We start from the raw sequence: 56,258 nt of genomic DNA on the forward strand, positions 1-56,258 counted from the left end.
CCGGGCTCTCGGCGGAATAGGCGATCTTGGTCATGTGCAGCGGCATGGGGACGAAGATAGGTATTCGTGCCGGGTCAGGCGAGTCCGGTCAGCACGGCAAGACCGAGGAACGAGAAGAATCCCATGGTGTCGGTGGCCGTCGTGACGAAAACCGCGGACGAAACGGCCGGGTCGATCCGGAAACGGTCGAGCGTGACCGGCACGAGGATGCCCGCAAGACCGGCGACGAGGTTGTTGATCACCATGGCCGCTCCGATGACGGCGCCCAGCAGCGGGTTGGAGAACAACAGCGTGGTCCCCCCTCCGATCAGCATGCCGAGCGCGGCACCATTGGTCATGGCGATGCGCAGTTCGCGCAGGATCATGCGCACGGTGTTGGAATCGGTCAGCTGGTTGGTGGCGATGGCGCGCACCACAACCGCCAGCGTCTGCGTCCCGGCATTGCCGCCCATGCCCGAGACGATCGGCATGAGCACCGCAAGCAGCGCGAAACGGGTGATCGCGCCCTGGAACAGCCCGACCACGGACGATGCAAGGATCGCGGTGGCGAGGTTGACGCACAGCCAGGTCAGGCGCGCACGCACGGTGATCAGGATCGGCTCGTTGATGTCGCCGTCGCCTGCACCGGACAGGCGCAGGATGTCCTCGCTGGCCTCTTCCTGGATAATGTGGACGATATCGTCGACGGTGATCTGGCCGATCAGGCGACCGGCGGAATCGGTCACCGCGGCGGAGATCAGCGCGTATTTCTGGAAGCGCAGCGCCACTTCTTCCTGGTCCATGTCGACCGGGATCAGCGTCTGGTCGCGCGACATGACGTCGTAGAGCGGAATGTTGCGCGGGCAGCGCAGGATCCACGAAAGCGCGCAGGTGCCCACCGGCCGGTGCATCGCGTCGACGATGAAGACTTCCCAGAACTCGGTCGGCAGTTCGCGGTGTTCGCGCAGGAAGTCGATGAGGTCGCCCACCGTCATCGTCTCGGGCACCGCGACGAACTCGCGGCTCATCAGACGGCCGGCGGATTCCTCGGGGTAGGAAAGCGCGGCCTCGATTGCGGCGCGGTCTTCGGGATCGAGTTCGGCAAGGACCGCCTGCTGGTCCTCGCGGTCGAGGTCCTCGATCATCGCGACAGCGTCGTCGGTGTCGAGCTGCTCGGCGATCTCGGCGACGACGTCGGCGGGTAGCGCCTCGATCAGGAGCTCGCGGACCCAGTCGTTGAGTTCGGCGATGACCTCCACGCCCATGAGGTCGCGAATCGAGCGGGCGAGCAGGAGGCGTTCATTCTCGTCGACCAGCTCGAAAAGGTCGGCGATGTCGGCCGGGTGAAGCGGCTCGACCAGCTCGTAGACGCGGTCGGAGTCCTCTTCGTCGAGCGCATCCATGACGTTGCGCACGAATTCGGGCTTAAGGCGGTTTTCCTCGTCGAGGCTCTCGCTCTCGGGCGCAGGCGATTCCGCGTCCGCCTCCGCAGCGACGGCGCCGTCTTGCTTCAGTTCGTCGTCGAGGTCCGCGCCGCTCATAAGCGCCGGTCTAAGCGTCAATTTCGCAATTGCAACAGGCGAAGGGAGGGGGCGGCGGATAGCTGTGCGGATACTTGTTCCGCAGCCGCGTGCGTGACATTGGCGAGACGCAGCCTATATCGGGCCGGAGCCCGGATCCGCATCGACGCGGACAACAGGAGATTACAGATGGCCGACGAATACCTGACGCTCACTCTCGACACCGGCAGCGGCGGTGGCGACGTCAAGATCAAGCTTCGTCCCGACCTGGCCCCCGGCCACGTCGAGCGCATCAAGGAGCTGACCGGCGAGGGCTTCTACGACGGCGTGAAGTTCCACCGCGTGATTCCCGGCTTCATGGCGCAGGGCGGCTGCCCGCAGGGAACCGGCATGGGCGGTTCGGACAAGCCGGACCTGCAGGCCGAATTCAACGCCGAGCCGCACGTGCGCGGCGTCTGCTCGATGGCCCGCACCAGCTACCCGCACTCGGCCAACAGCCAGTTCTTCATCTGCTTCGACGACGCCACGTTCCTCGACAAGCAGTACACCGTCTGGGGTCAGGTGGTCGAAGGCATGGAACACGTAGACGCGCTGCCCAAGGGCGAGCCGCCGCGTGAGCCGGGCAAGATCGTCAAGGCGACGATCTCGGAAGGCTGAGCCTTACCGGTTCGAATGCAAGAAGGGGCGCCCCTGCAGGGGCGCCCCTTTTTCGTTGGCTCGGTGACCGGATCGACCTTCGACTTTCGTCTCGATCCACGGTCCCGGGGCAAAGGGGGGGAAAGCTGCCCGCCGATTACAGCCCCGCTTGCAGCAGCCACTCGTGGAAGATGCGGACGGGGCGGGTTTCCAGCGCCTTGGGGCGGCAGACGAACCAGTAGCGGAAGGGGCTCTCGACATCGATGTCGAACAGGCGGGCGAGGCGATTGTCGTGCGACCGGCGGAAGTGGTCGTCGTGCATGATCGCGATGCCCAGCCCCTGTGCCGCTGCTTCGAGCACGAGCTGGCCGGAGTCGAACCGGTCGATCGATGCCGGTTCGAGCTGCGGCATGCCGATCGCCGTTTTCCAGGCATCGAAGCTGTCGAACAGGTCGTTGTGGATCAGGATGGTCTGCCTGGAGAGCTTTTCTGCATCGGGAACCGAGCCGATCTCCTCGGCCAGTTCCTTCGACACGATGCCGTAAACCTTGTTGTGGTCGAGCTGGATCCGGTAAAAGTTGGAATCGGGCTCCTTGGCCAGGATGATCGCCGCGTCGAGGGTGTCGCCGACGCGATCCTCGAGGTGGGCACCGGTGTCGATGTCGATGTGCAGGCGCGGGTGCAGCTTGCGCAGTTCGGGCAGGCGCGGGAACAGGCGCTGGCCGCCGAACAGGGTCGGCACGCCAAGATGCAGGCGCAGGACCTGGCCGCGGTCGATCTGCGATTCGACGGCTTCGGCCAGTTCTTCCAGTTTCGGGCCGACGACGTTGTAGAAGGCCTGGCCTTCGTCGGTCAGCTTCATCGCCTGGTGCTGGCGGGTGAACAGGCGCTTGCCTGTGAAATCCTCCAGCGCGGCGACGCGGCGGGAGAGGGCGGAAGGCGAGAGGGCAAGTTCACTGGCCGCCGCCTTGGCCGAACCAAGGCGGACGACGCGCACGAAGGCTTCAAGTGCGCGCAGAGGGGGGAGGCGGCGTACGGGCAATGTTTCGTCTTTTCATCCGGTCACGGGTCAACTGCTGGGCAGTTGACGGCATCATTCTGGTTCGCTCTCGAGCTCCTCTACCGGAGGATGCAACCGCAATCGCGTGACGTGTCGCTCATTTCCTTCGGTTACCTCGATTCGCCAGCCGCTGTCGTGTTCCAGGATCGCTCCGACCTGTGGAACCTGCTCAGCCAGTACGAAGGCGAGGCCGCCCAATGTATCTACTGCTTCTTCAACTTCGGCAAGTCGCGGATCGATTCGTTCCGCAACTTCATCGAGTTCCACGCGTGCGTCGGCTTCCCACATGCCGTCTTCTAACGGCAGGAGAAGTTCTTCGGGCGCATCGTCGTGTTCGTCTTCGATATTGCCGACGATTTCCTCGACGAGGTCCTCGATGGTGATGATGCCGTCGGTCCCGGAATATTCGTCGATCACGACCGCCAGGTGGGTGCGGCGCGCGCGCATGTCGGCCAGCACATCCAGCGCCCCGCGCGCCTGGGGCACGTAAAGCGGCTGGCGCATCAGGCTGGTCCAGTCGGTCGGAGCCGGCAGTCCGCGCGCAAGGATCGGGAAGATATCCTTGATGTGGATCATCCCGCGGATCTCGTCGAGCGATTCTCCGTAGACCGGCATGCGGCTGTGCCCGTGCTCCGCAAAGGCCTCGACCACTTCTTCCCAGCTTGCCGAGGCGGGGATGGCGATGATGTCGCCGCGCGGCACGGCTACGTCGTCGGCGTCATGCTCGCTGAAATGCAGGAGGTTGCGCAGCATCTGCCGCTCGAGCTGCGACAGGTCGCCATTGGTCTGCGCCCCGTCATCGGCGTCGCCCTCGTGCTCGTTGATGACGTCCTCGATCTGCGCCCTGAGCGACTGATCTGCGTCCGCGTGGAAAAGTCTCCGAAAGACACGCCAAAGCGTGCCGCTACTGTCCGGATCTCCCGAGCCGGGCTCGGTGTGGCGGCCATTGTCGGCCATCGTGACTGGTTACCCCTTCAAACCTGATTCAGTCGTCATATGGGTCGGCGATCCCCAATTGGGCAAGTGCTTTCGTCTCCAGCGCTTCCATTGCCTCGGCGTCGGCATCGGAAATCTCGTGGTCGTGGCCCGCCAGATGGAGCAGCCCGTGGACGACGAGGTGGGTCGCATGATCCGCGACGGAAACCCCCTTTTCCGCGGCTTCACGGGCGCATGTCTCAAAGGCGAGGGCGATGTCGCCGAGCATTTCGGGCGGTCCCTCGGCCGTCAGATCGAGAACCTGATCGCGTTCAAGCATCGGAAAGGAAAGGACATTGGTCGGCTTGTCCTTTTCGCGCCATTCGCGGTTCAGGACGTGGACTTCGGCATCGGAGGTGAACAGGATGCTCGTTATCAGGCGCGGATTCGCCAGCTCGGGCGCCACCGTGCCCAGGGCCGCGCAGGCGCGGTCGGTCAGCTCCGCCCAGTCGGTGCTTTCCGGCCAGGGCTCTTCGATATCGATTTCGAGATTCATCGGTGCCGTCTCTAGCGGTTTGCAGTGGGACAAGGAAGCGCGATCCCCGCCATCGCGGGGATGACGGGGCGACTTGGAACGAGGAGGGATGGACCGGATCGCGGGAATTCACGACCCCACCGTTCAGCCGTTACCCCCGCGAAGGCGGGGGTCCCGCTGCTGGGGAAACACAGGCAGGCCGAGCCTCACTTTTTCTCGTCGTACTGCGACAGGGGGCCCTCATAAGCCTCGACGATCCGCCCGACGATCGGGTGGCGCACGACATCGGCGGCGGTGAAGCGGGTGACGTTGATGCCGTCGATCCCCTCGAGCTTCTGGACCGCGTCGGCGAGGCCGCTCATGCGTTCGCCGCCGGGGATGTCGATCTGCCGGGGGTCGCCGCAGACGACCATGCGGCTGTTCTGGCCGAAGCGGGTGAGGAACATCTTCATCTGCTCGCGCGTGGTGTTCTGCGCTTCGTCGAGGATGACGAAGGCGTCGGCCAGCGTGCGGCCGCGCATGAAGGCGATCGGCGCGATCTCGATCTCTCCCGAGGCGAGGCGTCGTTCCACCTGTTCGGGCGGCATGCAGTCGTAAAGCGCATCGTACAGGGGGCGCAGGTAGGGGTCGACCTTGTCCTTCATGTCGCCGGGCAGGAAGCCCAGCTTCTCACCGGCTTCGACTGCCGGGCGCGAGAGGATCAGGCGTTGCACCGAACCGGTCATGAGCTGGCTGACCGCCTGTGCCACGGCGAGGTAGGTCTTGCCGGTGCCGGCCGGGCCGAGCGCGAAAATGACGTCCGAACGGGCCAGCGCACGCATGTAGTCGATCTGCGTCGCGGAGCGCGGCACGATCGTTTTCCTGCGGGTGCGGATCATGATCGGCGGCGCGCCCTGGTCGCCGGAGATGATCCCTTCGAGCGTGGGTTCGGCCGACATTGTGATCAACGATTCCACTGCGCCTGCATCGAGATCCTGTCCTTGTTCGAGGCGGTGGTACATGCCGGTGAGGGTTTCGCGGGCCCTGGCCACGGCATCTTCCGGACCTTCGATCTGGATGCGGTTGCCGCGCGCCGCGATGTAGACGCCGAGCCGGTTCTCGACCTGTACGAGATTGGCGTCGAACTGGCCGAACAGGGCGCCTAGCAGCGTGGGTTCGTCGAATTGTATTTCGACACGGGCCCGGCGGTGGGTTTCGGGCCTGAACTGCGCCGGGTCATCGGCACGGGCTGCTTTGCGGGCCATGCGCTCCTTTCGGGCAAAACGTGTGCTGTTCTGCAAGCGAAGATGGTCCCGCTCCGGGCAGCTTGCAAGCTTTGGTGCGCACCGGCGCATTCGATTCCTGGTGGATAACCCGCAAACCTCCCCGGATCCTGCGGGACGGGGCCGCCGCAAGCCGGAACGAGGCATGGCGCATTGCCCGCGCGCGGGCCGAAGGCTATCCCTTCGCCATGACCCGCCAGCATCATATCCTCCCGCTCGCCCTCCCGTTCGCTCTCGTGGCCGTCCCGGCCCTTCTGCTCGCCTCGTGCAAGAGCGAGGAACCTGCCCCCGAAGCAAGCGCAAGCGCGACCGGCAAGTCCACCGAGGCCGTGGTGACGCCGGTTACCGTCGAAAGCTGGCTGGACGAAAGCCTCTCGAAGGACCTGGGCGGCAAGACCGATTCCCTGCAGTACGCCCGCGCCGAGGCCGATCTCGACGGCGACGGCGTCAACGAAGTGCTTGCCTACGTCGGCGGCCCGATGATGTGCGGGACGGGCGGCTGCAATCTCGTCGTGCTCAAGCGCGATGGAGAAGGCTACAGGCAGGTCGGAGACCTCTCGGTGGTCCAGCTTCCGGTAGGCGTGCTGTCCAGCAAGACGAACGGCTGGAAGGATCTCGCCGTCTCGGTTTCGGGCGGCGGCAGGCCGGGCGGCATCATGCGCGTCCCCTTCGATGGCAAGGCCTATGCCCGCAACCCGACGGTCAGCCCGGCGGAGCCGGTCGATTCGATCGGCAAGGAACTGATTGCGGACAAGCCGCTCAAACCGCTCAAGCCCGGCGCGTAAGCACCGCACGTACGTTCTCAGGCGGGACGTTCGAGCCAGCGGCGCATCGCCTGCGTCACGGCGGTGGGCTGTTCCATGGCGGACAGGTGGCCGCTGTCGGCGATCCGCTCCAGCACTGCGCCGGGGATGGCGGTGGCCATTTCCTCCGACAGCGCAGGCGGCGTGAGCGCGTCCTGCTCGCCGACGAGCACCAGTGTCGGGACCTTGATCCCGGGCAGGTCGTCGCGCGAATCGGCGCGCGTGATGATCGCGTTCTGCTGGCGCGCGTAGACTTCGAAGCCGGTCCGCAGCGCCATGGCGACGACCCGTTCGCGCAAGTCGGCAGGGGCCTCTGGACGCACGAGCCGCGTCAGCCCCTCGCGCGCAACGGCTTCGTAGCCGCGCTGCTCGGCTGCCGCGATGGTGCCCCGGCGCATGGCCGAGGTATGGCGGTTATCGGCGCGGGCATTGGTGTCCAGCAGGGCAAGGCGGGTGACGCGGCCGGGGGCCTGCCGCCAGATCTCCAGCGCGACGTAGCCGCCCATCGACAGGCCGGCGACGGCAAAGCGCTCCGGCGCGCTCGCCAGGATGCGGCTGGCCATGACTGCGATCGAATCGTCGCGCAGGGTGTCGCCGATGGTGAACGCGGCAAGGTCCCACAAGCCGGATACCTGTGCTTCCCACAAGGCGGCGTCGCAGGCGAGGCCGGGGATCAGGACAAGCGGCTGGCGGCCCTCCGCGCCTTCGCTCACGCCGCGGCGACCATCCGGACGACAGCGCCAAGGCTGTTCGGCCCGGCGCTGGTGATCTCGACCTCGACCAGGTCGCCCACTTGCGCATCGGCCTCGAAGTGGACCGACTGCAGCCAGGGCGACTTGCCCAGCCACTGGCCCGGAAGCTTGCCCTTGCGCTCGACCAGCACGGTGCAGGTCTTGCCGACGGTCGCGGTGTTGAAGGCGTACTGGTCGCGGTTGAGCGCGGCCTGCAGGCGCTGCAGGCGCTCGTCCATCACCGCCAGCGGGACCTGTTCGTCCATCGTCGCCGCGGGCGTGCCCGGGCGCGGCGAGTACTTGAAGCTGAAGCACTGGGCATAGCCGACCGCGTCGACCAGCTTGAGGGTGTCCTCGAACTCGGCATCGGTCTCGCCCGGGAAGCCGACGATGAAGTCGCCCGAAAGTGCGATGTCGGGCCGTGCCGCGCGCACCTGTTCGAGGATCTTCAGGTAGCTTTCCGCCGAGTGGCTGCGGTTCATCGCCTTGAGCACGCGGTCGTTGCCCGCCTGCACCGGCAGGTGGAGGAAGGGCATCAGCTTGTCGATCTCGCCATGCGCCGCGATCAGGCCGGGCGTCATGTCGTTGGGATGGCTGGTGGTATAGCGGATGCGGGCAAGGTCCGCGATCTGCGCCAGTTCCCGGATCAGGCCGTCGAGGCCGATCGTCTGCCCCCTGGCGTTCTCGCCGGTCCAGGCATTGACGTTCTGGCCGAGCAGCGTGATCTCGCGCGCGCCGGCCTCGACGAGGCGCTTGGCCTCCTCGATCAGGTCGGCATGCGGTCGCGACACTTCCGCGCCGCGGGTATAGGGCACGACGCAATAGGTGCAGAACTTGTCGCAGCCTTCCTGCACGGTAAGGAAGGCGGTCGGCCCGGAGCGGCGACGGCGCGGCAGCGCGTCGAACTTCGTCTCGGCGGGCATGTCGGTATCGGTGACGCGGCGGCCTTCGCTGGCTTCGCGGATCATGTCCGGCAGGCGATGGTAGGCCTGCGGGCCCACGACCATCTTCACGCTGGGCGCGCGCGCCATGATCTCTTCGCCCTCGGCCTGCGCGACGCAGCCAGCCACCGCGATCAGCGGCGAAGAGCCATCCTCGCGCTTCAGGCGGCCGATGTCGGAATAGACCTTCTCCGCCGCCTTTTCGCGGATGTGGCAGGTGTTGAGCACGACGAGGTCGGCATCCTCGCCCTCGGGCGCAGGCGCGATGCCCTGTTCGGCCAGCAGTTCGGCCATGCGGTCGCCGTCATAGACGTTCATCTGGCAGCCGAAGCTCTTGACCCGGTAGGTCTTGGGAGTCTGGGTAGGATGCATGGCGGCCCGATACACGCGTTTGCGCGGCTTTTGAAGGGGCGCCGAGCCGGACTACCCGCATGTCTCGTCGCAGGAGGCGTCACCGGAGCAAGCGCCGCGCGCCCGATCGGGTCCGATTCATGGGTAAGTCGTGGCCCGGCAACGGCGCAACGGGCTTGCATGGTGCCTTCGCCGGCGCCAATCAGCGCCCATGCGCATTGCTCTTTTCGAACCCGAGATCGCCGGAAACGTCGGCGCCGTCCTGCGGCTGGGCGCCTGCATGGGTGCTGCCGTGGACCTGATCGAACCGATGGGATTCGCGTGGGACGACCGCCGCGTCCGCCGCACCGCGATGGATTATATCGACCACGTCAGCATCACCCGGCACCCAGGCTTCGATGCCTTCAGGGCCACGATCGGTTCGGGCAGGCTGGTGCTGTTCACCACGAAGACCACGCAATCGGCCTATGACTTCACCTATCGCGCCGATGACATCCTGCTGTTCGGCAAGGAAAGCGCAGGCGTCCCGCCGTGCGTGGTGGAAGCCTGCGACGCGCGCGTGCGCATTCCCCTGCGCCCGGAAGTCCGCTCCCTGAACCTCGCCACCGCGGCCGCGCTGGCCCTTGGCGAAGCCCTGCGCCAGACCGCGACATTGCCCGGCTGAGAAGCTGCGCCACGTTCGGCCCGGGCGGGGAGGCGGGCGCATTGAGGCGCTGGCCTGACACGGCAGGTGATAGCGACTTCGAACGTACTTCGCTTTCGGCGAGTAGCGACTAAGAGGTCCGATCCCCGTCTTCGCGGAGATCGGCGGAGCAGAAGCCGTCAAGGTCCACTGCATTGCAGCCTTCGGAATAGCCGCGTGGGATTGTCGCCATTCGGGCACAGACGACGCACAATCCGTTTTCCTACAGGCGTGCGCCTGCGGTACTTTCGCAGCCATGACCCGGCCGCATCGATCCTGTCTTGCGAACGCCCCTGATTGCGCTGCGGCGATTTTCGCTCGGCGCAAGGCGCGCCGTTTCCATCCTGGACAGTGTAAACCGTGTAAACCTGCATCGCGGCCAATGCGCGCGCCAGCCTGTTCCCCTTTTCGTGCACATCGGCTATCCGCGCGCCCATGAACACTGCAACTCGTGAGAACCAGACCCTGTATGCCGCCTTTGCGGGCCACCTCAACGCTGCGCTCGATGCGCTGGAAGCGGCGGGGACGCTGCCGGGCGGGCTCAAGCGAGGTGCGATCACGGTCGAGCCGCCGCGCGATCCCTCGCATGGCGATCTTGCGACCAATGCGGCGATGGTGCTGGCCAAGCCCGCAGGGCTGAAGCCGCGCGACCTTGCCGAGGCGCTGGTTGCCGAACTGGCGAAGCTGGACGAAGTGACTTCGGCCGAGATTGCCGGGCCGGGCTTCATCAACCTGCGCCTCGCGCCTGCGACCTGGATCGCGGAACTGCGCGCGATTGCCGAACTGGGTGCCGATTACGGCCGTTCGGCCATGGGGGGCGGCTCGACCGTCAATGTCGAGTACGTTTCGGCCAACCCCACCGGGCCGATGCACATGGGCCACTGCCGCGGCGCGGTCGTCGGCGATGCGCTGGCGACCCTGCTCGAGTTCGCCGGGCACAAGGTGGTCAGGGAATACTACGTCAACGACGCCGGCGCGCAGGTGCAGGTGCTCGCCCGTTCGGTGCACATCCGCTACCGCGAAGCGCTGGGCGAGGACGTGGGCGAGATCCCCGAGGGCCTCTACCCGGGCGACTATCTCGTCCCGGTCGGCAAGGTGCTCGCCGAGGAATTCGGCGACAGGTACGCCAAGGCGCCCGAATCGGAATGGCTCACGCTGTTCCGCGAAAAGGCGGTCGCCGCGATGCTGGTGATGATCAAGGACGACCTCGCGCTGCTCGGCATCGAGCACGAGGTGTTCTCGTCCGAAGCCGAGCTGCAGGCATCGGGCAAGCCGGACGAGGCGGAGGCATGGCTGCGGTCCAAGGGGCTCGTCTATGACGGCGTGCTCGAAGCGCCCAAGGGCAAGACGCCCGAGGACTGGGAACCGGTCGAGCTGCCGCTGTTCAAGTCGACCCAGTTCGGCGACGACCAGGATCGACCGATCAAGAAGTCGGACGGCACCTGGACCTATTTCGGTGCCGACCTCGCCTATCACTACCAGAAGGCGCAGGAAGCCGACGCGCTCGTCGACATCTGGGGCGCGGACCATGCCGGTACGGTCAAGCGGATCAAGGCCGCGGTCGCGGCGATGACCGGTGCGGACGGGGAGCCGACCCCGTTCGAGATCAAGCTGGTGCAGATGGTCCAGCTGCTGCGCGACGGCGAGCCGGTGAAGATGTCCAAGCGCGCAGGTACCTTCGTGACGCTGGCCGACGTGGTGCGCGAAGTGGGCAAGGACGTGGTGCGTTTCACCATGCTGACCCGCAAGCCCGAGGCGCAGATGGACTTCGACTTCGCCAAGGTCGTCGAAGCCTCGAAGGATAACCCGGTGTTCTACGTGCAGTACGCCCATGCCCGCGTCCACTCGACGCTGCGCAAGGCCGCTGCCGAAGGGCTGGCGCCTGCGGGCGATCACCTCGAGCTGCTGGGCGATGAGGAACTGGAACTGGTCAAGCTGGCCGCGCAGTTCCCGCGCATCGTCGAGGCCGCAGCGGCTGCGCGCGAACCGCACCGCATTGCCTTCTTCCTCGGCGACCTTGCCGCTGCGTTCCACGGATACTGGAATCTCGGCAACGATCGCGTCGAGAAGCGGTTTATTAACTTACTCGATGTTAACCTTACTGCAGCGAGGCTTTTCCTGGCTGTGCAGATCGGGCAACTTGTCCGGAACGGCCTGGCATTGCTCGGCGTTGAGGCTGTAGAGGAAATGTAAGGATGGCATTCTCGGACACGGGTCAGGGGGACCGGAGCGGAGATCCGCAGGGTCCGAAGGTCGACGGCACCGAAGGCGAATTCGAAAGCACCGGTTTCGCGGGCGTCGTGCCGGAAGGCCAGCCTTCGTTCGAGGAACCGCCGCAGCTCGAGCTTGGCGACGAGGACGTGCGCCTGCCCTGGCTCGAGGGCGATGACGACGAATTCGAGGACGAGCGCGGTTCGGGCATGAGCCAGGGCCTGCTGCTGGGCGTCTTCGGCCTGCTTGCGATCGCGGTGATCGTCGGGATCGTGTTCTGGGCGATGAACGGATCGTCCGACAAGCCGCTCGTGGCCGATGGCGGGGTGATCGCCGCGCCGAAGGAACCCTACAAGACCAAGCCCGAAAACCCGGGTGGCGAAGTCGTGGCCGGTACCGGCGACACCAGTTTCGCCGTTGCCGAGGGCCAGTCCCGCCAGCCGCAGATCGGCGAGCAGGAGGAAGTGCCCGGTCCCGGTTTCGAATCGGTCGACAAGCCTGCCGAAAAACCGGCCGAGAAAGCTTCGGCTCCGGCCAAGGCGCCTGCACCGGTTTCCGGCATCGGCGTGCAAGTGGGAGCCTACACCTCGAAGCAGGCTGCCGAAACCGGCTGGAACACGCTGAAGACCCAGTATCCCGACCTTTCGGGCATGAATCACCGCGTGCTGGAAGGGCAGGCGGACATCGGTACGGTCTATCGCCTGCAGGCGGTGCCGGGCGATCTCGCTGCGGCCAAGGCGCTGTGCAGCGGCATGAAGAACGCCGGGTTGAGCTGCCAGGTCAAGAACTGAACAGGGCGGGCGGGCTCGGCCCGCCTTGGCGCATTTCCACACCTGAAGGACGCCGCTTCCTTGCGAAGAGCGCGGGTTTCTGCGACGAATCCGCCATGGTTCCTGCAATTTTCGGCCTTTCCGGACTCTCTCTCGGGCAGGACGAGCGCGCGTTCTTCAAGGACGCCGATCCCGCCGGTTACATCCTGTTCGGCCGCAACGTCGAAAGTCGTGAACAGATGCGCGCGCTCACCGACGAGCTTCGCGCGATCCACGGCCGCGACAACCTGTTCATCTGCATCGACCAGGAAGGCGGCCGCGTCGCCCGGATGAAGCCGCCGGTCTGGCAGGCCTATCCGCCCGGCGAAGCCTTCGACCGGCTCTACGACATTGCCCCGGCCACCGCGATCGAAGCGGCGCGGGCCAATGCCGAGGCGCTGGGGCTGGACCTTGCCGAAGTCGGTATCTCGGTGGATTGCCATCCCTCGCTCGACGTGCGCCAGACCGGTGCGCACGACGTGATCGGCGACCGCGCGCTCGGCACCGACCCGATGCGCGTTGCGGCGCTGGGGCGGGCGATCCTTGCCGGATTGGCGCGGGCCGGTGTCGCCGGGTGCATCAAGCATATTCCCGGTCACGGCCGGGCGATGGCCGACAGCCACAAGGAACTTCCCCGGGTCGAGGCGAGCGCCGAAGAACTCGAAGTGGACCTGCAACCCTTCCGGGCGCTGTCCGATTCGCCGATCGGGATGACCGCGCATGTCCTCTACACCGCGTGGGATAAGGAAAACCCGGGTACGCTTTCGCCCGTCGTGGTGCGCGAGGTGATCCGCAAGCGCGTCGGCTTTGCCGGGCTGTTGCTGACCGATGACCTCGACATGCAGGCGCTTTCGGGCACGGTTCCGGAACGCGCCGAGCGCGCGATCGGCGCGGGCTGCGACATCGCCCTGAACTGCTGGGCGAAGATGGGCGACATGATCGGCATTGCCCAGCGGCTGCCGACGATGAGCGAGGAAACCGCGCTCCGCCTGCAGCGGGCGCTGACCGCGGTCGGTGACAGCGGGACTGCGGGCGACCATGCGGAACTGATCGCTCGGCGCGACGCGCTCTTGGCGCAGGCGGCGGCCTGAACCATGGACCTGCCGCCTGAACCCGGTCTTTCCTTCGAAGCGGCGGACCAGGAATGGGACGGCGTGGCGGCGGCCGAGGCGCACAAGGAAGCGCTCTATCTGGAGATCGAGGGCTGGGAAGGCCCGCTCGACCTCCTGCTTGACCTGGCCCGGCGGCAGAAGGTCGACCTGCGGCGCATCTCGATCCTGGAACTGGTCGACCAGTACCTGACCTACATCGAGCAGGCCGAGGCGCTGCGGCTGGAACTGGCGGCGGATTACCTGGTGATGGCGGCGTGGCTTGCCTACCTCAAGTCGGCGCTGCTGCTGCCCAAGGACGAACAGGCCGATCCCAGCCCCGAGGAACTGGCGCTGCGCCTGCAATTGCGCCTGCAGCGGCTGGGGGCGATGCGCGAGGCGGCAGCGCGCCTGATGGGCCGCGACAGGCTGGGGCGCGACGTTTTCCAGCGCGGTGCGCCCGAAGGCTTGCGGGTGGCCCGTCGCAATGCCTGGCAATGCACCTGGTTCGACCTCGTGCGGGCCTATGGCGATATCAAGATCCGCAGCGAGCCGGTGGTCCACATGGTGCGCGAGCGCATGGTGATGACGCTCGACAGCGCGATCGCCCGCGTCTCCTCGATGCTGGGCGTCTCGCTCGACTGGATGGAACTGCGCGAATTCCTGCCGCCGGCCCACGATTCCTGGGCCAATCCGCAGCTGCGCAAGTCGGCGCTGGCTTCCAGCTTCGTTGCCGCGCTGGAACTGGCGCGCACGGGCAAGGCGGAGATCGCTCAGGACGAAACATTCGGGCCGCTGCGGCTCAAGGCGGTGAAGCCATGAACGAAGACGCGATGACCGAAGAGAGCTTTGCAGAGGCCGGGGCGGCCGGGGCGACGGGACCCGACGATCTCGTCCGCGCAGTCGAGGCAGCGCTGTTCGCTTCCGAAGAACCGATGACCGTCGAAGCGCTTTCCGCGCACCTGGGGCAGGCCGACATCCGTCCGGCGCTGGCCGAACTGCAGAGCCATTACGAGGGGCGCGGGATCCACCTGGTGGAGCGCGGCAAGCGCTGGCATTTCGAAACCGCCCCGGACCTCGCCCATCTCCTGCGCCGCGAAAAGGAAGAGCTGCGCCGCCTGTCGCGCGCGGCGACCGAGGTATTGGCGATCGTTGCCTATCACGAGCCGGTCAGCCGCGCGGAAATCGAATCGATTCGCGGGGTGCAGACGGCCAAGGGAACGCTCGACGTGCTGATGGAAGCGGGCTGGGTGCGCGTGGCCGGGCGCCGCGAGGTGCCGGGCCGCCCGGTGATCTATGCCACCACGCCCGAATTCCTTGCGCACTTCGGCCTGCGTTCGCTCAAGGAATTGCCGGGCATCGACGAATTGCGCGCTGCCGGGCTGCTCGATCCTGTGGATGACGACATGATCGAGGCGGCGCTATCCGGTCCCGTTCCGGGAGAGCGCGATGCACCGGAAGAGGCTGATCATGGCGATGATGACGACGACGTGACCTGAACGGGTCAAATTCATGACAGGGTGGCAAGTTCCCCCGAAAATCCCTAGATGAGCCTCGTGGCGACCGGAATCGGTCGCACGGTTTGGAGTTGATGTTATGGGTAGCTTTTCGATCTGGCACTGGCTTGTCGTGCTCGTGATCGTACTGGTTCTGTTTGGCCGCGGTCGCGTCTCTGAAATCATGGGAGACTTCGGCAAGGGCATCAAGAGCTTCAAGGAAGGCATGAACGACGAGAAGTCGGAAGAATCCTCCACTCCGCCGGCTCAGATTTCGTCTAAGCCCGCTGATCCCTCGGCCACGCCGAGCGCCAGCGAGAACAAGACCGAGCAGTCGTAAGCCAGCGCAGAAAGCGACTTAAGCGATGTTCGACATCGGCGCATCAGAACTGCTGATGGTAATCATCGTGGCGGTCGTCGTCATCGGCCCCAAGGACATGCCGATGGCGATGCGCACGGCTGGCCGCTGGATCGGCAAGATGCGAAAGATCTCCGGCCATTTCCGCGCCGGCATCGACGCCATGGTGCGCGAGGCCGAGCTGGAGGAAATGGAAAAGCAGTGGCGCGCGCAGAACGAGGCGATCATGAAGGCGACACCGCAACTGCCCAGTGCCGAAGAGATGCAGGCCCCGATCGCCTCGCGTCAGGATAAGGCGGCTTCCGCTTCCGAAGCGACGCCGTCCGAAGCCGGCGCGACCGATGGTCCGCCGCCGCAGAGCGGTGAACAGTCCGCCGCTCAAGATGAAGCCCCGCGAGATGCGAAAGAACAGCAAAGCCGGCAGGCCGAACTGAATCTCCCGCCGCCGCCGCCCTGATCGAACGCTCCATGGCCTTCAAGATTTCCGATATCGACGATACCCAGGCGCCGCTGCTCGATCACCTGATCGAACTGCGCAGCCGGCTGATGCGCGCCTTTGCAGCCTTCGCGGTTGCCTTTGGCGTGTGCTTCTACTTTTCGAACGACATCTTCAGCTTCCTCGTTCGTCCGCTGACCGAGGCGTTCCCGGCAGGGCAGGGCAGGCTGATCTACACCAAGCTCTACGAAGCTTTCTTCGTCGAAGTGAAGATCGCGATTTTCGCGGCCTTCTTCGTGAGCTTCCCGGTCATTGCCAACCAGCTCTGGGCCTTCGTTGCACCGGGCCTCTACGCCAAGGAAAAGAAGGCTTTCCTGCCGTTCCTGATCGCGACCCCGGTGCTGTTCACGATGGGTGCGGCCATGGCCTACTACGTCGTCATGCCCACAGCCTTCCATTTCTTCCTGGGCTTCCAGGGCGACAAGGGCGGTCTCAAGCTGGAGGCGCTGCCGGGCACGGGGGATTACCTCGCGCTCGTCATGCAGTTCATCCTTGCCTTCGGGATCAGCTTCCTGATGCCGGTACTGCTGATGCTGCTCAATCGCGCCGGGATCATCACCCGCGCGCAGACCGCCGGTGCGCGTCGCTATGCCATCGTCGGCATCTTTATCGTCGCCGCTGTCGCCACGCCGCCCGACGTGATCTCGCAGCTCCTGCTGGCCATTCCGCTGCTGCTTCTGTTCGAAGGCACGCTGATCGTGATGTGGATTACCGAGAAGCGCGATGCGCGTCAAAAGGCGCAGGCCGACACCGCGGATTCCGTGGGTGAACCGGAGGCTCCTGCCAGCAACTGAGCTTCATGCGGGCTTTGGATATGTCCGCTCACCCTAAGCCTGTCGCGGGGCGTGCGCACGAAAAGGGCCGCATAAGAGCGGCCCGCCTTTCGGTTCATCGGCCCTCGATGGGCGAAACTTCGCCTTCGGCCTTGGTCGGCAGCACCCGGTCCTTGGCATTGGACCAGGCGAGCTTGCCACCGATCCACGTCTCGAGAACCCTGGTCTGGCGCAGTTGCTCGGGCGTCGCTTCCATCGGATCGGTGTCGACGAAGAGGAAGTCGGCGTCATAGCCCTTGGCGATGCGGCCAAGGCGGTCCTCGGCGAACATCGCGTAGGCCGCGCCGGTCGTGTAGGCGTTGATGGCCGCCTCGCGCGAGAGGATCTCCTGCGGCTTCCAGCCACCGATCGGCTGACCGTCCGCGCCCTGGCGCGTAACGGCGACGGCGATCCCTTCGAAGGGGTGGGCCGGTTCGACAGGGGTGTCCGATCCGAACGCCAGCGGCGCGCCGGTAGCGGCGATGGACTTCCACGCATAGGCGCCGGTCAGCCGGCTCGCGCCCAGTCGTGCTTCGGCCATCGGTCGGTCCGAAGCTTCGTGCTGCGGCTGCATCGAGGCGACGATGCCGTGTTCGCCGAAGCGCGCGATATCCACGGGAGCGACGATCTGGGCATGTTCGATGCGCCAGCGCCGGTCGCCCTTGTAGGTCTGCGACAGCTCGTCGATGGAATTGAGGACCGCCGCATTGGCGGCATCGCCGATGGCGTGGACGGCCACCTGGAAGTTGTCTATCGCCGCCCGGCTCATCAGGTTGCCCAACTGGGTTTCGCTGATCTGGGGCAGGCCCTTCGTTTCGGGCGCGTCGGCATAAGGCGCCTTGAGCCATGCCCCGCGCGAACCGAGCGCGCCGTCGAGGTAGAGCTTTACCCCGTTCATTTTCAGCCGGTCGCCATAAAGCCACGGTGTCGGACGGGGGCCGCCGATCAGCGTCATATTGTCGATCCCTGCGGCATAGGCGACAATGCGGATGCGCAGGTGGCCAAGGTCGGCGGCGCGGCGGTAGGCCTGCCAGTCCTCGATCGTGGTGCCCATGTCGGCAATCGCGGTCACGCCCGAGGCCAGCAGCGCCAGTTGCGCTTCGCCCAGCGCGGTATCACGGTCTTCGGGGCGGGGGCGGGGCACCTTGGCCTCAACCAGCGCGGTGGCGGCATCGACCAGCACGCCGGCCGGGGCCTTGCCACCTGCCGAGCGCAGGATCTGCCCGCCGGCCGGATCGGTGGTGGTGGCGGTGATACCGGCAGAAGCGAGGGCGGCGCTGTTGGCCCAGCCGGCATGGCCGTCGACGCGGGTAAGCCACGCGGGCTTGCCGCCGGTTACGGTGTCCAGCTCGGCTGCTGTCGGCATCCGGTCGATGCCCCAGTTCGCCTGGTTCCAGCCCGAGCCGAGGATCCAGGGCGTTTCCGGGTGGGCGGCAGCCCAGGCCGCGATCCGGGACAGTGCCTCCTCGAGCGATTTCGTCGCCGAGAGATCGAGGGTCATCCGGGCAAATCCGGTCTCCATGACGTGGCCGTGGGCGTCGATCATGCCGGGCACGACCACGCGATGCTTGCCGTCAACCTGATACTGGACTTTCTTGGGGCGCTTGTCGCCGTGGCGATAGACCTCGATCACGCGGCCGTCATCGCCGATCAGGAAGCCCTCGAAGCGCTCGATCCCGCCCTTGCCGTCGGGCGTCAGGCCCTCGACATTGTCGACAAGGACATCCGCGCGGGCGGGCGTGACGATCAGCAGCGCGAGCGCCGCCGCGGTGAAGTGCTTCACTTACGGCCCTTTTTCGGCAGTCGCTTGATGATCGCGCTGGTGTCGAGACGGCCGCCGCCCATGGCTTGGATCTCGGCGAAGAACTGGTCGATGAGCGCGGCGACCGGCAGCGATATGCCGAGGCCACGGCCTTCGTCGAGGCTGAGGCCAAGGTCCTTGCGCATCCAGTCGATGGCAAAGCCGAAGTCGAAGCAGTCCTCGTCCATCGACTGCCAGCGGTTGTCCATCTGCCATGACTGTGCCGCGCCGCCGGAAATCGCCTCGTAGACCTTGCCCATGTCGAGATGCGAGGCCTGAGCGAAGCGCACTGCCTCGGCCAGCGCGGCGACATTGCCGGCAATGCAGATCTGGTTGGCCATCTTGGCGATCTGGCCCGAGCCGGCCTTACCGACGTGGACGATGCGCTGCGAATAGGCTTCCATCACCGGTCGCGCCGCTTCCACCGCTTCGTTGCGCCCGCCGCACATCAGCGTGAGCGTGCCCTTCTCGGCGCCGATCTGCGAACCGGTCATCGGCGCGTCGATGCAATGGACCTGCAGGTCGCGCGCTTCCACCGAGATCTGGCGGGCGATGCGCGCCGATACCGTCGTGTGGTCGATGAAGACGCCGCCCTTCTTGAGCATCTTGAAGACGCCATTGGGTCCGAGCACGACTTCGGCGAGGTCGTCGTCGTTGCCCACGCAGGTGATCACCACGTCCGCGTCCTGCGCCGCATGCGCCGGGTTCGCGGCGATGCGATGGGCGAGTCCGGGATTGTCCTCCACCCATTTCTGCGCGCGTTCGGGCGAACGGTTGTAGATGGTGAGCTCATGGCCCGCCTTGGCAATGTGCCGCGCGATAGCGCCGCCCATCACGCCGAGGCCGAGGAAGGAAACCTTGCGTCGTTCGGTCATAGCGATGTCTTCTAGCGAGGGTCCGTGACGCTATCAATCTAAGCCGGGCCTCAGCCCACGCTTTCAATTTGCCCCGGTTTCCTTTACCCGCGCCACCCTATGGACCAGCAAACGCTCAAGACCGCCCCGGGGACCGATGGTGCCCTGCTGACTGCCGACGACGTTCGTGCGGCGGCGATGCGAATTATGGGCAAGGTCGTACGCACCCCGACGCTGCACTCCAATACGCTGAGTGCGATCACCGGTGCGGAAATCTGGCTGAAGTTCGAAAACCTGCAGTTCACCGCCGCCTACAAGGAGCGCGGCGCGCTCAATGCCCTGCTGCTGCTGTCCGAAGAACAGAAGCAGCGCGGCGTCATTGCCGCTTCGGCAGGCAATCACGCGCAGGGGCTGTCGTACCACGGCACCCGCCTTGGCGTGCCGGTGACGATCGTCATGCCCAAGACCACCCCGCTGGTGAAGGTCATGCAGACCGAGAGCGTGGGCGGCAAGGTCGTGCTCGAAGGCGAAAGTTTCGACGAAGCCTATGCTCATGCGCGAAAGATGGAGGCCGAGCTTGGCTTCACCTTCATCCATCCCTTCGACGATCCGCACGTCGCCGCCGGTCAGGGGACTGTCGCGCTCGAGATGCTCGAGGACGTGCCCGAGATCGATACGCTGGTGCTGCCGATCGGCGGTGGCGGCCTTGCCTCGGGCATGGGTACCGTTGCGCGTGCGATCAAGCCGGGCATCGGTCTGATCGGCGTCGAGGCGCAGCTCTATCCCTCGATGTACAACCTGCTCAAGGGCACCAACCTGCCGGTCGGCGGCGATACGCTGGCCGAAGGCATTGCGGTGTTCGAGCCGGGCAAGTTCACCTCAAAGGTGCTGCGCGGCCTGCTCGACGAGTTCCTGCTGGTGAGCGAATCGCGCATCGAAAGCTCGCTTGCCCTGCTGCTTCAGATCGAGAAGACCCTGGTCGAGGGCGCCGGTGCGACCGGCCTCGGCGCGGTCATGGCCAACCGTGAGTTGTTCGCCGGCAAGAAAGTCGGCATCGTACTTTCGGGCGGCAATATCGACACCCGCCTGCTTGCCAACGTCCTGCTGCGCGACCTTGCCCGTTCGGGCCGACTCGCGCGTCTCAAGATCGGCCTGCAGGACCGCGCCGGTGCGCTCTACAAGGTCGCCAAGGTGTTCCACGAGCATAACGTGAACATCGTCGAGGTGCTGCATCACCGCATATTCACCAATCTGCCGGCCAAGGGACTGCTGACCGAGATCGAGTGCGAGGCGCGCGACCGCGAGCAGCTCGAGACGCTTGTTTCGGCCCTGCGCTCTGCCGGATACGAAGTGCGGCAGGTCGAGACCGACTGAACCCTTCCGGTTTCCGGCCTCGTCAGGAAACCGGCCAGGCGTTGAAACCCGAACGCGATGCCGCGCGTTGCAGGTGCATGGCGCTCGATTATCTCGACTTCACCGGCGATTGCGTCGTCGTGACCGGCGGCAGCTCGGGGATCGGGAAGTCCTGCGCCATGGCGCTGGCCGGACGTGGGCTGGCGGTAGCGATTACGCACTTTCATGATCCGGACGAGGCCGACGAAGTGATCGGCCGGATTCATGCCAATGGCGGGCGGGCCATCGCCTGCGATGCCGATGTCGGTGACGAGGATGACGTCGAGGCGCTTTTCGCAGCTGCCGAATCCGCCTTTGGCCCTGTCCGCCTGCTGGTGAACAGCGCCGGCCGCAACATGAGCGGGACGGCGGTGCAGGACATGAGCCTGGACCATTTCGATAGGGTCATGCGTGCCGACCTCTATGGCCCGTTCCTCACCTGCCGGCGTTTCGTGCGCGGGCTGGAAGGCAAGGATAACCCCGGGGGCGGCGGCAGGATTGTCAATGTCTCATCGATTCACGAAGCGGCGCCGCGGGCCGGGGCCGTCGATTACGACAGCGCCAAGGGCGGGTTGGCACAACTGACCGCCACGCTTGCACTCGAACTGGCGCCGCGCGGCATAGCAGTGAACGGTGTGGCGCCGGGCATGATCCTGACTCCGATGAACCAGTCGGCGCTCGACGATCCGAAGGAGCGGGCGCGCAGGGCCCGGGCGATCCCTTGGGGCCGGGCCGGACGTCCCGAGGAAGTGGCCGAGCTTGTCGGCTACCTGCTGTCCGATCGCGCCGATTATATTACCGGGACCACGGTTAAGATTGATGGGGCCCTTTCGCTCAAGGTAGCGCAAGATGCCTGATCGGGAATGGACCAGTCAGAGAAGTGCTAAGGTTTTGATTCACTTACGCCCCGAACCGGGACAAGTTGCCGCGGTCAGGGGGGCTGCGGGTCGAAACCTCCGGTTCGAGGCCAGTTTTGTAGTTAAAAGACTTTCAACTAACTGCCTGCGCATGCATATTCGGTCTGCAACTGAAAGGCCGATGGTCGCAAGCAAGTAAAGGAAGAGGCGCCTCCGTGACGGCTCCCGTTCGATTTCCGAGGTTCTTCGTGACCAGCCCCGCGCCGTGCCCCTATCTGCCTGGGCGCAGCGAGCGAAAGGTGTTCACGGAGCTCAAGGGGCCGCACGCGGACTCCCTGAACGATGCGCTCAGCCGCATCGGCTTCCGTCGCAGCCAGACCGTCGCCTATCGCCCCTCCTGCCTTGATTGCAATGCCTGCGTCTCGGTGCGTGTCGTCGCCAGCGAGTTCACGCCCTCGGGCACGCAGAAGCGCATGCTGAAGCGGAACGGAGACCTGATCGCCACCGTCTGCCGTCCGTGGTCGACCGGTGAGCAGTTCCAGCTCCTGCAAAAGTATCTCGGCGCGCGCCATCCCGAAGGCGGCATGACCTCGATGGACGAGGTCGACTTCGCCGACATGGTCGAGCACACGCCGGTCACCAGCTACGTCGTCGAGTATCGCGAACCGTCCGCCGACGGCGTGACGCCGGGCCGCCTCGTCGGTGCCTGCCTTACCGACCGCCAGTGCGACGGGCTGTCGATGATCTACAGCTTCTACGATCCGGAGCACGATTCGCGGGCAGGGCTGGGTACCTACATAATCCTGGACCACATCCATAAGGCGCAGGAAATGGGCCTGCCCTACGTCTATCTCGGCTACTGGGTCGAAGGTTCGCCGCGGATGCAGTACAAGGTGCGCTACCGCCCGATGGAACGCCTTGGCCGTTCGGGCTGGGAACGTTTCTCGCCCGAAGAGCAGGACAAGCTCATCGCCGCCGTGGTCAAGAACCCGGACGGGCACGGCAAGGCCGGTGCCGGTGGGCGCAAGGACGGGGTCCCCTCCATCGCCAACTGACGATCCGGCCTGGCGCGCATTGTGTCAGCCGCGGTAGAGAGCCGCCTCTTCAGCGCGCCGCTTTTTCAGGCCGGGTAGCGGCTTGCCGTCGTTGTAGATCCACTTCGCAAATTCCAGGGCCGCTTCGGCAAAGCGCTTCTCTCTGTGCAGGCGGGTGAGCGTGGCCTTGCGGATGGCGCCGGTGTTGTAGTGGAACGAGACGAGGGCATCGAACTGCCCCTGCGTCGTCGCGGCATCGCCCAGCGCTGCATGAACTTCGTCCACGAAGCGCACGATGTCCCTGTCGAAGCGGGCGTCGCACTGTTCCTGTGTCCAGACCAGGCCCTTGCGGATGTCCGATCCGGTCGAGCCCCAGCCGATCGTCCAGGGCTCGCCTGTGGCGCTGCCGGGATCGGGATAGGCTTCGAAGCGGCCATCCGGTCGGCGTCGCGCACAGCCTTCCCACTTGCGAATCAGGGAACGGCCTGCCTCGCCCAGCGTGAAACCGGCAGCGGCAGGGCCGACGTGGTTTGCGCTGTCGATGGCGGCGTCGAGCAGCGCCACGTCGGATGGCCTGAAGCCGCGGCCCAGAAGCTGGCGCACGGCATCGAAAATCGGTTTGCGATTCATAAAGGACTAACCCTTCCGGTTCGTGGGAAAGGCGATCCAAGTAAACTGCAGGCGTGTCTGTAGGAAAATGGTTTCTGGAAACCGGACAGGCAAAGGCCCGCTGCACCGTCGTGAAGCGGGCCTTCGGGTCAGTCAGGTGTGAAAGGTCAGATCTTCTTGAGGATTCCGGTCAGCGGAATGGCGATGCTTGAGCCGCCGGCGAGCGCTTCGCCGTCGAACGTCGCCTGCGAACCGTCCGGCGCGGAAACCGAGATTGCATCGCCTTTTCTGGTGAAGGTCAGTTCCTCGCCGCTGACCGTGGGCATCGAGACTTCGCCGTTCTGGCTGGCGTCGATTGCCGCGGAAATGTCCTGCGGGGTCAGGTAGCCCGGGATGAGGTGATCCTTGAGCAGGGCGGCAAGCGCTGCGTGGTCTTCACCGCCCGTCAGTTCCTTGGCCGAATCGCCCAGGGCCGCAAAAGCGGCATCCTCGGGCGCAAGCAGGGTGTAGCTGCCCTTGCCTTCGAAAATGCCGCTGATGCCGGTTTCCTTGAGGGCTTCCGCTACGGTCTGCAGGCCGTCCGCATCGTCGAGCAGGGCAGGCAGTGATTCGCTTTCGGGCGTGGCCAGTTCGGCGGCGCCGGTGCTGTCGTCCTCCGGCGTGCCGCCCGAACAGGCGGCAATCGCAAGACTGGCGCCGCCAAGCAGCGCGACGGTGAGGTGTTTGATCCGCATCTTCGTTTCCCTCCCGGTCAGACAAGCAGTTCGATGGCGGCCTGCACCAGCCGCGTGGTGGGATCGATCTGGTAGACGTAGCCATCGCTGTAGCGATACATCGCGTCCGGTCCGTCATAGTACTGGTCGCGATAGTCGTAAGGCACGTTGTAGACGTCGTAGCCCATCGGCATCGGCTGGCCGATCCGGATGTCGTTGCCGGTCAGCAGCGCTGCGACCGAATGGATCGCGGAGGTATCCGGATCGACGCGGTAGATCGTGTCGTCATAATACCGATAGCCGTTTGCCGGGCCGAGATCGTAGTAGCTGTCGTAGTAAGTCGGCAGCGTCACCGGCTGGTAGGTGGAAGGCCAGACCTGGCCGATTCCCAAGGCACCGCCCAGCAGCGGGATGTAACTCAGGATGCTGTCGCCTGCGCCAAGCCGCAGCATGTAGCCGTCGGCATAGCGGTAGCGATAGGACCGGTCGTAATCGTTGAAGTACCACGCCGGGTCTAGCCAGCTGACATCGCGCGGCTTGGCCAGGCCGGGCGGGGTGCAGCCGTTGTATTTCTTGGCGAGGCCCGGCGGGCAGCCATCGTAGGGATGGCGCCGGTCGAGCGAAGCCCAGTCGAAGCTGCGGCGATCGATGACCACGCGGACCCGGTCGTTGGTGGGGACGACGAAGTCCCTGCCGCCATGGCCCTTGTAGGTGACGCGCTTGATGTCCTTGCGCTCGGGCGGGCGCGGGCCGGCGGCAAAGGCCTTGTCGTCCGCGTTTCCGGGGCGAGTGTCGTTGGCTTTCTTGTCGACCTTGTGGTCCGCCATGCGCTGCGGGGCATCTCCGGCCTGCGGGTGCTTTTGTGCCTTGGCCGGAGCGTCGTGGACCGGCGACTGCATGGTCTGGCGTGAGGCCTGCCTTTCGGTCTTCTCGGGCTTGCCTTGGGCATCGCCGCCGCCAGGTGCCTTGGCAGGCTTGTTGTCGGGCCTGGATGTCGCAGGGCCCTTGACGTCGCCTTGCGGCCCCCTGGCATTGCCGAGCGCGGCTTGCTTGCCGCCGCCCCGGTCCTTGCCGTGATCGCTGCCATGGTCGTTGCCGCCGGGCGCGGCGGAGGCGGCCCCGGCGATCAGGGCCAGGCTCGCCACGCTGCCGATTAAGATCCTTTGCATCATTTGCACCTCCTTGGGTTGGCAGTTGCAACGCGGATCGGCGACAGTTCGTTCCCTCGGGGCTCTCCGTCGCTTCGGGCGAGCGACGGGGTGGACCGCTCGCGATTAATCGTCGCTGACTGCAGTGTGCATTTGTCATCACAAAGGGCGGCGGCGGCAGCGGACAGCACGGAAAAGGGCGCCTGGATTGCTCCAGGCGCCCCACTCGGCGAACCGATTGTCCCTTCCGGAGAAGGGAGCGAAATCAGGCGCTGTAGTACATGTCGAACTCGACGGCCGACGGCGTGGTTTCCCAACGCAGCACTTCCGGCCACTTCAGTTCGAGGTAGGATTCGATCTGGTCGGCAGTGAACACGCCGCCCTCGATGAGGAAGTCGTGGTCAGCGGCCAGAGCTTCGAGAGCTTCACGCAGCGAACCGCAGACGGTCGGCACTTCGGCGAGTTCGGCCGGCGGCAGATCGTAGAGGTTCTTGTCCATGGCGTCGCCCGGATGGATCTTGTTCTTGATGCCATCGAGGCCAGCCATGAGCAGCGCGGCGTAGCACAGGTAGGGGTTGGCCATCGCGTCGGGGAAACGGAATTCCACGCGCTTCGCCTTGTCACCCGCACCGTAGGGGATGCGGCACGAGGCCGAACGGTTGCGCGCCGAGTAGGCGAGCAGAACCGGGGCTTCGTAGCCCGGCACCAGGCGCTTGTAGCTGTTGGTGGTCGGGTTGGTGAAGGCGTTGAGGGCCTTGGCGTGCTTGATGACGCCGCCGATGAAGTACAGGCAGGTGTCCGACAGGCCGGCATACCCGTTACCGGCGAAGGTGTTCTTGCCTTCGTCCCAGATCGAGATGTGCGTGTGCATGCCCGAGCCGTTGTCCTTCATGATCGGCTTCGGCATGAACGTGGCGGTCTTGCCATAGGCCTGAGCGACCATGTGCACGACGTACTTGTAGATCTGCATGCGGTCGGCGGTGGTGACCAGCGTACCGAAGGTCAGGCCGAGTTCGTGCTGCGCGGCAGCCACTTCGTGGTGGTGCTTGTCGCAGGGCAGGCCCATTTCGATCATGGTCGTGACCATTTCGGCGCGGATGTCGACAGCCGAGTCGACCGGAGCGACCGGGAAGTAGCCGCCCTTGGCACGCGGACGGTGAGCCAGGTTGCCCTGGTCGTACGACTTGTCCGAGTTGCCCGGCAGTTCGATGTCGTCGAGCTTGAAGCCGTTGCCATCGTAGCCGTCGTAGAACTTCACGTCGTCGAACATGAAGAATTCGGCTTCGGGGCCGACGTACACGGTGTCGCCGAAACCGGCAGCCTTGACGAAGGCTTCGGCGCGCTTCGCGGTCGAGCGCGGGTCACGGCCGTAGAGGTCGCCGGTCGAGGGTTCGACGATGTCGCAGAACAGGATCAGCATCGGGGTGGCCGAGAACGGATCGGTGTAGACGGCATCGAGGTCGGGCTTGAGGATCATGTCCGACTCGTTGATGGCCTTCCAGCCTTCGATCGACGAACCGTCGAACATGAGGCCGTCTTCCAGTTCGTCCTCACCAAGAACCGAGGACACCATCGTCAGGTGCTGCCACTTGCCCTTGGGGTCGGTGAAGCGGAGATCAACCCACTCGATTTCCTCGTCCTTGATCTTCTTAAGGACGTCCTTTGCACTTGCCATTTCCGTTGTTCTCCAGTCTTGCCCTGCCGCCGCGCGGAAGGGGATCAGGGGTTATTGGCACTCCAGGAATTCTACCGGCCCCCCGTGCCGGATTGTTCCCCAGTCCGGCTCAAGCCGGAATTTGAGAAAGCCCTCGGATCAGAGGGCGTCGTCGTCCCGTTCGCCGGTGCGGATGCGCACCGCGGTCTCGACCGGGATGACGAAGATCTTGCCGTCGCCGATGCGGCCGGTCTGCGCGGCTTCGGCAATCGCCTCTACCACGCGGTCCGCCAGGGCGTCGGCCACGACGACCTCGAGTTTCACCTTGGGCAGAAAGTCTACGACGTACTCGGCACCGCGATAAAGCTCGGTATGCCCCTTCTGACGCCCGAAGCCCTTTGCTTCGGTGACGGTGATGCCCGAAACGCCCACTTCGTGAAGCGCTTCCTTCACTTCATCGAGCTTGAACGGCTTGATGATGGCTTCGATCTTTTTCACGCCTGTCTAGACCCCTGCACTTGATCCCGGATTTCCGAAGAGGTTTTCCGGTCCGGGAACCAGATGCCTCGCGCGCGACTCCCATCAAGAATCGTGCCAATACGGTTGCCCACTAGGTAGGACATGTGTGCAGCCGCGAAAAGACCGGAATCGTTCGATTTACCCTATCGAATGCGGTGTTTCGGCAATGTCCGGCGGGCAAGATGCACAACATCTGTTCAATATTCAGGCAAGCCCTGCCTCAAAATTGTGCAATGCGCCCAATAGGGCGTCAGCACGAGGCGCGGCGGGGGTGGCTCCGGGAACCGGGTAAGGCAACGGGCAGCCGGAAGGGCTTGACGACCGTTCCGGCCGTGAAGCCGTTGTTGGTGGGGCCAACCGGCGCTCTATCGGCGCCGGGGCGAAAGGCCGGCTCGTCAGAGACGCAGTCCTGCGGTTTCGGGCAGGCCGGCCATGATGTTGAGGTTCTGGACCGCGGCGCCGCTGGCGCCCTTGCCCAGATTGTCGAGCATGGCAACGAGGCGGGCCTGGCTGCCGTCGGCAGAGCCGAAGACGCGCAGGGTCAGCGTGTCCACCGGCTGCATCGAAGCGCGCAACAGCAGCTCGCCCGGTTCGTCGTCGACGACCGAAACGATCGGGCTGCCGGTATAAGTCTCGCTTAACTTTTCGCGCAGGGCATCGGGCGAGCCGGCATTCTTCATGGCGCCAAGGTGCAGCGGCACTTCGACGACCATGCCGCGATGCGCGGCGACGACGGCGGGCGCGAAGAGCGGTGCAACCGAAAGACCGGCATGAACCGTCATTTCGGGCACGTGCTTGTGTCCCATGGCCAGGCCATAGGCGCGGAATGCGATGTCGCGGTCTTCCTCGAAGCGCCCGATCAGCGCCTTGCCACCGCCCGAGTAACCGGAAACGGCATGGCACACGTAAGGCCAGTCGGCCGGTAGCAGCCCGGCGGCCACGAGCGGCGCGACGAGGGCGAGGAAGCCGGTCGGATAGCAGCCCGGATTGCTGACGCGCATGGCCGAGGCAATTGCGTCGCGGCCGACCAGCTCGGGAAAGCCGTAGGTCCAGCCATCGGCGGTGCGGTAGGCGGTCGATGCGTCGATCACGCGGGTACGGTCGTTGCGGATCATCGCGACGGCTTCACGGGCGGCATCGTCGGGTAGGCACAGGACGACGAAGTCCGCGTCGTTGAGCGCTTCGGCGCGCGCAGAGGCGTCCTTGCGGCGTTCGTCGTCGAGAATGACGAGGTCGAATTCGCTGCGGCTGCCGAGCCGATCGGCAATTTCGAGGCCGGTGGTACCGGCGGCGCCGTCGATGAAGACCGTCGTGCTCACTGCTCGATCACCTCAATCCCGGAAAGCGCGACGTAGCCGACCTGGCCATCCTCGCCGAGCTGGCCCCAGGCCCAGTTGCCGGCGATATCCAGCACGTTGAAGGTTTCGCCTGCGGGCAGTTCGCGGATCGCGTCTGCATCCTCGCGCCCGGCGATGCGCAGGATCGCGCCCGGAAGCACCTTGTGCGGCATCGGCACCGAGTAGTGCGGCACGAAGTAGAGACCGGCGAGCTTGATGTGCGCCAGATCCCCGCGAACCGGAAGACAGCCGGGATCCGCGGTCACACTCGGCCCGGTCATGGCAAGAATGCCGTCGATCCGGGGGGGACGGGTATGGGAATCCTCGATGGCCAACGCGGTCATGTCTCCAAAGTCAAAGATGGGCGCGCTTAGCTGGGGCATGGCCAAGAAGCAAGGTTTCGGCGAGTCATTTGCCGTACCGCTGTCTTAGCATATTCCAGCTCGCCCGCAGACCCAAAGCGTCTCCCCCCTTCGGACGACCCGGCTTGGCGGAAGGCCGCCAGGCGAAGGTGTCGAAATGGGCCCAGTCGACGCCCTTGGGGACGAAGCGGTCGAGGAACAGCGCCGCGGTGCAGGCGCCGGCAAAGCCGCCGCTGCCGGCGTTATTGATGTCGGCCACGTCGGACTTGAGCATTTCACGGTAGCCTTCGTGCAACGGCAGGCGCCAGCACGGATCGTCGCTGGCAAGGCCGCCGTCGAGCAGGGCCTGCGCCGTTGCGTCCTCGCGCGCGAAGAGCGCGGGCAGGTCGGGGCCGAGCGCGACCCGGGCCGCACCGGTCAGCGTCGCGAAATCGATGATCAGCTCCGGCTCCTTCTCTCCGGCACGGGCGAGGGCGTCGCCGAGGATCAGGCGGCCTTCGGCATCGGTATTGCCGATCTCCACCGAGATGCCTGCGCGACTGCGCAGGACGTCGCCCGGGCGGAAGGAGTTGGCTGAAACCGCGTTTTCGACGGCGGGGACCAGCAGGTGCAGCCGCACCGGCAGCTTCGCGTCCATGATCAGCCGCGCCAGCGCCAGGGCATGCGCCGCGCCGCCCATGTCCTTCTTCATCAGCAGCATGCCCGAGGACGGCTTGATGTCGAGCCCGCCCGAATCGAAGCAGACGCCCTTGCCGACGATGGCGATCTTCGGGTGCTTGGGATCGCCCCATTCCAGCTCGATCATGCGCGGCGCGTGGCTGCGCCCGGCAGCGCGGCCCACGGCATGGACCATCGGGTACTCGCGTTCGAGCATGTCGGCGCGGGTCACGTGGATTTCCGCGCGATAGGCCTTGGCAAGGCTTTCGGCCTCCGCCTCGAGCTGGCCGGGACCCATGTCCTCGGCCGGGGTGTTGACGAGGTCGCGGACCAGTTCGACGGCCTCGGCTTCGGCGGTGATCGCGTCGATCTTGCCCGCCTCTGCGGTCAACAGAACGCGCGGGCCTTCCTCGGAAGGATCGGAGCGATAGCGCTCGAAGCTGTATTGTCCGGTGATCCAGCCGAACATCGCGCGGCCCGGCTCGGCGCCGTGGCAACGATAGGTGCCGGCAGGCAGCGCATCGGCGAGCTTGGCGAGGCACCAGCTGGACAGTTCCCCGGTCCGGGCGACGCCTGCCACCACGACCCAGCCGTCGCCATCGGGCACGATCGCGTGCTCGCCTGCATCGGCGGTGAACTTGTGCGCGTCGAGCGCGGCGCGCTGGGCCGCGGTGCGTTCCTTGAGGAAGGCATCCAGTCCGTCCTTGTCGACGAGGTGGATTGCCACGGCCTTCTGGCCCCGGTCCGGCTGAATCAAAGGGTTCTTGTCGCTCATATCGAGTTTCTCTAGCGTTGGCTCAGGCCCGAGTGCGAGAGGAAATTTATGCGAATTGGCGGATTGGTGTTGGCAAGCGTTCTCCTGGCAGGCGGCTGTTCGGGCAAGCAGGCCGATGCCCCGGAGGATCAGCCTTCGCTTTCAGCCTCGAATGATGCCGGGGTTGGCGGTACGGGAGCCGGCTCGGCCTCGCAGGCGGCGACGTCCGATGGCGCTTCGCCGGACGCGCAGGCTGCAGCAGCCATGGGGCGCAAGGAAGAAGCCTCGAACGACCTTTACGAGTTCGCTTACGAGTATCCCGATCAGGCCGGCGCGATTCCCGGGCTGCGCGCGCGGCTCGATGCCAAGCTGGATGAAACCCGCAAGGCGCTGATCGCCGAATCGCGCGACGACCGGCGCGAGGCGAAGAAGAACGACTTTCCCTATCACGCGCACAGCAGCCAGACTTCATGGAAGGTGGTAACCGACCTGCCGGGCTGGCTGTCGCTGTCCTCGGAGTTCTACGTTTTTTCCGGTGGCGCCCACGGCATGAGCGGCTTCGATTCGCTGCTGTGGGACAAGCAGGCCGACGCGGCCCGCAAGCCCGAAACCCTGTTCACCAGCGAAGCGGCCCTGCGCTCGGCGATCCGCAGGCCCTTCTGCAGTGCGCTCGACAGGGAGCGGGAAAAGCGACGCGGGGTGCCGGTGCAGCGTGGCAGCGACGACATGTTCAGCGACTGCATCGATCCGCTCGAAAGCACGGTGATTCTCGGCTCGTCGAACGGCAAGACCTTCGATCGCCTCGGAATTCTTGTCGGTCCCTATGCGGCCGGGCCCTATGCCGAAGGCACTTATGAGATCACCTTGCCGGTCACCTCGGCCGTCCTTGGCACGGTGAAGCCCGCCTACAAGGACAGTTTTTCGATCGGCAACTGATCTTTCGCGATTGCGAGCATCTCGCATTTGGCGGGCAAGATCGCTATGTGGGGGCCATGAGCGAATACCAGATTGTCGAACCCGGAAGTGAAACCGTCCTGCGCGACGGCACCATCAAGCTGCACGGACCCGAGGCTTTCGAGGGCATGCGCAAGGCCGGGCGCCTTGCTGCCGCGATCCTCGACGAAGTGGCCGCGATGGTGCAGCCGGGTGTCACCACGGCTGAAATCGACGACAAGGTTCGCGAACTGACGCTCGACGGCGGTGCGGTTCCGGCGACACTGGGCTATCGCGGCTATGCGCATTCGTGCTGCATCTCGATCAACCATGTCGTGTGCCATGGCATTCCTTCGGAAAAGACGCTGAAGGAAGGCGATATCCTCAACATCGACGTGACCCCGCTGCTGGATGGCTGGCACGGCGATTCCAGCCGCATGTACTTCGCGGGCGAGCCCTCGCTGAAGGCGCGCAAGCTGGTCGATGTGACTTACGAGTGCCTGATGATCGGCATCGAGCAGGCCAAGCCCGGCAACCGCGTGGGCGACATCGGCGCGGCGATTCAGGCCTATGCCGAATCGCACCGCTACGGCGTCGTTCGTGAGTTCTGCGGGCACGGTCTCGGTCGCCTGTTCCACGATGCGCCCGAAGTGGTCCACGCCGGTCGTCCCGGCACCGGGCCGCTGCTCAAGCCCGGCATGTTCATGACCATCGAGCCGATGATCAACCTGGGCAAGCCGCCGGTGAAGCTGCTCAACGACGGCTGGACCGCGGTCACGCGTGACAAGTCGCTTTCGGCCCAGTTCGAACACTCGATCGGCATTACCGAGGACGGCTGCGAGATCTTCACGCTCAGCCCGGCGGGCCAGCACAAGCCGCCCTACGCCTGACCCCGACCGTGGCCGGGGCTGAAAGGCCCCGCCGCAACCGCGCGGCGCCCGGCGCGTTGACGCCTCTGCCATGATCCGCGCCAAGTTTCCCGGAATTTGCCTACTGCTCGCGCTTGCGGCGGCGCCCGGCCTGTTCCTGCCGGGCACGGCCCATGCGGGTCCATGCCCTGTCGAACATGTCGGAAAACTCGGCACCGGCGCCTGGCCGGTCGATGGCGAGAACGCTCTGCAGGCCGATCTGGCGCGCCTGCACGGCGGCTGGTTCTACACCTGGCAGGCGAAGTCGGGGCTAAGCGATGCCCGCTTCGTGCCGATGATCCGGTCGGGCCGGGATCTGCCGCAGGTCTTCGCCACGGCTTCGCCAGTGCTGCTGACCTTCAACGAACCGGACGAAGCGAAGCAGGCGAACATGAGCGTCGAGCTTGCGCTGGCCTATTGGCCGACGCTGATGGCGACGGGCAAACGTCTCGGATCACCGGCGACCGGTACGGGCAACGAACTGGGACCTGACAGCTGGCTCGGCCGCTTCATGGCCGGGGCAGGCGCGCACGGTTATCGCGTCGATTTCATCGCCGTCCACCACTATGCGCAGTCCCCGGATATCGACGCATTCCGCCGTCGCCTCGAGCGGATCCACGCGGCTTATGACAGGCCGATCTGGGTTACCGAATGGGCGCTGGCCGACTGGACGCGGCCGGGCCGCTTTTCCGTTGCCGAACAGGCATCGTTCTTCCGCCGCGCCTCTGCGATGCTGGATGACTTGCCCTTTGTCGAACGCCACGCGTGGTTCGGGCTCTACGAGGGGCTCGACGGCTGGAACCTGCATTCCGGGCTGGTCGCAGGCGGCAGGCTCACCGAGGTCGGCAGGGCCTTCGTCGATCTCGCCACCTGCGAGGCCGCACCGGACGATCCGGAATAGCCCTGCCGCTCAGAAGCTGATCACGGCCTCGCCGATGGCATTCCACACGTCGGCCAACTGATCCTCCGTGATGCAGTAGGGCGGCATGACGTAGACCGTATTGCCCAACGGACGCAGCAGGATCCCGCGCTCGCGGAAGAAGGCCATGAGGTCGGGCGCCAGCGTATCGAGATAGCCCCCTTCGCCCGAGGTCTTGAGGTCGAGCGCGGCAATCGTCCCGCATTGGCGGGCGTTGTCGAAGTGGCAGAAGCTCTCGAGCTTTTCCAGCCAGCGCGCCTGCCGCCCGGCCAGTGTGGCGATACGCTCGCGCACCGGTTCCTCGCGCCAGATCTGCAGGTTCGCGTGGGCTGCCGCGCAGGCGAGCGGGTTGGCGGTGTAGCTGGACGAGTGGAAGAACATCTTCGCGCGCTCGGTCGACCAGTGCGCCTCGAATATCGCCTCGGTCGCCATCGTGACCGCCAACGGGATCGCGCCGCCGGTAAGGCCCTTGGACAGGCACAGGATGTCCGGCGCGACGCCCGCCTGTTCGCAGGCGAGCAGGGTGCCGGTGCGGCCCCAGCCGGTCATCACTTCGTCGGCAATGAACAGCACGCCGTGGCGTGCGCAGACCTCGTGCATCTGCGCCAGCGTTTCCGGGGTGTAGATCAGCATGCCGCCTGCGCCGAGCACCAGCGGCTCGACGATGAAGGCGGCGGTATCGTTCTGGCGGCAGATCGCGTCCAGCGCATCGAGCGTGGCCTGCTCTGTTCCCGCGGCGGGGAAGGGCACGGTCCCGACGTCGAACAGTAGCGGTTCATAGGCCTGGTTGAACACGCCGCGTGCACCTACCGACATCGCGCCGATGGTATCGCCGTGGTAGCTGTGTTCCATCACGACGATGCGGTGCCGCGCCTCGCCCCGCGCGTGCCAGTAGCCGAGCGCCATCTTCAGCGCGACTTCGACGGCGGTCGATCCGGAATCGGAGAAGAACACCCGCGACAGGTTCTGCGGCATGATTGCGCGCAGGCCGGCGGCCACCGCTTCGGCGGGTTCATGGGTCCAGCCGGCGAAGATGATCTGGTCGAGCTTGCCCGCCTGTTCGGCGATGGCGGCCATGATCTTCGGGTTGCAGTGCCCGTGCGTCGTCACCCACCACGACGAGATCGCATCGATGTAGGATTTGCTCTCCGCGCTATGGAGCAGCGCGCCCTCGGCGCGTTCGACCATGGGGATCGGTTCGCGCAGGCCGTGCTGCGTGAAGGGGTGCCAGACAGATGACGTCACCGGGTGAAATCCTCCAGTCGAAAATGTTCGGCAAAGGCCGCGCGCAGGGTTTCGGGCGTCAGCGGATCGAGCCGCGGCAGGCGGCCCAGGCGGCGGACCTTGCCCATCTCGCAGATCGTCGCCTCGCTGTCTTCCACGGCATCGCCGACGAAGGCGATACCGAGAATGGCGATGCCGCGCCCCCGCAGCGCCTCGATCGACAGGAGCGAATGATTGATCGTGCCCAGCATGGTCCGCGCGACGATCACGACCGGGCATTGCCAGCGCGCGAACTGGTCGGCGTAAGTCATCTGGCGGGTGAGCGGCACGAGGGCACCGCCGGCTCCTTCGATCACCAGCGGCCCGTCGACCTGCGGCAGGGCGAGCCGTTCCGGATCGATGGCGACCCCGTCGATCTCGGCGGCAAGGTGGGGCGAGCAGGGTGTCGTGAGGCGATAGGCGTCGGGCAGCACGCGCTCCGGCGCGATACCGGCGAGACGGGCCACGCGGTCGCGGTCGCCGCCGTCGGCTTCCAGTCCGGCCTGCACGGGTTTCCAGTAATGGGCGCCGAGCGCGCCGGTCAGGGCGGCGGCGAAAACGGTCTTGCCGATTTCGGTGTCGGTGCCGGTGACGATGATGGGGGTGGTTGGCATGGTCGTTTCACCTAGCGCGATGAAGGTGACAGGTCACGACCTCGTATGTCACCGCGCTCCCCGATTGTTCGAAGCGGGTCATGACCTTGCGCAGGACGCCAGGCGGCAGCGGGCGATGGCGTGGCGAGGACGTACCGGCGCCGATGGCCTTGAGCGAGCGCAGGAATGCACGGGCATCGGCATGGCTTTCGACAAGTGCCTCGATGTCGAGCGCGGCCGGGGCAAGCCGGGTGAAGTCCTCGACCGGGCGGAATTCCGGCGTTCCGGCGACCAGCCCCTCGGACGTGTGAGCTTCGCGCCATTCGGCAAAGGTGCGGGGCCCCAGCGTCGTCACGAGGCAGTGACCGCCCGGCGCGAGCCATTCGGCCATGCGGGCCAGTGCGGCAGGCGCATCGGTGAACCACTGCAGGGCAAGGCTGGAGCAGATGAGATCGAAAGGCCCGCCTTCCGGAGTGCCGAATTCCCCGTCCATCGTCGCGAATCGGCGCGAGGGCGCATCGCCCAGGTTGGCCCGGCAACGCTCGACCATTTCAGGGGCGATGTCGGTGATCGTCCAGTCCCCGCCGATTCCTGCCGCGACCAATGCGCGCGTCAGGAAGCCGGTGCCGCAGCCGATCTCCAGCACGCGGGGGCTTTGCGGCAGGTCGAGCGCGGCGATACGCTCGGCGAGGCGCACGGCGACACTGCGCTGGACGCGGGCATGGCCCTCGTAGTCCGGCGCCCTGGCGAAGGCCGTTGCGATACGTTCGCGTTGCCCGGTCATGCCAGCACCCCGGTCATGTCGCGCACCGCCTGCGCGCAAAACGCCGGGTCTTCGAACGGGAGGAGATGGCCGCCGCTTTCGTGCCTAAGGTGCCGTGCGGCTACGCCGGCAAAGCAGGCCTCGCGCATGGCCTCGGGAAGTAGTGGATCCCCGCCAGCCTGTACGATGAGGACCGGCACTTGCGGCAAGGGCGGCCGGGAATCGCGCAAGTGCAGCAGGTCTTCGCGCAGCGGGGCGGGATCGATCCGGGCCAGAGGCTGGTCGCAGCCGACGCGCTGGCGGAATTCTTCGACCACCGGGCGCGGCTCGCGGTCGAACCGGCGCAACATCAGGTCGACGACGCGGGTCGGTACGCCCGGACTGTCGGGTGCGGCGGTGAAGCGCTCGAACCCGTTGATCGCGACGATGCCGGCGAGCCCCGGAGGCGGATCGGCGAGGATCCGCATGGTGCCGAAGGAGTGGGTTATCGCAAGGCAGGGGCCTTCGACCGCCGGGACCAGCGGATCGCCGAAATAGCCGCGGTCGTCGCGGTACTGCTCCCATTCACCGAGGAGCGGAGCGAGGGCGTCCCAGAAATGCCGGTCGAAGCCCCAGCCGTGGCAGAACAGCAGTTTCACCGCTGCGCCTCTATCGCGGCGAGCAGGGCGTCGATGTCGGCCTCGCTCTGGCTGGCGCGAAGGGCGATGCGCAGGCGGCTGGTGCCCGGCGGGACCGTGGGCGGGCGGATCGCGGAGGCCAGGAAGCCTGCCTGCTCCAGCCGGGCCGAAAGCGCCATGGCATCGGCTTCAGCGCCGATCACCGCAGGCACGATCTGGGTGCTCGACTCGCCATGGTCGAGGCCGAGGCGCGCAAGGCCGCTGCGCAACCGCTCGCCCAGCATGGCCAGGTGGGTCCGCTCGGCCTCCATGCCCGGCACGAGATCGAGCGCCGCATCGATGGCGCCGAGTACCGCAGGCGGCGGCGCGGTCGTGAAGATGAAGCCGCTGGCAGTGTTGACGAGATAGTCGATCAGCGCCTGCGAGCCCGCGACATAGGCTCCGAACCCGCCGAGCGCCTTGCTGAAGGTGCCCATGGTCAGGTCGACCCGGCCCGGCACTTCGGCCGACAGGCCTGCGCCGCCCGGACCCAGCACGCCGGTGGCATGGGCCTCGTCGATGAAAAGCACGGCATCGTGGGCCTCGGCGATCATGGCAAGGCGCGCCATGTCGGCGCGGTCGCCGTCCATGCTGAACACGCTTTCGGTCAGGATCACTCGGGCCGGGGCATCGCGCCCCTTGTCCGCCAGCAGCGTTTCGAGGTGGTCGAGGTCGTTGTGGCGGAAGCGGTGCTGGCGCACGCCGGCAATGGCGATGCCCGCGTGCATGCTGGCGTGGATCAGCCGATCGGTGAAGACGGCGGCCCCCGGTAAGGCGGCGAGCAGGGCGGGAATCGCCGCGGCATTGGCCTGCCAGCCGCTGGCGAAGATCAGAGCGGCTTCGGTTCCCTTGAACTTTGCGATGCGCGCCTCGAGCGCAAGGTGCGCCTCGCTGGTGCCCGTCACCAGTCGCGATGCGCCTGAACCGGTGCCCAACTTCGCGGTCCATTCGCGCGCACGCTCGGCCAGCAGCGGATGACGCGCGAGGCCGAGGTAATCGTTGCTGGAAAAGTCGACCAGTTCGCGCCCCTCGCGGATCACGCGGCCGCCGCCGGCGAGGGCAGCCGCACGCAAGGTGCGGCGCTGACCGGCGCTGTCGATCCGCGCCAGCGCGGACCTGAGAAGGGAATCGAGCCTGCTCATCGCAGGTGCCGGTATGGCAAGCGGAGCCTTTGCACAATGGCGCGACGGAAATCGGTGCCCCGGGCACGGCATTTCATCGCGGGGCCGTACTGGATTTTTTAAGAGTTTACGGGCTATGCAATCGATAGCATATTGCATTCCCTAACGCCCGAAGTCGGACGCGGGCGTTGATTGGCCCGGTGCCGGATCGCTTCTCTTCCATTCTCTCTCCGCGATCCTGCACCGGGCACTTTTCCGGGGCACGCGCCGCAGCGATGCAAGAGATCAGCCTTCGAACAGGTCGAGGTAGGCCACCACGTCGTTGTCGGTGGCGATGAACAGCCCATCCTGCACGTCTTCGGGCTGCTGCGCCGCGATCTGCATGGCTTCGGACAGGGGGCCGTAGAACAGGGTCTGCGCGGCGCCGCCTTCGGGGCCGGCATCGAGGTGATAGAGGCGCACCGTCGCGCTTTCGTAAGTCGTGCGCATCAGTCCACGTCCCCGTTCCCGTCTGAGTCTCTCTCGCGCTTCGCCCCGTCTAGCGTCCGGTCGAGGCGGGCCGCTTCGGCTTCGCTCGCCTTGCGCTCGGCCTTCGTGCGTCCATGCAAGGCGCGGTTGCTGTGCGCCTGCGCCTTGTCGGCGGCGCGGTCCCTGGCCTTGCGGGCCAGACGAAGGTTGATGATCTCGGCCATGTCCGGCCCGTCTTACGCCTCGACGGGTGCCGTCGTCACGCCCAGATCGGGCAGGCCGACCGATCGCTTGCCCGAAAAGTCGGTACGCACCACGATCAGTCCGTCCTTTTCCAGGTAATCGAGCAGGCGCTGAACGCGGCGCGGGCTGCTGGTGCCGTAGATGCGCGCCAGTTCCATGTCGTCGGGGCAAGGCTTGCCGTCCATCGCCGCGCGGGCGATGACGTAGAACGTCGCCAGCGCGTCGTCGGGCACGTGCTTGGCAAGGTTGAGCAGGTCGAGCCAGCGCTCGTCCTCCGGGTCCTCGATTCCTGCGAGAGCGGCGGCGAACCCGCGGCGGAACATCGTGGCGTCGAGGCCGCGGATCGAAATTCCCTTCATCCGGCAGCGGATCGTGAAGTCCTGGAACAGCGTGGTCGAGGACTGGAACGTGCAATCCTCCTCCTGCGCCATCGCATTGAGGATCTCGACCATTGCCGCGCGATTCTCTTCCGGCTCGGGTTCGGGCCGTTCGGGGCGCGGCGGCGCATCGGCGACACTGTCGGACGTCGCGATGCTGGCCGCGAGTTCCTCGACGTCGAGGCGCGGGCGCGGCGCCGGGCGCGGGAATTCGGGACGCTCGGGCTCGACGTGGAGGTCGGCGTGGAGCAGCTCGCGCATGTCCTCGGTGCTGGCGGTAGGCAGCGGGGCGAGGCCGGGCGTCACCGACTTCGCGCCGGTCCGGACCGAGCCGATGTTCACCGCGACCGGGCGGCGCGCGATGGCCGGGCCGAGGCCGAGGAACTGGCCGCGCGCAAGATCGCGGATCTGTTCGGCCTGACGGCGCTCCATGCCCAGCAGGTCGGCAGCGCGCACCATGTCGATGTCGAGGAAGGTGCGGCCCATCAGGAAGTTGGATGCTTCGGCCGCGACGTTCTTGGCCAGCTTGGCGAGGCGCTGGGTGGCGATCACCCCGGCGAGGCCGCGCTTGCGCCCGCGGCACATCAGGTTGGTCATCGCACCCAGCGAGATGCGGCGGGCTTCCTCGGAAACTTCGCCGGCGGCGGCGGGCGCGAACATCTGCGCCTCGTCGACCACCACCAGCGCCGGGTACCACTGCTCGCGCGGGGCATCGAACATGGCATTGAGGAACTGCGCGGCGCACTTCATCTGCTGGTCGATTTCCAGCTCGTCGAGCGCAAGGACGACCGAGGCGCGGTGCTGGCGGATGCGCGCGCCCAGCCGGACGATCTCGGCCTCGCCATAGGCGGCGCCGTCGATCACGACGTGCCCGAATTCTTCGGCGAGGCTGACGAAATCGCCTTCGGGATCGATCACCACCTGCTGGACGATGGAGGCGCTCTCTTCGAGCAGGCGGCGCAGCAGGTGCGACTTGCCGGACCCGGAATTGCCCTGCACCAGCAGGCGGGTCGCGAGAAGCTCCTTGATGTCTATCCTGATCGCCTCCCCATTAGGGGTCTGGCCGATGACGATGTCTGCACTCACCGGTCCTGCATTAAGCAAGCGGTGCCGGGGAATCAAAGGCGCGAGGGGCTTTTATCCATAGCTTGGGGTGTCCCGGCGGCCTGCGGCGCGGTTCGCCGCCGTCGCGGCTCTATCGGTCCAAGGTACAATTGGCGGGCCATCCCGACAGGCGCACAATGCCCATCGAAACTTCATGCCAGAACATGAATGGAGATTGGGATGCTGGAACAGGCCATGAGCAGATTCACCGGCGATTCGCTGATTCGCGAGCGCTTCGACAACTTCATCGGCGGCAAGTGGGTGGCCCCGGTCCGGGGTGAGTATTTCGACAATATCTCGCCCGTCACCGGCCAGGTCGTGTGCCAGGTCGCGCGCGGCACGGCGGAGGACATCGAACTCGCGCTCGATGCTGCCCATGCCGCCCGCGAGGCATGGGGCCGCGCCTCCACCATCGAGCGTTCCAACACCCTGCTGAAGATAGCCGACCGAATGGAAGCCAATCTCGACAAGCTGGCGCTCGTCGAGACGATCGACAACGGCAAGCCGATCCGGGAGACGACGGCTGCCGACATCCCGCTTGCGATCGATCACTTCCGTTACTTCGCCGCCTGCATTCGCGCGCAGGAAGGTTCGCTGGCAGAGATCGACCACGACACCGTGGCCTATCACTTCCACGAACCGCTCGGCGTGGTCGGCCAGATCATCCCGTGGAACTTCCCGATCCTGATGGCGGCCTGGAAGCTCGCTCCGGCGCTTGCAGCGGGCAACTGCGTCGTGCTCAAGCCGGCCGAGCAGACGCCGATGGCGATCATGGTCCTGGCCGAGCTGATCGCCGACATCCTGCCCGCCGGTGTGCTCAACATCGTCAACGGCTTCGGCATCGAGGCCGGCAAGCCGCTTGCCACCAACAAGCGCATCGCCAAGATCGCTTTCACCGGCGAGACGACGACCGGGCGCCTGATCATGCAGTATGCGTCGGAAAACCTGATTCCCTGCACGCTGGAACTGGGCGGCAAGAGCCCGAACATCTTCTTCGCCGACGTGATGGCGCAGGACGACGATTTCCTCGACAAGGCGCTCGAAGGCTTCGCCATGTTCGCACTCAACCAGGGCGAGGTCTGTACCTGCCCGAGCCGGGCACTCGTCCACGAATCGATCTACGACCGCTTCATGGAAAAGGCGATCGCCCGGGTCGAGGCGATCAAGCTGGGCAGCCCGCTCGATCCTTCGACGATGATCGGCGCGCAGGCATCGAACGACCAGCTCGAGAAGATCCTGTCCTACATCGACATCGGCAAGGGCGAGGGCGCCAGGGTCCTCACCGGCGGCGAACGCTTCGTGCAGGACGGTGAACTGGCCCAGGGATACTACATGCGCCCGACCGTCTTCGAAGGGCACAACAAGATGCGCATCTTCCAGGAGGAAATCTTCGGCCCGGTCCTATCGGTCACGAAGTTCGCCAGTGACGAAGAAGCGCTCGAGATCGCCAACGATACGCTCTACGGTCTGGGCGCGGGCGTCTGGAGCCGCGACGGCACCCGCGCCTATCGCTTCGGTCGCGGTATCCAGGCGGGCCGCGTGTGGACCAACTGCTACCATGCCTACCCGGCCCATGCGGCCTTCGGCGGCTACAAGCAGTCGGGCATCGGCCGCGAGACGCACAAGATGATGCTCGACCACTACCAGCAGACCAAGAACCTGCTGGTCAGCTACAGTCCGAAGGCACTCGGCTTCTTCTGATGCCTTCGGCCCGGGCCTTATCGGGCTTGCCGGTGCCGGTCTTCTCTCTCCACCAGCCAACGACCGGCACCGGAACCTCTGCAACGGCGGGTGGCCATGCGGCCATCCGTCGCCTTTTCGCGTCATGAGCGCCCCCGTGCCACCGCGCATCCTTGCCACGCCAGAGGCCGAGGCGTGGATCGAGCGGCTGCGCGCCAGGCATGGCGATCTCATGTTCCACCAGTCGGGCGGGTGCTGCGACGGATCTGCGCCGATGTGCTTTCCCGCCGGCGAGTTCCGCGTCGGCGGGCAGGATGTGCTGCTGGGCACGCTGACGGGCGACACCCCGGTCTGGATCGGCGCGGCGCAGTTCGAATACTGGCGCCATACGCAGGTCACCATCGACATCGTGCCGGGACGCGGATCGGGCATGAGCCTGGAAGCGCCCGAAGGCGTGCGATTCATCATCCGCTCGCGCGTGTTCAGCGATGCCGAGGCCGAGGCGCTGGCGGCAGCGGGAGAGCCCCGCCGCGGCGATGCGCCGCCGACAGGCGCAAGCGGATAGAACCGACAGGAATGCCCGAATTTCCTTGGCGGTCCGTCGGCAAGGCCCTAGAAATTCGGGAGATCGGCACTCGCTCGCAAGACAGAAGCGGGGCCGATGGGAGACAGGCGAATGGACATGGAAGTGCAGCATGGCAAGGATCGGCTGGTGGCCAGCACCTCGCGCGCCGAGGATCCGGTGGCGGCCGTGGCCGAACTTGTCGAAGGGCTGGAGGGGTGCGAACTGGCTGGCGGTCTGCTGTTCTGTTCGCACCGCTACCCGCGCGACGACCTCGCCCGCGAACTGGGCCGGGCACTGCCGGGTGTTCCGCTGGTCGGCTGTACCAGCGCGGGGGAACTGACCGATCGCGGCTATGACACCGACAGTCTGTTGCTGATCGGCTTTCCGGCCTCCAGCTTCTCGATGGCGGCGCTGCGCTTCGACGATCTCGACCATTTCGATCCGCGGGCGGCGCAAGGCGCGATCCGCCAGCTCGTTTCGGGCGCGCGGCTGGATCATGGCGCGGCCGGCGATCTGCACCAGGTCGCGCTGTTCTTCGTCGATGGCCTTTCGCACCGCGAGGAACTGCTGACGATGACGGCGCAACACGCGCTGGGCGATGTCCAGCTGATCGGCGGGTCGAGCGGAGACGACCTTGCCTTTGCCGAGACCGCGGTGCTGCACGAGGGTGAATTCCATTCCGATGCGGCAGTGATCGCGTTGCTCACCAGCAGGCGGCCGATGCACGTCTTCAGCGCCAGCCACTACCAGCCGGGTCCGGCCAAGATGGTGATTACGGAAGCCGATCCGGAAACGCGCACGGTCTACGAGATCAACGCCGCGCCTGCTGCGGAAGAATACCGGCGGCTGGCCGGCAGCCCGGCCGAGACGCTCGACGTCCATTTCTTCGCCGCCCATCCGCCGATGGTGCGCACCGGCGGGCAGTACCATGTGCGCTCGATCCAGTCGGCCAACCCCGACGGCAGCCTGACTTTCTATTGCGCCATCGATACCGGGGTGGTCCTGACCATCGGCGAGCCGGTCGACCGCATTGCGTGGCTGCGCGAACTGTTCGGCAAGGTCGGCGCGCGGGTCGGCGAAATCGACCACATCATCGGTTTCGACTGCGTTCTCAACCGGCTGGATGCCGAGGACCGCCAGATCTCGCGCGAGATATCCGGGCTCTATTCCGAGTTCAACGTGCTGGGCTTCAGCACCTATGGCGAGCAGTTCCTGGCCGCGCACATGAACCAGACTTTCAGCGGCCTGGCGATCGGGCGGTGACGGCGATGGGCACAGCGGCGGATACCGGCGAGGTGGAAGAGCTGAAGCTGCGGATTGCCCGTCTGGAAAAGATCAATGCTGCGCTGATGGACCGGGTCGAGCGCTCGACCGACATTCAGGGCGGGGCCTTCTCGATGTTCGAGACGGCGATTTCCCTGGAGGCCATGGTGCGCGACCGCACCGGGGCACTCGAGGAAGCGCTCGGTCGCCTCAACGATGCGAATGCCGAACTGGCGGCCGCCCATGCCGCTGCAACATCGGCGCGAACCCTTCTGCGCGATGCGATCGAGTCCCTGAGCGACGGCTTCGCGCTGTTCGGCAGCGACGACCGCATGATCCTGTGCAACCGCGCCTTCCTGAAGATCTTTCCCTATTTCGAGGACATCAGCGATGCCGCGCCGGAGTTCTCGCAATTGGCCTCGCATCTTGCCCAGTCGGGCGCGGCCTTGGCGTCGCGCGATGCGCCCGAGCGTTGGCTGCAGGACCGGGTGGCGCGCCATCGCCTGGCGCAGGGCGCGCATGTGCAGGCGCTGTCGGACGGGCGCTGGATCCAGATCAACGAACTCAAGACCAGCGACGGCGGCACCGTCGGGATCTACACCGACATCACCTCGGTCAAGGCCGAGGACGCCCGGCAGCGCGCCCGCGAACTGGCCGAACGCAACCTCGCGCTGCAGGCCACGCTCGATACCCTGTCCGAAGGCGTCTGCCTGTTCGATCCGCAGCGGCGGCTGCAGGCGTGGAACGAGGGCATGCTGACGATCCTCGGGCTTGGCACGGATGCGCCGGGCAACGGTCTCGACAACCACGCTGCGCTCTCCGAATGGTGCATCCTCAAGCTCGGCCTCGACCGGCCCGACGCTCTCGACTGGCGCGAGGGCGGGGCCGCGCAGGTGGCGACCCAGTGCATGATCGGCGAGCGGCATTTCACCGTGCGATCGGTTCCGCTCAAGAACGGCGGCATGGTCTTCACTTTCGACGACATAACCGACCGCGTGCGGTTCCAGCGCTCGCTGACCGAGACGGCCGAGACGCTTGAACGCCGGGTCGCCGAACGCACTGCCGAACTCGTCGACCTCAACCGGCAGCTCGTCGAGGCGAAGAACGAGGCGGAGACGGCCAACCGTTCGAAGACCAGCTTCATTGCCGCGGCCAGCCATGACCTGCTCCAGCCGCTCAATGCCGCGCGACTGTTCGTTTCGGCGATGGACGGGCATGACATGCCGGCCAAGTCGCACAGCCTCGTGCAGCAGGCATCGACCGCGCTGGACTCGGTGGAGGACCTGCTCGAAGCGCTGTTCGAGATCTCGCGTCTCGACGCCGGGGCGATCCAGCCCGAGTTCACCGATCTCTCGCTCGACCAGATCCTGCGCGCCTTGCGCATAGAGTTCGCCCCGCTGGCGCAGGCGGGCAACCTTGTCTTCGATGTCCCCGAAACGGAGCTGTGGGTGCGCAGCGACCATCGCCTGCTGCGCCGCGTACTGCAGAATTTCGTGTCGAACGCGATCCGCTACACCGAAGAGGGCAGCGTTGCGGTGGAGCTGACGCTGGAGGGCGATCACGTCGTCGTTACCGTGCGGGACACCGGGCCCGGCATTGCCGCATCCGACCGCGACGAGATCTTCGAGGAGTTTCGCCGCATCGGCAAGACGCAGAAAATCCCGGGCAAGGGGCTGGGCCTTGCCATCGTGCGGCGCGTCACGACGATGCTGGGCCACGAGATCGGCCTGGAAACGGCGCCCGGAGAAGGGGCGGCGTTCTCGATCCGCCTGCCGCGCGCGGAACCGGCCGCACTGCCGACCGAAGCGCGGCCTGCCGCCGTGAACGGCTCCGGCGAAGCCGGGGGCCTAGTGCTCGTCGTCGACAACGACCCGGCGATCCTGTCCGGCATGGAAGCCCTGCTGGAGAACTGGGGGCTCGATGTCGTCGCCGTCGGCGATCCGCAGGACCCGGCTGCGCTGGCTGCGCTGCAGCAGGGGCCGGCCATGCTGATCGTCGACTACCACCTCGATGACGAGGTGACCGGCGATGTCGCGGTTGCCCAGCTGCGCGAGAAAGCAGGCTCGCAAGTACCGGCGATGGTAATTACGGCAGACCGCGGCGAGGAGACCAAGGCGCAGCTTGCCGGCCTGTCGCTTCCGGTCCTGCACAAGCCGGTGAAACCTGCGCAGTTGCGGGCCCTGTTGCGCCAGCTTGAGGTGATCTGAAAAGGCGCGGTTCGTCGAAGGACGGGGGTCTTGGCGCTATCTGACGCCGATCACCCCCTGAAACCGACCTTGCCGGCCATGATCACCGCCTGTGTGCGGCTGAAGACGTTCATTTTCTGCAGTATCGCGGAGACGTGGGCCTTCACCGTCGTCATCGAGACGTCCAGCTCGTAGGCGATCTGCTTGTTCAGCCGCCCGGCGACGAGATGGCCAAGGACGACGCGCTGCTGCGGGGTGAGGCTGTCGATGCGCGCGCGGATGAGGTCTTCTTCCGCGGCTTGCGTATCGTCGACCTCCAGTTCGGGCATGTAGATCTCTCCGGAGAGGACCTGTTGCAGGGCATCGACGATCGCGGCGCGCTTCAGTGACTTTGGCACGAAGCCCGCTGCGCCGGCGGCCAATGCATCGCGCACCACGTTGCGGTCGCACACGCCCGAGACCATCACGACGGGGGTCGCGGGAAAGTCGTCGCGCAGGCGCTCCAGTCCGGAAAGGTGCGAGACGTCGGGGATGTTGAGGTCGAGCAGCATCAGATCGACGTCGCCCGATGCCGAGAGCACCTGCAGGGCGCTCTCCAGACAATCCGCCTCGAGGATCTCACAATCCGGGAAGGTATCGTCGAAGATCGAGCGCAGTCCGTCACGGACCAGCGAATGGTCGTCGACGATCAGGACGCGGTCCGGTGCGGTGAACTCTTCCATGGTTCTGTCCCTGGCGACCAATATGCTCATGAAGTTAACCCGGGGAGGTTGGGCGCGCCAGTCCCGGACTGGCGCGCCGGTTGCCGTGCTGACCGCTTACTTGGGCAGCTTGAACACCCAGAGCATGCCGCCCTGGCTGATTTCCTTGAACGTCTTGGCGACTTCGCCGCCCCAGAGCGGCACCGCGCCGCCCCAGCCTGACATCACCGCGACGTACTGTTCGCCGTCCTGCATCCAGGTGATCGGCGAGCCGACGACGCCCGAGCCGGTCTGGAACTTCCACAGTTCCTTGCCGGTCTTCGCGTCGAAGGCCTTGAGGTAGCCCTCCGGCGTGCCGGTGAAGACGAGGTTGCCGTGCGTGGTCAGCACGCCGCCCCACAGCGGCGCCGCGTTCTTGTATTCCCACACGATCTTGCCGGTCTTCGGGTCCATCGCACGCAGGGCGCCGATGTGGTCTTCGGCGATCGGCCTGATGGTAAAGCCCGCGCCGAGGTAGGCCGCGCCCTTCTTGTAGGCGATCGGTTCGTTCCAGATGTCCATGCCCCAGTCGTTGGAGGGCACGTAGAACAGGCCGGTATCCTGCGAATAGGCCATCGGCATCCAGTTCTTGCCGCCCAGGAACGAGGGCGAGGCGAACACCGACTTGCCCTTGTCCGGACCGGCCGGTGCGCCGGGACGGTTGGCATCGACGTAGTTGGGACGGCCGGTCTTGAGGTTGATGCCGTTCGCCCAGGTCGTCTCCATCACGAACTTGTGCGCGCCCAGAAGCTTGCCGTTGCTGCGGTCGAGCACATAGAAATAGCCGTTGCGGTCGGCCTTGGCGCCCAGCTTCATCGGCTTGCCGTTCATCGTCGCGTCGAAGGGAATGAATTCGTTGACGCCGTCGAAGTCCCAGCCGTCGTGCGGGGTGGTCTGGTAGTGCCACTTTATCACGCCGGTATCGGCGTCGATGGCCAGGGTGGAACTGGTATAGAGGTTGTCGCCCGGGCGCAGGTGGCTGTTCCACGGGGCCGGGTTGCCGGTGCCGAAGAACAGCAGGTTGGTGCCCGGGTCATAGGTGCCCCCCAGCCATGTGGCGCCGCCGCCCGTCTTCCACATGTCGCCCGGCCAGGTCGCGCCGGTCTTGCCGGTCACGCCGTTTTCCCTGCCGTTGAGCATGCCCATGTGGCCTTCGATGGTCGGGCGCGACCAGATCAGCTCGCCGGTGTCGACGTTGCGCGCCTGCACTTCGCCGATGATCCCGAATTCGCCGCCGGAATTGCCGGTGATGACCATGTCCTTGACGATCAGCGGGGCGGCGGTGGCCGAGTAGCCGGCCTGATAATCGGCGAGCTTCTTGTTCCACACGACCTTGCCGGTCTCGCGGTTGAGCGCGATGAGGTGCGCATCGAGTGTGGCGAAGATCACCTTGTCGCCGTGGATCGCGGCGCCGCGGTTCACGACGTCGCAGCACGGCATGATCGCATCGGGCAGGCGGGCGTTGTATTCCCACTTCTTCTCGCCGGTGCGCGCGTCGAAGGCGAAGAGGCGCGAATAGGAACCGGTGACGTAGATGGTGCCGTCATAGACCAGCGGCTGGGCTTCCTGCCCGCGCTGCTTTTCCCCGCCGAGCGAGGCCGCGAAGGCCGGCACGAGCTTGCTGACATTGTCGGCGTTGAGCGTGTCCAGCGGCGAGAAGCGCTGCTGCCACGGCCCCAGGCCGTAGCTGAGAACGTCGCCGGTGGATTCAGCATCGTTCATGAGGTCGGCGCTGGTCGGTCCGGCCGCGTGGAGCGGTACGGCTATCGTACTGCCAGCCGCGGCGAGCACCGCGATGAGTTTTGAGAAACGCCGCTTCATCCTATCCCTCCTTGTTGCTTATGCGCCGAGTTCAGGTGCCGGTAATCGACCTGTTGCCCCCGGACGTCGAAAGTCAGCCTAGTCGTTGGAGAGGGGCGGACAATTGAACCTTGGGACAAGACGAGTGGGGTATGCGCATCTTCGGCAAAGCTTCGAAGGGCGCACCGCAAGGGCGGCCGGAAGCGGGCGGGTCACGCGGATGTCAGGTAAGGATGCGGTTCGGGGGACGCCGGTCGCAGTCGGCGTCCCCGTCCCCCTGGTTCACGAAGCGGAGGGCTGGGCGGCAAGAGCCGGCTGCCACTCGACCCCGTGTCGAGCGAAGATCGTCTTCATCCGGCCGTCCGCGGCCATGGCCATGATCTCTTCCTCGAGGACGAAGCCGAGCGAGCGGCTGTTTTCCTTGACCGCGATGCCGATGTCCCAGCCCGGCGAGAGCATCGCGGGCAGCGGTCCCTTGCGCTTGCGGATCGCGGCATCGGGATGGTCGGCAAGCGCGGCCTCGATCTGCGCGCGGCTGGCGACGGCGAAGTCGGCCTTGTCCTCGCCCAGCGCCGCGACGGCGGCATAGCCGCTCGGCAGGTGGGTCACGTCCCTGGCAAGAATGCCGCCGAAGCTGCCCAGCAGGTAGAAGTCGGGGATCGAATCCAGTTCGGCCGCCAGTCGCTTGCCGTGCATCTGGACGGGTGGGGCCTCGCAATCGCCGATATCGGCCGCGCAGGCCGCGCCGAAGCTCTCGCGGTAATAGGGCGCCAGGAACACGACGTTATCCTCCTGCGCCATGATCTGGCGGTCGAACGGCACGTGCAGCATCACGTCGCAGCGCTGGAAGCCCAGCAGGCCGCCGCGCCATACCACGTTGCGCAAGTCGTCCGACAGCTCCTCGTCGGCCGGGAACAGCGCGATGTCGGCGCGCACGCCGAGGTGTTCGGCCAGCACGCGGGCGAGCTCGACATCGATCCCCGAGGGCGTGCCGTCCCGGTCCCACGACCAGGGCCGGTTGTCGGCATAGAGCCCGACGCGCAGCACGCCCAGTTCGCGGACTTTCTCCAGCGGGGCGGCGAGCAGGGGTGCCGGGCGCAGGGCGGCAGGCAGGGCGAGCGCGCCGAGCGCGCCCGCCAGCCCGGTCAGGAACGACCTGCGGCTGTCGCCTGCCACCGGTCAGTCCTCGGTGTGCTGGGTTTCCAGCCAGGTGCGGATCGCCCAACCGGCCTTTTGCCCCAGCACATCGCCGAAGGGCGGCATATAGACCTTGCCGTCGTGGCTGGAGCCGTGGCGGAAGCGTTCGACGAACCATTCGTCTCCCGATGCACCCAGTTCGAGATAGCGCAGGTCCGGCGCGATACCGCCGGAAATCGCCTGCAGGCCGTGGCAGCGCGCGCAGTTCTGGCCATAGGCGGATTCGCCGATCTCGATGGCCTTCGGGTTGCCGGTATAGGGGTTCTCTTCGAGCCAGTGGTCGTTGCCGCCGTCAATATCGGGCAGGGCGCTGGTGTCGACCGCCTGCGGGGTTACGTTACCGTGCGCATGGAGGTTGCCGGCGATGGAGAAGGAAGCGATGGCCGCCGCGCCAAGCAGGGCCGAGCGGCCGATTGTCAGTTTCATGGTCAGTCATCCTCTGCGACTTGCGGCCTTGCGACTTCGGATTGCCTCCGGTTGCCGCCGCCTTGTTGCCGTTCTGGATAACCGAGAGCCGCCCGCCGCCCCAATTGGACTATGGTACCAGACCAAGGTGCAATTCCCCGCAGGCCGCCAGGTGGTAGGCTTGCCCCCATGGAGAGATGCCTGAACCGGATCGCGCTGGTCGCTTGCGCCGCGCTCTCGCCGCTCGTTTGCGCCGCACCCGCACTTGCCGGGGACCAAAGCGCCGCGACCAGGGCCTATGTCAGCAATGAGCGTTCCTCGACGGTCACCGTTGTCGACCTCGCCAGTGGCAAAGCCGTGGCGAACTGGCCGGTGGGCCATCGCCCGCGCGGCATCGCGCTCACCCGCGACGGCAAATACCTGCTGGTCTGCGCCAGTGCCGACAATGCCGTGGAAGTGCGCGATCCGCAGACCGGGGCGCTCGTCTCGGTCCTGCCCTCGGGCGCCGATCCGGAGCAGTTCTTCGCCTCGCACGACGGGAGGCTGCTGTTCATCGCCAACGAGGACGATGGCGCGGCCACTGCAGTCGATCTCGCCAAGGGTCGCCTTGCCTGGCAGGTTCCGGTCGGGGAAGAGCCGGAAGGGATTGCCGAAAGCCCCGACGGCAAATGGCTGCTCGTCACCAGCGAGGAGGACGCGACCGTCGCCTGGATCGACCTCGCCACGCGCGAAGTGATCGAGGAAATGGAGACGCAGACCCGGCCACGCCACGTCGAATTCACGCCCGACGGCGCCCACGTGTGGGTTGCCGCGGAAATGGCGGGCGTCGTCCAGATCGCCGATGTCGCGAGCCGCTCGGTAATCGCGACCATCGACTTCGCCCCGCCCGGCGTGCCGGCATACAAGGTCATGCCCTGCGGCATCCGCTTCACGCCCGATGGCCGCACCGCCGTCGTCGCATTGGGGCGGGCCAATGCCGTGGCCGTGGTCGACGTAGCCAGCCGCAGGGTGCGCGGCTACATCGCCGTGGGCGAGAGGCCCTGGCACCTGGCGATCCTGCCCGGCGGCAAGCGTGCGCTCGTCGCCAATGGCGGCAGCGACGACCTTTCGGTGGTCGACCTCGAGGCACTGGCGGTCACGGCGACGATCCCCGCGGGCGAAGGCCCCTGGGGCGTCGCGCTCGGCCATTAGCCCTCGTTCCAAAGTACAGGAACCAAAGTCCAATACCCGCCGGGGCGCTCCCGGCCCATCATCTTCCCCAGTCGCAGGAATAGTCGACACCATCTTACCGAAGGGGGAAGGATAATGATCTCCAGGATCATTCTACGTGGCTCTGCCGCGCTGGGGGCACTCGCCCTGGCGAGTGCGCCAGCATATGCCGGAACGGGCGAAACGCTGCTCAAGCGCCTTCATGAAAAAGGCATCCTGAGCGATGACGAATACGCCGAACTGCTGGCCGAGGAACAGGCGCAAGCGGCTCCGCCGTCCAGTGCCGCACCGATGGAAAGGGCACAGGAAACGCTCGATTCCAGCCGCATGGTGCGCATGACGGAAAGCGGGATCGGCATGGAAGTCGGTCCGGCCACGATCAAGTTCTCCGGCTCGGTCAACGGCTTCTACGTTCACGACAATCCGGACACGCCTTCGGCCACGACGAACGTCGTCGGCGGCATCGCCAGCGTCGGCACCCGCAATTCCAGTGCGGTGCGCAACGGCCTGCTGCCCGGCTACCTGACCGTCTCGGTCTCTACCAAGCAGGAAGGCTGGGATATCGGCGCCTTCTTCGGCCTCTATCCCGGCATCAACTCGACCGCCTGGGGTGCCCTGGGTGCGAACAACGGCGGCCAGCCGACCGCGCTGGCCACGGCCGGTATCGATGCCCGTCAGACCTACCTGACATTCGGCAAGCCAGGGCTGGGCACGATCAAGATCGGTCGCGACATCGGCCTCTTTGCCTCGGAAGGCATCCTCAACGACATAACCTTGTTGTCCTCGGGCACGCCGGGCAACAACGTCGCGCCGGGCAATACGACGCTGGGCCGCATCGGCGTGGGCTACATCTACACCGACTTCCAGCCGCAGATCACGTATACCAGCCCCAACTTCTCCGGCTTCCAGGCCTCGGTCGGCGTGTTCCAGCCGCTCGATTCCCTGACCGGACCGGCGCAGAGCAATTCCAGTCCCGGCGTGCAGGGCAAGCTGACCTATGACGGCAAGCTCGGCGGGATCGGCACCCGGTTCTGGGTCTCCGGCGTCAGCCAGAAGCACGACATCGCGGCAGGCGGCAGCTACACAGGCAAGGGGCTGGACCTGGGCGGCAAGGTTACGGCGGGGCCGATTGCCGTGACCGGTTACTACTATACCGCCAGGGGCCTTGGCACGACGGTCTTCGGCCTCTTCGATACCGACGCCTTGGGCAATCCGCGCAAGAGCGACGGCTTCTATGCCCAGGCTCTCGCTACTTCCGGCAAGATCGGAGTCGGTGCCAGCTACGGCGAAAGCTCGCTGCACCATGCCAATGCCGCCGACGCGCTGGCCAATCCGGATCTGGTCAAGACCAACTCCAGCTACGTCGGACAGCTTCGCTACAGCCTGACGAGCTGGGTCACGCTTATCGGAGAATACGTACACTCGAAGGCCAAGGCCCACAGCGGCAACGCGGCCGAGAGCGACGCCATGGCGCTGGGCGGGATCCTCTTCTTCTGAGGCGCTTCCCGGCCCCGTGCGGCGTGCTTCCCCGCCGCACGGGGCATCCCGGCAGACCCGCCTCCTACCAGGGCTGCCGGGATCGCCGGCTCCCTTTTTCGTCACCCGTAGACAGGTCGCAGAGATATGGATGACTTTCGTTTCCCGGGCGCCATGCGTGGCCCCTTGACCATCACCGCCACGGCGCTTGCGCTGGCGTTCCTGTCCCCCGGCCTCGCGCTCGCCGACGAAGCCGCCGATGCAGGAGAAATCCTCGTCACCGGGCACGGGCTTGAGGAAACTCCGGGCACGCCCGCCTATTCCACGCTCGAAATCGCCCGGAAGGAGATCCTTTCGGCACCGTCCGGGCGGATCGAGGACGTGCTGACCTCGGTTGCCGGCTTCCAGCAGTTCCGCCGTTCCGACAGCCGTTCGTCCAATCCTTCGGCGCAGGGGGTGACCTTGCGGGCGCTGGGCGGCAACGCATCGAGCCGCGCGCTGGTCCTGCTCGACGGGGTGCCGATGGCCGACCCATTCTTCGGCTACATCCCGCTTCCCGCTCTGGCTCCCGACCGTCTGGGCCGCATTCGGGTGACGCGCGGTGGCGGTTCCGGTCCCTTCGGCTCGGGCGCGCTTTCGGGCACGATCGAACTGGAAAGCGCCGGACCTGAGGATCTCGGGCTTGTCTCGGGCAGCGTCCTTGCCAACCAGCGCGGCGAAACCGAAGCGAGCGCCTCGATCGCGCCGCAGCTGGGCTCCGGCTTCGTCGTCGCCAGCGGGCGCTGGGATCGCGGCAAGGCCTTCTGGACCACGCCGTCCGATGACCGCGTCCCTGCTTCTGTGCGAGCCCGCTTCGATTCCTGGTCGGCCGGCCTGCGCGCGATCGCGCCGCTTGCTGACGACATGGAGCTGCAGGCGCGCGGGCTTGTCTTCGAGGATCACCGCACCTTGCGCTTCGATGGTGCGGACAGCGCGACCGAAGGGCAGGATGCCAGCCTGCGGCTTGTCGGGCGGGGTGCGTGGCAGTTCGATGCGCTGGCCTATGTCCAGGCGCGCAACTTCAGCAATGTCGTCGTCAGTTCGACGCGGTTCGTTCCCGTGCTCGACCAGTACAAGACTCCCGCGACCGGGATCGGCGGCAAGTTCGAACTGCGCCCGCCGCTGGGCGATGCCCATGTGCTGCGGCTCGGCGCCGACTGGCGGCGCACTTCGGGCACCATGCAGGAAGTCGCGATCAGTGCCATTACCGGCAAGATTACCGCGCGCCGACGGGCCGGTGGGCACAATACCGACCTCGGCCTCTTCGCCGAGGAGGACTGGACGCTGGGTCCTTTCGTTCTCACCGGCGGCCTGCGCGCGGACAGGACCGTCATTGCAGGCGGGTATTTTACCGAGAGCAGCCCCGATGGCCTTGTCGCCAGCGACGAGCGCTATCCCGACCGGGCCGACTGGACGCTGAGCTACCGCGCCGGTGTGCTGTTCCATGCAAGCGAGGCCATTGCCCTGCGCGCCTCGGCCTACAGCGGGCTGCGCCTGCCGACGCTCAACGAACTCTATCGTCCCTTCACCGTTTTCCCGGTCGTCACCCGCGCCAATGCCGCCCTGCGCAACGAGAAGCTCGAAGGTTACGAGGCCGGCGTCGATCTCGCTCCGGCGCGGGGCTTGAAACTCTCTTTGACGGCGTTTGAAAATCGCATCGAGAACGCCATAGCCAACGTCACCATCGGCACCAACCTGCGCCAGCGCCGCAACCTGCCCGAAATCCGTTCGCGCGGGATCGAAGCCGCGGCGCACTTCGCCACCGGTCCGGTCCGCCTTGATGCCTCCCTCGCGTGGAACGATGCAGAGGTCCACGGCTCCGGGATTTCCGCGGATCTCGACGGAATGCGTCCGGCACAGACACCGCGTTTTGCAGCCAGCGCGACCCTCGCCTTCGTTCCTGCCGACAGGTGGAGCGTGGCACTGACCCTGCGCCATGTCGGCGCGCAGTTCGAGGACGACTTGCAGACCGACGTTCTTCCGGCAGCCACCACGCTCGATGCCCTTGTGGAAATCCCGCTCGGCGCGCGCGCCTCGTTCATCCTGCGCGGCGAAAACCTGTTTGACGAGAAGATCATAACCCGTAACTCTGGCGGCTCGTTGGACCTTGGCGTGCCCCGCACGCTGTGGGCCGGTTTCCGCTGGGGCTTGTGATCGGGCCCCGATCATGAGGTCATCCGATGACGGTCGAGAAGTACAATCTGGGGGCCCGCTGGTTCCACTGGACCCTTGCGATTCTTGTCATTCTCAATCTGGCGTCCGGCCTGCTGCACGAACCGCTGGAGAAGGTCGTCCAGCTCATGACCGTGCACAAGTCGTTCGGCCTGATCATCCTGCTGGTCACGATAGGGCGGATCATCTGGCGCCTGCGTTGGAAAAAGCCTGCGCTGCCCGATCACGTTTCACCTCTCGAGCGCATGGCCGCATCGACCACGCATGTGGTGCTCTATGCGCTGATGCTGATCATGCCGCTGACCGGCTGGATATTCTCGTCGGCGGGCAAGTATCCGCTCAGCTTCTTCGGCCTGTTCCTCTGGCCCAAGCTGCCGATCAGCAAGGACGGCCCGTTCGCCGGCCCGGCGCACGAAGGCCACGAGATTCTCGGCTGGGTGATGCTGGCGCTGGTGGTGCTGCACATCGCTGCCGCCCTGCGCCATCACTTCGTGCTCAAGGACGGCATCCTGCGCCGCATGATGTAAGGACCGGCCTAGCCGCGGTACTGGCCGCGGCCGCGCTGGCGTGGCCGGCCCCGTCCCGGGCGGACGAGGCGCCGCCGATCACGGTCGTCGCTCCGGGCGGCGCGATCGATCTCGACGAAGCCCGGGTCATCGATGCCAGGGCGCTCGATGCCGCGGCCCGGCCCGACCTTGGCCGCACGCTGGAGCGCACGGTTCCGGGTCTTACCCTTGGCGAAGCGACCGGCAATGCCTGGCAGCCATCGATCGGATGGCGCGGCTTTTCCGCCTCGCCGCTTCAGGGCGCGGAGCAGGGGCTTGCCGTCTATCTTGACGGCGTGCGCTTCAACCAGCCTTTCGGCGACGTCGTGCTTGTCGACTTGCTGCCCGAGGCGGCACTGGTGCGCGCGCGGCTCACCGAAGCGAGCCCGGTCCACGGCCGCAATGCGTTGGCCGGATCGCTGCTGCTTGAAACCCACGACGGCACGACACTGCCCGGTCTGCGGCTCGCGCTCGACCGGGATAGCCTGGGGAGCATCGGAGGAATCGCGTCGGCCGGGATTGGCGACACGGATTCGAGCGTCCTGCTGGTAGCCGACCGGCGTGACGACGAGGGCTGGCGCGATGCCAGCCCCTCGCGACTGGATCGGCTTTTCGCCAAGGGATTGCACGCCGGGCAAGGCTGGGGGCTGGAGGTACAGGCGCTGGCGGCCCGAACCCGCCTGACCGGCAATGGCGTTTCGCCGGTGGAGCTGCTGGCCGCAGACTACCGCGCCGTTTTCACTCGCCCCGATACGACGCACACGTCGTTTCTGCGCCTTGTCGCAGCGCCATACTTCGATCTGGGAGCGAGTGGACGGATCGAACTGCGCAGCCATTACCAGCGCCTCTCGCGACGAAGCGCCAATGGCGATCTTGCCGACTTCGGCCCCTGCGACGGCAAATCCGGGTTCCTGTGCCTTGGCGATGAGGAAGACGGCTTTTCCGAGCCCCTGCTGTCGGGAGGGGCAGCGGTTGCCGCCGATCCCGCCATCGCGGATTACGCCGTCTTCAACCGTGGCCGCGAGCGGACGCACGGCGGCGGCGCGACGCTGCAATGGCTCGACGAGCGCGAGACCGACCGGGGCACGCGCCGGTTCGCCTTCGGTCTTTCGTGGGAGCGGCACCGCACGCGCTTTCGCGCCGTCAGTGAACTGGGCGTGCTGGAGGAAGACCGAACGGTCGAGGCGCTTGGCCACGTACTCGCCTCGGCGGACGGTGCGATCACTTCGGTCGATGTCGTCAGCCGGATGAACGACC

At 66.1% G+C, this 56,258-nt stretch carries 56 protein-coding genes (2 of these 56 running past the window's edge); 26 read left to right on the forward strand and 30 right to left on the reverse strand.

What is annotated here, in order from left to right:
* Both B5483_RS17255 and mgtE read right to left on the reverse strand, forming a co-directional pair.
* On the reverse strand, positions 1-46 hold the start of the coding sequence (locus tag B5483_RS17255) for a DUF1489 family protein (RefSeq protein WP_054947048.1). 356 nt of this gene lie to the left of the window's left edge; the window shows 46 of its 402 coding nt (coding positions 1-46); it begins with the start codon at positions 44-46; its stop codon lies off the left edge, out of view.
* Positions 47-74: 28 nt separating this feature from the next.
* Positions 75-1,520, reverse strand: a complete 1,446-nt coding sequence (mgtE, locus tag B5483_RS17260; protein WP_079731282.1) for a magnesium transporter — start codon at positions 1,518-1,520, stop codon at positions 75-77.
* Between the two features lie 168 nt (positions 1,521-1,688).
* On the opposite strand from mgtE, the gene B5483_RS17265 reads away from it, so the two are divergent.
* Complete coding sequence (locus tag B5483_RS17265) at positions 1,689-2,156, forward strand: peptidylprolyl isomerase (protein ID WP_054947046.1); 468 nt, start codon at positions 1,689-1,691, stop codon at positions 2,154-2,156.
* A gap of 136 nt (positions 2,157-2,292) precedes the next feature.
* On the opposite strand, the gene B5483_RS17270 is transcribed toward B5483_RS17265, so the two are convergent.
* The 4 genes from B5483_RS17270 to B5483_RS17285 all read right to left on the reverse strand — a co-directional run bounded on the left by B5483_RS17270 (position 2,293) and on the right by B5483_RS17285 (position 5,889).
* Positions 2,293-3,177, reverse strand: coding sequence for a LysR substrate-binding domain-containing protein (locus B5483_RS17270; RefSeq protein WP_176168091.1), 885 nt, complete (start codon positions 3,175-3,177; stop codon positions 2,293-2,295).
* Between the two features lie 51 nt (positions 3,178-3,228).
* Positions 3,229-4,152 (reverse strand): hemolysin family protein, encoded by a 924-nt coding sequence (locus B5483_RS17275; protein WP_079731283.1) that lies wholly within the window; start codon positions 4,150-4,152, stop codon positions 3,229-3,231.
* A gap of 28 nt (positions 4,153-4,180) precedes the next feature.
* Positions 4,181-4,666, reverse strand: a complete 486-nt coding sequence (ybeY, locus tag B5483_RS17280; RefSeq protein ID WP_079731284.1) for an rRNA maturation RNase YbeY — start codon at positions 4,664-4,666, stop codon at positions 4,181-4,183.
* A gap of 185 nt (positions 4,667-4,851) precedes the next feature.
* Positions 4,852-5,889, reverse strand: coding sequence for a PhoH family protein (locus B5483_RS17285; RefSeq protein WP_054947042.1), 1,038 nt, complete (start codon positions 5,887-5,889; stop codon positions 4,852-4,854).
* 74 nt (positions 5,890-5,963) lie between these two features.
* Between B5483_RS17285 and B5483_RS17290 the strand changes: the two genes are divergently transcribed.
* Entirely contained in the window at positions 5,964-6,692 is a 729-nt protein-coding gene (locus B5483_RS17290; RefSeq protein ID WP_245829336.1) for a hypothetical protein, read from the forward strand.
* 17 nt (positions 6,693-6,709) lie between these two features.
* Here B5483_RS17290 and B5483_RS17295 read toward each other — a convergent pair whose 3' ends face one another.
* Positions 6,710-7,423: an alpha/beta fold hydrolase gene (locus B5483_RS17295; protein WP_079731286.1), complete on the reverse strand. Its 714-nt coding sequence runs from the start codon at positions 7,421-7,423 to the stop codon at positions 6,710-6,712.
* Positions 7,420-8,754, reverse strand: coding sequence for a tRNA (N6-isopentenyl adenosine(37)-C2)-methylthiotransferase MiaB (gene miaB / locus B5483_RS17300; protein WP_079731287.1), 1,335 nt, complete (start codon positions 8,752-8,754; stop codon positions 7,420-7,422). Before miaB ends, B5483_RS17295 begins: the two co-directional genes overlap by 4 nt.
* A gap of 190 nt (positions 8,755-8,944) precedes the next feature.
* Between miaB and B5483_RS17305 the strand changes: the two genes are divergently transcribed.
* From B5483_RS17305 to tatC, 9 genes are all read left to right on the forward strand, one after another.
* Positions 8,945-9,397 carry a tRNA (cytidine(34)-2'-O)-methyltransferase gene (locus tag B5483_RS17305; RefSeq protein WP_054947039.1) on the forward strand — a complete coding sequence of 151 codons (453 nt, stop codon included), beginning with the start codon at positions 8,945-8,947 and terminating at the stop codon, positions 9,395-9,397.
* 453 nt (positions 9,398-9,850) lie between these two features.
* Positions 9,851-11,608, forward strand: a complete 1,758-nt coding sequence (argS, locus tag B5483_RS17310; RefSeq protein WP_054947038.1) for an arginine--tRNA ligase — start codon at positions 9,851-9,853, stop codon at positions 11,606-11,608.
* A 2-nt stretch (positions 11,609-11,610) separates the two neighbouring features.
* Positions 11,611-12,417, forward strand: a complete 807-nt coding sequence (locus tag B5483_RS17315; protein ID WP_079731288.1) for an SPOR domain-containing protein — start codon at positions 11,611-11,613, stop codon at positions 12,415-12,417.
* A gap of 95 nt (positions 12,418-12,512) precedes the next feature.
* Positions 12,513-13,526 carry a beta-N-acetylhexosaminidase gene (gene nagZ / locus B5483_RS17320; protein WP_054947036.1) on the forward strand — a complete coding sequence of 338 codons (1,014 nt, stop codon included), beginning with the start codon at positions 12,513-12,515 and terminating at the stop codon, positions 13,524-13,526.
* A 3-nt stretch (positions 13,527-13,529) separates the two neighbouring features.
* Entirely contained in the window at positions 13,530-14,345 is an 816-nt protein-coding gene (locus B5483_RS17325; protein ID WP_054947035.1) for a segregation and condensation protein A, read from the forward strand.
* 11 nt (positions 14,346-14,356) lie between these two features.
* The gene (scpB, locus tag B5483_RS17330; protein ID WP_079731367.1) at positions 14,357-15,022 is read left to right on the forward strand and encodes an SMC-Scp complex subunit ScpB; all 666 of its coding nucleotides are present in this window, start codon (positions 14,357-14,359) and stop codon (positions 15,020-15,022) included.
* A 97-nt stretch (positions 15,023-15,119) separates the two neighbouring features.
* Positions 15,120-15,359, forward strand: coding sequence for a twin-arginine translocase TatA/TatE family subunit (locus tag B5483_RS17335; protein ID WP_054947034.1), 240 nt, complete (start codon positions 15,120-15,122; stop codon positions 15,357-15,359).
* Between the two features lie 25 nt (positions 15,360-15,384).
* Positions 15,385-15,834: a Sec-independent protein translocase protein TatB gene (tatB, locus tag B5483_RS17340; protein ID WP_054947033.1), complete on the forward strand. Its 450-nt coding sequence runs from the start codon at positions 15,385-15,387 to the stop codon at positions 15,832-15,834.
* Between the two features lie 11 nt (positions 15,835-15,845).
* On the forward strand, positions 15,846-16,667 hold the full coding sequence (tatC, locus tag B5483_RS17345) for a twin-arginine translocase subunit TatC (protein ID WP_079731290.1): 822 nt from the start codon (positions 15,846-15,848) through the stop codon (positions 16,665-16,667).
* Between the two features lie 94 nt (positions 16,668-16,761).
* Here tatC and B5483_RS17350 read toward each other — a convergent pair whose 3' ends face one another.
* Both B5483_RS17350 and B5483_RS17355 read right to left on the reverse strand, forming a co-directional pair.
* Positions 16,762-18,468: an amidohydrolase gene (locus B5483_RS17350; protein ID WP_079731291.1), complete on the reverse strand. Its 1,707-nt coding sequence runs from the start codon at positions 18,466-18,468 to the stop codon at positions 16,762-16,764.
* The gene (locus B5483_RS17355) at positions 18,465-19,361 is read right to left on the reverse strand and encodes an NAD(P)-dependent oxidoreductase (RefSeq protein ID WP_079731292.1); all 897 of its coding nucleotides are present in this window, start codon (positions 19,359-19,361) and stop codon (positions 18,465-18,467) included. Before B5483_RS17355 ends, B5483_RS17350 begins: the two co-directional genes overlap by 4 nt.
* Before the next feature lie 99 nt (positions 19,362-19,460).
* Here B5483_RS17355 and B5483_RS17360 point away from each other — a divergent pair, with 99 nt between their 5' ends.
* From B5483_RS17360 to B5483_RS17370, 3 genes are all read left to right on the forward strand, one after another.
* Positions 19,461-20,714, forward strand: a complete 1,254-nt coding sequence (locus B5483_RS17360) for a threonine ammonia-lyase (protein ID WP_054947029.1) — start codon at positions 19,461-19,463, stop codon at positions 20,712-20,714.
* 77 nt (positions 20,715-20,791) lie between these two features.
* Complete coding sequence (locus B5483_RS17365) at positions 20,792-21,589, forward strand: SDR family NAD(P)-dependent oxidoreductase (RefSeq protein ID WP_079731294.1); 798 nt, start codon at positions 20,792-20,794, stop codon at positions 21,587-21,589.
* A 215-nt stretch (positions 21,590-21,804) separates the two neighbouring features.
* Positions 21,805-22,644 (forward strand): arginyltransferase, encoded by an 840-nt coding sequence (locus tag B5483_RS17370; RefSeq protein WP_079731296.1) that lies wholly within the window; start codon positions 21,805-21,807, stop codon positions 22,642-22,644.
* Between the two features lie 24 nt (positions 22,645-22,668).
* Here the strand turns inward: B5483_RS17370 and B5483_RS17375 are convergent, their stop codons facing one another.
* The 8 genes from B5483_RS17375 to B5483_RS17410 all read right to left on the reverse strand — a co-directional run bounded on the left by B5483_RS17375 (position 22,669) and on the right by B5483_RS17410 (position 30,397).
* Positions 22,669-23,253 carry a lysozyme gene (locus tag B5483_RS17375; RefSeq protein WP_079731297.1) on the reverse strand — a complete coding sequence of 195 codons (585 nt, stop codon included), beginning with the start codon at positions 23,251-23,253 and terminating at the stop codon, positions 22,669-22,671.
* Positions 23,254-23,399: 146 nt separating this feature from the next.
* Positions 23,400-23,966 carry a fasciclin domain-containing protein gene (locus B5483_RS17380; RefSeq protein WP_079731299.1) on the reverse strand — a complete coding sequence of 189 codons (567 nt, stop codon included), beginning with the start codon at positions 23,964-23,966 and terminating at the stop codon, positions 23,400-23,402.
* Positions 23,967-23,983: 17 nt separating this feature from the next.
* On the reverse strand, positions 23,984-25,114 hold the full coding sequence (locus B5483_RS17385; protein WP_079731368.1) for a hypothetical protein: 1,131 nt from the start codon (positions 25,112-25,114) through the stop codon (positions 23,984-23,986).
* A 244-nt stretch (positions 25,115-25,358) separates the two neighbouring features.
* A complete protein-coding gene (gene glnA, locus B5483_RS17390; protein WP_054946094.1) occupies positions 25,359-26,768 on the reverse strand; it encodes a type I glutamate--ammonia ligase in 1,410 nt (469 codons plus the stop codon).
* A gap of 138 nt (positions 26,769-26,906) precedes the next feature.
* On the reverse strand, positions 26,907-27,245 hold the full coding sequence (locus B5483_RS17395; protein ID WP_007013120.1) for a P-II family nitrogen regulator: 339 nt from the start codon (positions 27,243-27,245) through the stop codon (positions 26,907-26,909).
* A 416-nt stretch (positions 27,246-27,661) separates the two neighbouring features.
* A complete protein-coding gene (gene argC, locus B5483_RS17400; RefSeq protein ID WP_054946095.1) occupies positions 27,662-28,585 on the reverse strand; it encodes an N-acetyl-gamma-glutamyl-phosphate reductase in 924 nt (307 codons plus the stop codon).
* Complete coding sequence (locus B5483_RS17405) at positions 28,582-28,947, reverse strand: SH3 domain-containing protein (protein ID WP_054946172.1); 366 nt, start codon at positions 28,945-28,947, stop codon at positions 28,582-28,584. The genes argC and B5483_RS17405 overlap by 4 nt, the downstream gene beginning before the upstream one ends.
* Before the next feature lie 64 nt (positions 28,948-29,011).
* Positions 29,012-30,397, reverse strand: a complete 1,386-nt coding sequence (locus B5483_RS17410) for a leucyl aminopeptidase family protein (protein ID WP_054946096.1) — start codon at positions 30,395-30,397, stop codon at positions 29,012-29,014.
* A 66-nt stretch (positions 30,398-30,463) separates the two neighbouring features.
* Here B5483_RS17410 and B5483_RS17415 point away from each other — a divergent pair, with 66 nt between their 5' ends.
* The 3 genes from B5483_RS17415 to B5483_RS17425 all read left to right on the forward strand — a co-directional run bounded on the left by B5483_RS17415 (position 30,464) and on the right by B5483_RS17425 (position 33,118).
* The gene (locus tag B5483_RS17415) at positions 30,464-31,312 is read left to right on the forward strand and encodes a DUF4163 domain-containing protein (protein ID WP_231634639.1); all 849 of its coding nucleotides are present in this window, start codon (positions 30,464-30,466) and stop codon (positions 31,310-31,312) included.
* Positions 31,313-31,368: 56 nt separating this feature from the next.
* A complete protein-coding gene (gene map / locus B5483_RS17420; RefSeq protein ID WP_054946098.1) occupies positions 31,369-32,199 on the forward strand; it encodes a type I methionyl aminopeptidase in 831 nt (276 codons plus the stop codon).
* 70 nt (positions 32,200-32,269) lie between these two features.
* Positions 32,270-33,118 carry a glycosyl hydrolase gene (locus B5483_RS17425; RefSeq protein WP_079731300.1) on the forward strand — a complete coding sequence of 283 codons (849 nt, stop codon included), beginning with the start codon at positions 32,270-32,272 and terminating at the stop codon, positions 33,116-33,118.
* Between the two features lie 9 nt (positions 33,119-33,127).
* Here the strand turns inward: B5483_RS17425 and B5483_RS17430 are convergent, their stop codons facing one another.
* The 8 genes from B5483_RS17430 to B5483_RS17465 all read right to left on the reverse strand — a co-directional run bounded on the left by B5483_RS17430 (position 33,128) and on the right by B5483_RS17465 (position 39,706).
* The gene (locus B5483_RS17430) at positions 33,128-34,381 is read right to left on the reverse strand and encodes an adenosylmethionine--8-amino-7-oxononanoate transaminase (RefSeq protein ID WP_079731301.1); all 1,254 of its coding nucleotides are present in this window, start codon (positions 34,379-34,381) and stop codon (positions 33,128-33,130) included.
* Complete coding sequence (gene bioD / locus B5483_RS17435; protein WP_054946101.1) at positions 34,378-35,013, reverse strand: dethiobiotin synthase; 636 nt, start codon at positions 35,011-35,013, stop codon at positions 34,378-34,380. Before bioD ends, B5483_RS17430 begins: the two co-directional genes overlap by 4 nt.
* 7 nt (positions 35,014-35,020) lie before the next feature.
* Positions 35,021-35,776, reverse strand: coding sequence for a methyltransferase domain-containing protein (locus B5483_RS17440; RefSeq protein ID WP_079731302.1), 756 nt, complete (start codon positions 35,774-35,776; stop codon positions 35,021-35,023).
* Positions 35,773-36,393, reverse strand: coding sequence for an alpha/beta fold hydrolase (locus tag B5483_RS17445; RefSeq protein WP_079731304.1), 621 nt, complete (start codon positions 36,391-36,393; stop codon positions 35,773-35,775). Before B5483_RS17445 ends, B5483_RS17440 begins: the two co-directional genes overlap by 4 nt.
* A complete protein-coding gene (locus B5483_RS17450; RefSeq protein ID WP_079731305.1) occupies positions 36,390-37,553 on the reverse strand; it encodes an aminotransferase class I/II-fold pyridoxal phosphate-dependent enzyme in 1,164 nt (387 codons plus the stop codon). The genes B5483_RS17445 and B5483_RS17450 overlap by 4 nt, the downstream gene beginning before the upstream one ends.
* 264 nt (positions 37,554-37,817) lie before the next feature.
* Positions 37,818-38,021: a hypothetical protein gene (locus B5483_RS17455; RefSeq protein ID WP_054946105.1), complete on the reverse strand. Its 204-nt coding sequence runs from the start codon at positions 38,019-38,021 to the stop codon at positions 37,818-37,820.
* Positions 38,021-38,224 (reverse strand): DUF4169 family protein, encoded by a 204-nt coding sequence (locus B5483_RS17460; protein ID WP_079731307.1) that lies wholly within the window; start codon positions 38,222-38,224, stop codon positions 38,021-38,023. The genes B5483_RS17455 and B5483_RS17460 overlap by 1 nt, the downstream gene beginning before the upstream one ends.
* Before the next feature lie 12 nt (positions 38,225-38,236).
* Positions 38,237-39,706 carry a helicase HerA domain-containing protein gene (locus B5483_RS17465; protein ID WP_054946107.1) on the reverse strand — a complete coding sequence of 490 codons (1,470 nt, stop codon included), beginning with the start codon at positions 39,704-39,706 and terminating at the stop codon, positions 38,237-38,239.
* 198 nt (positions 39,707-39,904) lie between these two features.
* Here B5483_RS17465 and adh point away from each other — a divergent pair, with 198 nt between their 5' ends.
* The 4 genes from adh to B5483_RS17485 all read left to right on the forward strand — a co-directional run bounded on the left by adh (position 39,905) and on the right by B5483_RS17485 (position 45,439).
* Complete coding sequence (gene adh / locus B5483_RS17470) at positions 39,905-41,425, forward strand: aldehyde dehydrogenase (RefSeq protein ID WP_054946173.1); 1,521 nt, start codon at positions 39,905-39,907, stop codon at positions 41,423-41,425.
* A gap of 124 nt (positions 41,426-41,549) precedes the next feature.
* Entirely contained in the window at positions 41,550-41,969 is a 420-nt protein-coding gene (locus B5483_RS17475) for a DUF779 domain-containing protein (RefSeq protein ID WP_054946108.1), read from the forward strand.
* A gap of 117 nt (positions 41,970-42,086) precedes the next feature.
* On the forward strand, positions 42,087-43,232 hold the full coding sequence (locus B5483_RS17480) for an FIST N-terminal domain-containing protein (protein ID WP_176168098.1): 1,146 nt from the start codon (positions 42,087-42,089) through the stop codon (positions 43,230-43,232).
* A 5-nt stretch (positions 43,233-43,237) separates the two neighbouring features.
* Positions 43,238-45,439, forward strand: a complete 2,202-nt coding sequence (locus B5483_RS17485; RefSeq protein ID WP_079731309.1) for a hybrid sensor histidine kinase/response regulator — start codon at positions 43,238-43,240, stop codon at positions 45,437-45,439.
* A 50-nt stretch (positions 45,440-45,489) separates the two neighbouring features.
* Here the strand turns inward: B5483_RS17485 and B5483_RS17490 are convergent, their stop codons facing one another.
* The 4 genes from B5483_RS17490 to pedF all read right to left on the reverse strand — a co-directional run bounded on the left by B5483_RS17490 (position 45,490) and on the right by pedF (position 49,581).
* A complete protein-coding gene (locus B5483_RS17490) occupies positions 45,490-46,170 on the reverse strand; it encodes a response regulator transcription factor (protein WP_176168092.1) in 681 nt (226 codons plus the stop codon).
* 66 nt (positions 46,171-46,236) lie between these two features.
* Positions 46,237-47,979 (reverse strand): methanol/ethanol family PQQ-dependent dehydrogenase, encoded by a 1,743-nt coding sequence (locus tag B5483_RS17495; protein WP_054946110.1) that lies wholly within the window; start codon positions 47,977-47,979, stop codon positions 46,237-46,239.
* A 261-nt stretch (positions 47,980-48,240) separates the two neighbouring features.
* The gene (locus tag B5483_RS17500) at positions 48,241-49,134 is read right to left on the reverse strand and encodes a substrate-binding periplasmic protein (RefSeq protein ID WP_079731310.1); all 894 of its coding nucleotides are present in this window, start codon (positions 49,132-49,134) and stop codon (positions 48,241-48,243) included.
* A gap of 3 nt (positions 49,135-49,137) precedes the next feature.
* The gene (gene pedF / locus B5483_RS17505; RefSeq protein WP_054946112.1) at positions 49,138-49,581 is read right to left on the reverse strand and encodes a cytochrome c-550 PedF; all 444 of its coding nucleotides are present in this window, start codon (positions 49,579-49,581) and stop codon (positions 49,138-49,140) included.
* Between the two features lie 168 nt (positions 49,582-49,749).
* Between pedF and B5483_RS17510 the strand changes: the two genes are divergently transcribed.
* The 5 genes from B5483_RS17510 to B5483_RS17530 all read left to right on the forward strand — a co-directional run.
* A complete protein-coding gene (locus B5483_RS17510; RefSeq protein WP_079731314.1) occupies positions 49,750-50,751 on the forward strand; it encodes a PQQ-dependent catabolism-associated beta-propeller protein in 1,002 nt (333 codons plus the stop codon).
* 114 nt (positions 50,752-50,865) lie between these two features.
* Positions 50,866-52,266, forward strand: coding sequence for a porin family protein (locus B5483_RS17515; protein ID WP_139384047.1), 1,401 nt, complete (start codon positions 50,866-50,868; stop codon positions 52,264-52,266).
* A 153-nt stretch (positions 52,267-52,419) separates the two neighbouring features.
* Entirely contained in the window at positions 52,420-54,438 is a 2,019-nt protein-coding gene (locus B5483_RS17520; RefSeq protein ID WP_079731372.1) for a TonB-dependent receptor, read from the forward strand.
* Positions 54,439-54,464: 26 nt separating this feature from the next.
* A complete protein-coding gene (locus B5483_RS17525; RefSeq protein ID WP_079731316.1) occupies positions 54,465-54,983 on the forward strand; it encodes a cytochrome b in 519 nt (172 codons plus the stop codon).
* A gap of 314 nt (positions 54,984-55,297) precedes the next feature.
* Positions 55,298-56,258 carry the beginning of a TonB-dependent receptor gene (locus B5483_RS17530; RefSeq protein ID WP_342743691.1) on the forward strand. 986 nt of this gene lie beyond the right edge of the window, so the window shows 961 of its 1,947 coding nt (coding positions 1-961); the start codon lies at positions 55,298-55,300; the stop codon falls past the right edge of the window.

The sequence above is a fragment of the Novosphingobium mathurense genome (assembly GCF_900168325.1).
Lineage (GTDB): Bacteria > Pseudomonadota > Alphaproteobacteria > Sphingomonadales > Sphingomonadaceae > Novosphingobium > Novosphingobium mathurense.

Bases quoted from the DNA above. Each gene is read 5' to 3' on its own strand.
- mgtE (WP_079731282.1), bottom strand. From the start codon at position 1,520: ATGAGCGGCGCGGACCTCGACGACGAACTGAAGCAAGACGGCGCCGTC.
- B5483_RS17265 (WP_054947046.1), top strand. From the start codon at position 1,689: ATGGCCGACGAATACCTGACGCTCACTCTCGACACCGGCAGCGGCGGT.
- B5483_RS17275 (WP_079731283.1), bottom strand. From the start codon at position 4,152: ATGGCCGACAATGGCCGCCACACCGAGCCCGGCTCGGGAGATCCGGAC.
- ybeY (WP_079731284.1), bottom strand. From the start codon at position 4,666: ATGAATCTCGAAATCGATATCGAAGAGCCCTGGCCGGAAAGCACCGAC.
- B5483_RS17285 (WP_054947042.1), bottom strand. From the start codon at position 5,889: ATGGCCCGCAAAGCAGCCCGTGCCGATGACCCGGCGCAGTTCAGGCCC.
- miaB (WP_079731287.1), bottom strand. From the start codon at position 8,754: ATGCATCCTACCCAGACTCCCAAGACCTACCGGGTCAAGAGCTTCGGC.
- B5483_RS17305 (WP_054947039.1), top strand. From the start codon at position 8,945: ATGCGCATTGCTCTTTTCGAACCCGAGATCGCCGGAAACGTCGGCGCC.
- argS (WP_054947038.1), top strand. From the start codon at position 9,851: ATGAACACTGCAACTCGTGAGAACCAGACCCTGTATGCCGCCTTTGCG.
- B5483_RS17315 (WP_079731288.1), top strand. From the start codon at position 11,611: ATGGCATTCTCGGACACGGGTCAGGGGGACCGGAGCGGAGATCCGCAG.
- nagZ (WP_054947036.1), top strand. From the start codon at position 12,513: ATGGTTCCTGCAATTTTCGGCCTTTCCGGACTCTCTCTCGGGCAGGAC.
- B5483_RS17325 (WP_054947035.1), top strand. From the start codon at position 13,530: ATGGACCTGCCGCCTGAACCCGGTCTTTCCTTCGAAGCGGCGGACCAG.
- scpB (WP_079731367.1), top strand. From the start codon at position 14,357: ATGACCGAAGAGAGCTTTGCAGAGGCCGGGGCGGCCGGGGCGACGGGA.
- B5483_RS17335 (WP_054947034.1), top strand. From the start codon at position 15,120: ATGGGTAGCTTTTCGATCTGGCACTGGCTTGTCGTGCTCGTGATCGTA.
- tatB (WP_054947033.1), top strand. From the start codon at position 15,385: ATGTTCGACATCGGCGCATCAGAACTGCTGATGGTAATCATCGTGGCG.
- tatC (WP_079731290.1), top strand. From the start codon at position 15,846: ATGGCCTTCAAGATTTCCGATATCGACGATACCCAGGCGCCGCTGCTC.
- B5483_RS17355 (WP_079731292.1), bottom strand. From the start codon at position 19,361: ATGACCGAACGACGCAAGGTTTCCTTCCTCGGCCTCGGCGTGATGGGC.
- B5483_RS17360 (WP_054947029.1), top strand. From the start codon at position 19,461: ATGGACCAGCAAACGCTCAAGACCGCCCCGGGGACCGATGGTGCCCTG.
- B5483_RS17365 (WP_079731294.1), top strand. From the start codon at position 20,792: ATGGCGCTCGATTATCTCGACTTCACCGGCGATTGCGTCGTCGTGACC.
- B5483_RS17375 (WP_079731297.1), bottom strand. From the start codon at position 23,253: ATGAATCGCAAACCGATTTTCGATGCCGTGCGCCAGCTTCTGGGCCGC.
- B5483_RS17380 (WP_079731299.1), bottom strand. From the start codon at position 23,966: ATGCGGATCAAACACCTCACCGTCGCGCTGCTTGGCGGCGCCAGTCTT.
- B5483_RS17385 (WP_079731368.1), bottom strand. From the start codon at position 25,114: ATGCAAAGGATCTTAATCGGCAGCGTGGCGAGCCTGGCCCTGATCGCC.
- glnA (WP_054946094.1), bottom strand. From the start codon at position 26,768: ATGGCAAGTGCAAAGGACGTCCTTAAGAAGATCAAGGACGAGGAAATC.
- B5483_RS17405 (WP_054946172.1), bottom strand. From the start codon at position 28,947: ATGACCGCGTTGGCCATCGAGGATTCCCATACCCGTCCCCCCCGGATC.
- B5483_RS17410 (WP_054946096.1), bottom strand. From the start codon at position 30,397: ATGAGCGACAAGAACCCTTTGATTCAGCCGGACCGGGGCCAGAAGGCC.
- map (WP_054946098.1), top strand. From the start codon at position 31,369: ATGAGCGAATACCAGATTGTCGAACCCGGAAGTGAAACCGTCCTGCGC.
- B5483_RS17425 (WP_079731300.1), top strand. From the start codon at position 32,270: ATGATCCGCGCCAAGTTTCCCGGAATTTGCCTACTGCTCGCGCTTGCG.
- bioD (WP_054946101.1), bottom strand. From the start codon at position 35,013: ATGCCAACCACCCCCATCATCGTCACCGGCACCGACACCGAAATCGGC.
- B5483_RS17440 (WP_079731302.1), bottom strand. From the start codon at position 35,776: ATGACCGGGCAACGCGAACGTATCGCAACGGCCTTCGCCAGGGCGCCG.
- B5483_RS17450 (WP_079731305.1), bottom strand. From the start codon at position 37,553: ATGAGCAGGCTCGATTCCCTTCTCAGGTCCGCGCTGGCGCGGATCGAC.
- B5483_RS17455 (WP_054946105.1), bottom strand. From the start codon at position 38,021: ATGCGCACGACTTACGAAAGCGCGACGGTGCGCCTCTATCACCTCGAT.
- B5483_RS17460 (WP_079731307.1), bottom strand. From the start codon at position 38,224: ATGGCCGAGATCATCAACCTTCGTCTGGCCCGCAAGGCCAGGGACCGC.
- adh (WP_054946173.1), top strand. From the start codon at position 39,905: ATGCTGGAACAGGCCATGAGCAGATTCACCGGCGATTCGCTGATTCGC.
- B5483_RS17475 (WP_054946108.1), top strand. From the start codon at position 41,550: ATGAGCGCCCCCGTGCCACCGCGCATCCTTGCCACGCCAGAGGCCGAG.
- B5483_RS17480 (WP_176168098.1), top strand. From the start codon at position 42,087: ATGGAAGTGCAGCATGGCAAGGATCGGCTGGTGGCCAGCACCTCGCGC.
- B5483_RS17485 (WP_079731309.1), top strand. From the start codon at position 43,238: ATGGGCACAGCGGCGGATACCGGCGAGGTGGAAGAGCTGAAGCTGCGG.
- B5483_RS17490 (WP_176168092.1), bottom strand. From the start codon at position 46,170: ATGAGCATATTGGTCGCCAGGGACAGAACCATGGAAGAGTTCACCGCA.
- B5483_RS17495 (WP_054946110.1), bottom strand. From the start codon at position 47,979: ATGAAGCGGCGTTTCTCAAAACTCATCGCGGTGCTCGCCGCGGCTGGC.
- pedF (WP_054946112.1), bottom strand. From the start codon at position 49,581: ATGAAACTGACAATCGGCCGCTCGGCCCTGCTTGGCGCGGCGGCCATC.
- B5483_RS17510 (WP_079731314.1), top strand. From the start codon at position 49,750: ATGGAGAGATGCCTGAACCGGATCGCGCTGGTCGCTTGCGCCGCGCTC.
- B5483_RS17515 (WP_139384047.1), top strand. From the start codon at position 50,866: ATGATCTCCAGGATCATTCTACGTGGCTCTGCCGCGCTGGGGGCACTC.
- B5483_RS17520 (WP_079731372.1), top strand. From the start codon at position 52,420: ATGCGTGGCCCCTTGACCATCACCGCCACGGCGCTTGCGCTGGCGTTC.
- B5483_RS17525 (WP_079731316.1), top strand. From the start codon at position 54,465: ATGACGGTCGAGAAGTACAATCTGGGGGCCCGCTGGTTCCACTGGACC.